This is a genomic window from Saccharicrinis aurantiacus, assembly GCF_947489045.1.
Lineage (GTDB): Bacteria > Bacteroidota > Bacteroidia > Bacteroidales > Marinilabiliaceae > Saccharicrinis > Saccharicrinis aurantiacus.
In genome coordinates this window covers 461,372-519,042 of record NZ_CANLCN010000001.1, presented here as the reverse complement: position 1 = coordinate 519,042, position 57,671 = coordinate 461,372, and the positions used below count along the sequence as shown (strand labels likewise).

The window sequence follows — 57,671 nt, the reverse complement described above, 5'->3', positions numbered from 1 at the left end:
TAGTTTTTGAAGTGTTTTTAAGGAGATGACATTACTCCCTGTTAACATCATAACACTGTATTCCTGAAAGTTATCCGAATTATTCAACTTTACTTTACCATTAGCAACACTATATTTATCTTCTATAAAAAACTCAGGATGTACAAAGGTGAAATCGCGACGAATATCATTCGTCAGCCAACCACTGATAGTTTGATAATCTGTTTCAGGAGATACATAAAAACCTTGTCTTATATTATCTGGATTATCGAAACAGAACCAACCTGCCAATCCTTCAAATGGATACATTACGCCAATTTCACTTACACGGCGTCCCCCTCTCAGTAACATACTACTTCGCCCAACATAATTAGAGTAGGCAGGTAATGCATCTGCTAATTTCTCGCTGTATGGAGACACTAATGGCGAAATGTAAACTTTTTTAGGATTGTACCACATGCCATGAGGGATAACCATATTTACCCCACGAGCAAATAAATCCATCATAGCCCTATACATCATCAAAGAATCGAAAGAATGTTCCTTATAAGCACCATAAATCTCAGTAGCCACCATAGGGCGGTCGTAATAGTCGGCAGCAGAGCTAATCAATTTATGCCCATCTTGCCCAAATTGATATCGAATAATGGCATCGGTTAGCGGAATTTGAGTATAGCGGTAAAACTTAAAAATATCCGCATTCATATCAATGGGTGTCGGGTCGTAATTACCCGGAGGATGTCCAGTACTATTCAGTCCATTAGCCTCGTTCCACTGCCCCACCAATTTAGGAAATCCTTCGGCCAGTAATTCAGCACGTGTATTAAAAAAAGCATTTCGAATAGCTTCTGTATCTGATCCAATGTTATACCACAAAGCAGGATAATACGGGCGTGGATCAAAACCGTTTAATTCTTCAAACTTTTCATTGAAACGCCCCGTCCAATTGCGTGGATGCCTCCAAAAACCAACATCATCGAAAAAAGTAGTTTTTATGGTGTTTCCAAAATACTGCCCAAATCGCTCTTTGTACTTTTCGTAGGTTTCATTGATCATATGACGCACTGCCACAGTATCCATAAAATCCATACACAAATATTTTTTATGGAAAGAATCCTTCATCAAAGGAAACAGCATTATGCTCCAATTACCACTCGGAACTTGCCATTCTATAATTCCATTTTTAACAAACGAACTGATTTCTATGTGTTCTTTGGTTTGCTGGTTGATTGCCACTGCCGCCATGAGCTGAACACCCGGAATGCTGTCGGTAAAAAGCGCAGGGCCTTTCAGAACATGTTCAATTTTATCTAAACGTTTCATGGTGTGGTCAGGATATTTTTCTTGCATTTTTCCACCAGCCATTCCACTTGGAAAATCATTATCGTCGTAGAGTATGATTTCCATATCTAATTCCTCCGCTATGTCAATCATATCCTGATAACGTTCAAAATATTTATCCGAAAGGAATTTTGGAGAAGTACCTGGGCGTGTAGGGCTTTTTTCGGCCAAGGGTAACAAACTGACCCCTGAAAACCCAGCATCCTTTGCATCTTTCATCTGCTTGCGGATACCTTCCGTGGTTAATTCCCCATTAATATGCCAAAAAGGCATGGGTTTAAATTCACCGGGAGGATTCTTAAAGTTTTTCTCCATCGATGACTTGCAACTATATACAGATATCGATAATAGTACAAGAAAAGTGATCTTATTAAAAAGTATATTTTTCATCTGTTTAAAATTTTTGTTTTAAGAAAGTGTGCCATATTTTTCTACACATTCAGGAACTCACATTAACTTCTTTAATCATCCACCTGTGAGTACTTTATGAATAATAGAGTTAATGGTCGTTTCATAGCTCCAATTATTTATCCGTTAAATCGATAATCCAGTACCAAATAATCTTCTTTTTAATAACCAAGGAAACTTCAGTACAGGTATTCCAAAATCACATCCTCATTTCTGGTTTGTTTGTTTTCATCAACCAAAACTAATAACCCATAGCCACAAACCTCTTTAACTCCTATTCGATGGCTCAGAACCACCGGCTAAATTTCCACCACCTTGAAGACTACAATTTTCACAGGTCCCAACAAACCAGAAGGCAAAAGCTCAGAATGTTTATGCCAATGCTTAAAAGCTGCAAAAGTGCTTCGTTCAGTTGGTCGATCGGTATTATTTAAAAGCCAATCGGGCCATTGCTTCACACTGGGTCCTTTTCGCTTGTGATCCAATTCCAATCGTTCATCTCCTATCAAACGGTTTGGCCATAGGTTAGTAATTCTCACTTCAAGGGTATTTGTTCCTGCTTGCACATAATCATCAATATTAAGCCTGAAAGGAGCTTTCCATACTATACCCAAAGGCTTTCCATTAACAAATACTTCGGCTATTTCCTTCACGCTGCCCAAATCTAATTGTAACGAAATATCCTCTTTAAGAAATTTAGAAGAAAGCTCAAACTGCTTTTTATAAGTGGCTGTACCCGAAAAATAACGAATAGTATCATTGCTTGATGTTGACCACGAGCTTAATTGACTGAATATTACATCTAAAGACGCATCCTCTTTTGCAGGAAAACTCACGCTCCAACCCCCAATTAACTCTATAGGTTTAGGAACTGATTTCACCCTTATGGTTTTGCTTTTACCAGCTGAGTTACAATAGGTCATTTCCCCTGAAAAAGGTGTTAACCAAGAATCGATACCATCCTTATGAATCAATTTTGGTTCTAATATTTCCTGCGTCAATTTCAAAGTCCCTCCATTGGGAATATGTGCATATTTCTCCACCCCATTAGTCGAGTACACAAGGCGCAATGCTTTCTTTGTTCTAATATCTTTTCCTTCGGCAAAACTGTCGTTTACTTGAATTTCATAAACTCCTGACTCCAACATCGATTTTACTTTTTCAGTAACATCATAAACTGGATTGTTTGGTGGAATTCCATCTACCCCACGTTCAAATTTACCAAAAACAGCTTTCCGAATTTCAAGTACTCCTTTATCAGAAGCAGCAATCTCCAGCCATTCTTTCTCCATGGCATTCTTTTCCAAAAGGACACCATCAATTTTATATTCTATGCGTAATTCCTTGTGGTAGCCTGGTGCTGGGTCCCCATCGCAAAGGCTTCGGGTGGCTTGAATATTCAGACTGTTATTTTGAACTTTATTTTTGATCACTTCTGTTATATCCACCAAACCGCTAGGCAAGAATGTACCGTATTCAGCTTTTATAATTTCTAAATTGGGCAATGGTATTGCTGCCGACTTCTGTAGTTTCTGGGTTCTACTTACAATGTGTTTCTCTGAAGAGACAGGATTTCTGAACAAAACAAAAACAGAGCTTTCAGAAGCAAAAGGAATACTTACGGTGGTAGTTCCATCTCCATTATTCTGCCATACGCTAGCTATAGTTATTTCTCCTGTTTCGGCATTCCATAGTTCGGGCTGTAAACCTGACACGCGAAAACGACACTCTAGCTCACGACTCTCATTGCGTGAGTTGACCACAAAATAAATGTCAGCATCCTCGGTCCTACGGTGGATAAAATCAATAGCATCGCTACTTCCATTTTCTATTGAAAAATCGGGAAGCAATGTGCCATTTTTTAGCACATCTGTAATGGTATTTTCTTTAATGGTGCCTTTACTCCATAATTGATCGGCTAATTGCGCCACTTTATCATCACAATATGGATAATGATTAAGGCTTGGTGATTTTTGTGGCTTTGATGCTAGTATTGTAGCTCCTCCATAGGCCAACTCGTTTATTATTTTAAGTGTCTGAGGTGTCATCCAAGATGTTGAAGGAAGTACGAGAGCTTGGTACTTGTCACCTAAAGGAGTACAGACCAATCCTTCGTTGACTGTTAATTCGCTGATTTTATTTGAACCTATCAGGTCATAGTCATAACCTAAAGCTTTAATTTCAGGTATCAACAAGGCATCGTTGGGCGATGCTTCACCTGTAAACACCAATACATCGGCTACGGATGTACCTTGCTGTAACAAGTACTGACCACGAGCTACATAATCAACAAAGGGTTTGCTTTGATTCCACCAGGTATTCAGGCGATTAAAGTCAATACCAAAAGGCCCTAAGGTTAAACCTGGCGCCACATCCCAAGGTTGATGCACATAACAGTGAAATACAAAACGGTTGATGCCTTGTGCCCAAGCCAAATCACCCATCGCTTTTAATGCACCTGGATGTTGCTGCCAGCCACCCATATCAGTAAAAGCCTCTGCTTCAGCAATGGAACTACCATTTAACTTAGCAATGGAAGCTACAAACTTTGGTGAATCGAAAAAGGCTAGATGTCCGCTCCAAAACTCCGATAAGACGGCATCTGCTGTAGCACCCACTTGCATATTATCAAAAGGTCCCCAATAAGGCTCTGTTGAGAACTGCATGCCGTGTTGATGACATAACTCGCCAAAATAACCATAATAATGTTCAGCCATTAAATCACCAATGCTACGACGAAAATCCCATAAAAAACGTTCAGTTTCTTCTCCGCTCTCTACATAATAACCTGCTAAGGCTGGCAAAAACGACACACAATCATAAGCACGAAGCCTCTTGAACTCACTAGCAAAACCGGGTGTCCAGTTTGTAGTCCCCACCTCATAACTATCAATATGGCATCGTTTAACTACTGAACCAATGAGCGTATCGAGTTTATTCACGATAGGCATGATAGCTCCTTGCCAATATACATCCACAGCCTCGCAACTCATCTTGTCACATTCCAAACCTTGTCCGCCATTAGGTGCCGCAATATTTTTTTTACCCGTTGGTGTATGTCCAAGTCGTAGAATCACCCATTCTCCTTCAGGTACATTCCACTCTAAGTAGCCATCACTAGTCAACTTTGATGTTAAATCAATAATGTTTGATTTTTTTACGACTGCTGAAGCAGGTACATTTTTATCATCAGGACCTAAATGATTACGCACTTTGCCCGATAGGCTTTTAAAATCCAGATCATTGATGCGTTCTTCGCTTTGTGGCTTTGGAAAGGCTAATACGGCAATGTCTTTATAGTAGCCTAGGTTTGTTTCTGGTTGTTCTAACTGACCTTTAAATTCCTGACCTCCTAGATATATAGTTTCTGAATACACAACTGTCTGCATCGCATATTCTGGCGTGACAACAGGACTACCTGATGATGACCAACCTGCTCCATTGTGGAAGCTCAATTCAAGTCCCAAACGCTGTGCCTCCAAGGCGGCAAAATTGAAAAGATCGAGCCATTCGGGACTCAAATAAGACACAAATCCTCGAGGTTGACCTAAACTAGCGTTGAAAATGAGAGCACCCTGAATACCTACGTCTTTCATCGCCTCCAAATCGGCAGTAATGCCAGTTTTAGTGACGTTTCCATTAATCCAAAACCACATTACACGAGCTCTTGCCGATGGTGGTGGATTCTGAAAATTCTGTTCTAAAGATGTGTTTCCAGCCTGTAGAATCGGCATAAACAAACATGATAGCAGAACTATTAGTGTAAATTTAGTTATTGATTGTCTCATTTTCAATTTAACTTTTTAATTTCCTGAAGGCACTTCAATTTTATATTCTCCGGTAGGTAATGATGCAACAAACTGTCCTTCACCACATTCAAGCCATTCAGTTTCCAACTCATTGCCCTGTGCATTCCATAGCTTAACTTGTGATATATTATTGATATTCAACATCACATGTGCTGTACTATTAAAAGGAATTCGAATTTCATAGATTTATCGCTGTAAAAGAGACCAGGACTAAACGGGTATTTACCTGTCATTAACGACGTACGTGACGAAGTACAAACGGGAATTTTAGAGATGGTATTCGTAAAACCAGAGCTTCATTCGCTAAATCGTCAATCTTAGGTATAATCACCTAGTCATTTCCTACAAAAATAAGGTCTTATGCTCTCCGTTGATCGATTAATACAAATACAACATTGTTTTTTAAACCTTCTTTTTTGATTCACAGGATACCATTAGAAGTAATCCTGCTAATAATAATAAGTTTCTCATTCTATTCTATATTATAATTTCTAATTCTTGCTATTTGATCGTTTCAATATGCACAGGTCCTATTAATCCTGACGATTGCAGGGCGCTTTCAGGCGTAATTTTATCAATGACTATCCAGGTATATTTTTCACTTTTTGGTCGCGATTTATCTCTAATTAATTGGTTGCGCCATAGGTTTACCACTTCAATTTCCAGTTCGTTCTCCCCTCTTTTTAGGGCATCAGTTATATTTAGTCGATAAGGCGCCATCCACACACCGCCAACATATTTATCGTTCAGCTTCACTTTAGCCATTACCGATACTTTTCCAAGGTTAAGGAATAAATCCTGATTTTGAGGAAGTGATTCAACATTGAAACTTGTAGTATAAAAAGCCGTTCCTGAATAATACTTTATTTGCTCATTGCTTGAATTTCTCCAATCTATTAACTCATTAAAAACAACTGGATCTTTAGGCGCAATATCTCTATTTACGAAATCAACCTTATAAGGCCCTTCAAGAGCACTCATCTTTTCATATTCAGAAAAATTGCTAGCATTTGCAGGTTTTACATCAACCTTCTTATCATCATTGGTAAATACCACAAACCAACTTTGAGCGGCTTCCATCTTTAAGGGTACTTTGATGCCTGTGGCGGTTATTTCATAATCGGTCAAAAACTTTATCTCACCGCTTACAGCATCCCACGATTGCGGTTTTAGCTTTTTATCTGCTCGGAAAACGGGAGATAGCTCAATGGTTTCATCACTCTGATTGCTTACAAAATAAATATCCATTCCGGGCATATTTCGGTGTATCCACAATACCGATGCATCGGCAGGAACATCCACATCTTTAGCCAGGTTTAAGTCAGCAAACACTTCCAGCAATTCGTAACCATCCATCACTTTTCCTTGACCATATTGCACAGCCATTTTGCCTTGATTATAAGTGCCATTCCATAACTTTTCGGCGATTTCTTTCACTTGCTCATCGCACGCAGGAAAATTCTGCAAGCTGGGTGATTCTTGTGGTTTTGGCCCTAGAATAATACCGCCCTGCTTTACTAACTCCTCTATCTTGGTTAACAATTCGGGACGCATGGTGGTGAAAGGGGGTAAAACCATCACTTTATACGACATGCCATCGGGGAGTACAAATCGGCCATCTTTAACCGACATGCGATTCATAATAACCTCAGCATTTATGTAATCATAGGAATATCCTTTGGGTATTTCGGGCACTCGCCCACCCGTCATAATTGGGGCATCTTCGCCAATAAAATAACACACATCGGCCACATATTTTCCTTGCTGTAACAGGTGTTGGCAACGACGTAGGTAGTCGAAATAGGTATCAGCCTGACTAAACCAGGTGTTGTGTCGGTTAAACTCGGTACCAAACCAAGCATTCATGCCGGGTTTGCGCTTATCGTCGGGTTGCTGAATATACAAATGCAATACAAAATGGTTAATCCCCTCGGTTAAGGCCCAGTCGCCACGTTTCTTGAGCATAGCAGGGTGCCTGAGGTAAGCTTTACGCGAAGAGGTAAAAGCTTCGGCAGAAGTAAGTGGTTTACCATAAGTATGCGAGGTTGAAGAAGAGGCTTTACATTCGATATTTCCTAATGTACCTTCGTTCCAAAACTCACCGGCTATCAAGTCCGACTGTCCACCATACATCATAAACTCACCCGGGAAACCCCAATGGCCGTAGTTTTCTAACCATACTTTTAGATTATGCTTGTTGCCTGCTTTTCGTAGGCCTCCCACATATTCGTAAGCTACATCATCTGCAATTGCTCGACGCAAATCCCAAAGAAAACGTTCAGACTCCTCAACACTACCCACTATTCTACCTGAAAGCACAGGTAAGTACTTCACTGGATCATATCCATATTTCTCTTTGAATTTAATCTCGTAAGCATCAGTCCAATTTTGGGAGCCTTGTTCGTAACTATCAGCCACCACGTATTTGAATGCCGATTTGCTTTCTTCTGGAATCCGTTTTAAAAGCTCCCCAACAAAATTGTCGAAGTGGTACTGTGCCAATGCACTGTTCATTTTATCAATCTCGTAACCCACACCTTGTGGTGCTGCCGGAGCATTTTTAGTGCCCGTTGGCGACATGCCCATTCTCATAATTGTCCACTCCCCTGCAGGTGCATCCCATTTTAGCACACCATTTTCATCCAAACTGTTGCTAAGATCAATGACCTCATCAGGATTTAAACACAAGCTCTTGTCTTTAAGTGCTTCCTGTTGGCTAAATATGTAGGTATCCCAATTGGGTTTAGGTGTAGAATGCATCTTTCCCAGTTGTTTCTCAATGTATTTATCCAACACTGGTGCTTCAGAAATATTGATTTCAGCAAAACCATATCCCTTTTGCTTGGTTCTGAAATTGGTGCATTTCAATTTAAACTGTTGTGCCTTAACATCGGGTAAGATAGTAGCAAAATCGCCTGTCTCAATTGATGCCACATTAGGCGTGATGCGAAAACGATCAAAATGAAATTCCTTAATGATAGTCTCTTTTCTATCGACCACTGTGATTAAAGTCATATTACATTTAAAAGCCCTGCTTGGTATTATTGATATAGAACGTGCCGTAATTGGCTCCGAAAGTTCAAAATTAATTTCCAAGGCCTCTCCTTTTCTTGGTTCAAAGCTTGTATCTGCTTCTTTATCACCGTCGGTCAAAACAGCTACATCAACATCATTCCAATTGGCACTTACTTTTGTGGGAATAAACTGAGTACTTCTTTCTTCAACTTCCGATGTTTTGAAAGCAAAAGTATGAGTATCTTGAAATTTACCCTTTGGCTTATCTAGCTGTACGCTAAGCATTTTACCTCCCAAAACTTTCGTTTCACTATAAGTAAGATAGCGCATGGCTTTGGTATAATCTACCCAAGGGCCACCACTTTGGCTCCATCCTGGGCAATTGAATACGCCAATATCTATGCCAATACGCTTGCCTTCAACCACAGCATGAACCATATGCGACCACCAATTCTCACTTAACATGGGCACTTTCCCATCCTTGTGTGCTGGATTTATATTTCCTATCAAAGCACCACCAATACCTGCCTTTTTCATGGCTAACAAATCTTTGGTAATGCCCTCTTTCGAAATATCATCATTAATCCAATACCAATAGCACCAAATATTATTGCTATCAGTTGGAGTGATAAAATTAGATTTTATCTGCTTAAAGTTTTGGTGGCTAATTTGGTTCATTTTGTTACAAGAACTCATTATAATAAGCATTAATAAAACACCTAAATAACCAATTAGCTTTGTTTGGAATTTCACGAGAATATAATTTAGTTATACAATTGTTTTTCAATTAAAATATGAGCTTCGTATTATAAATTATTTATAAATGGCACTTATTTTCCAGTTTCCTGATTGAACACTAAATTTTAGATAGCCTAAACACTCTCCTTCGTATTCAATATCCTTTATACTCTCTTTTAACTTGCCCTTTTTCCAAACTAGCTGCCCGTTTACCAACACCTCTGCAATTTCCTTTCCTTGCTTAGGAAGACCTACAATAGCGGTTGTATTTTCGGGAGAATTTAAATCAAGTTTATATAAGGCACCTTTAGCTTCAATGGCTATATTCACATTTCCTTTTACGGTTGGAATGGTTTTCTTTAACGATGTAAAATGAAGTATTTTTGGCATGATTTTATACTCGCTCCAAGCTTCTTTGGTTGGCTCTACACCGGCAACATATTTAGAGAAGATGGTGTTTGATCCGTTCCATGCGTGGTTGTAACTTCCGCCTTTTGGGAACATCTCGTATAAAGTAGATATTTCTTTTTTATCTACCTGACTTTGGTACTGATCCTTCATTCTTGCAAGAGAACTTTTAGGTCGTCCGGCTATAAACATGGCCTCTTCAACCATCCATTCGAAATGCGGACTAGAAAAGCGATTGGGAATTAGGACATTATCCACAACCTGATCGTAGTATGCTGGATTGGCTATGCCCGATACGATGGCAATAGCATTGGCTCTATCGTCCTTAAATTTTTCTGCATCGCTACTGTAAAAACCATCTTTCCAATAGGCTTTATCATAAGCTCCTTTCATAGATTCCATTCGCTTGGTATACCATGCTATGTGCTCTTTATTATCCAATACTTCGGCCATTTTTTGTGCTTCTTTTAGTGCCATATAATAAAATGCCATTTGAATGGGTTGCTTGTCAATGGTGTTTTTCACTCCCCAGTCTGACCAATCCCAAGAATCCGGGCTTTTGCCTTTACGGTACTCAGGCAGACCATTTTCAAGCATTGGGAATAAATCTAAGTAACCAAATACATAAGGATAAGCCTTTTCAAGCGTCTCTATATCGCCTGTATGCATGTAGTAAGGCCAAACGCATTGTGCAATAAATTGCAAGCTTTGCGATACCAGTTCACGCACTCTAAGTGGTCCAAGCGCACCAAGAACACCATCTTGACTAAACGCCGTAGTTTGCAGGATAGCCTTTTTTAGAAGCTGACGGCCTGCATTGTCCATTGAGTAGAAAAGGTAGCCCGTTTGATCGGCCACATCGCCAATCCACAAGGCACGTTCTCTGTCGGGACAATCCATAAAATTATCGCGTGCACATACAAACAAGGTGTTGTTACCCATCCACCACAAACGGTTATAGAATGGGTCGTCCACCTCAAATTCACCTACCATTTCTCCTACACTCATCCAACGGTATTTCAGTGCCTTAACTTTCACTCCCTCCGGAATAGTATACCTTACTTCATGTCCATTCATCCACGAAAAGCTTTCGAATGATTGCTCCCCTTCTTTAGTAATGTAAGTCGCATGAATTTTGTTTAAACGATTATCTGTAGTTATAAAAATGGTATCACCAGCTTTTGCTTCAATTTCTAAATATGGTGTAATCTGCTTATTGAAAGGTAGTTTACACTTAACGACTTCCCCTTTACTAGTGTATGGTAATTTTAAGTCATTATGGTTGGCATAATCCTGCAAGCCATGATTAATTAAATGTGGAACAATATTAGGTTCTAAGTTGTACCAAGGAGCAGTTCCAGCGGCACCTTTTTCTATCGCAGATGGCCATGCTGCATCAAAGAAATTAGTGGTGTACCACGCTTTATCCGACCAATCGCCTATAGCTTTTTGCGCATCATATTTAACGCTAAACTGAACCATCGCTTTACTTGCCGGCTCAATGGTATTATCGTAGGCTGGGTGTTGTATAGCTTTCCAAGTGAAGTCTGAAACTATTAGCTGATTTCCTATTTTTGCAGAAAATAACAAACCTCCTTTTCTGCTATCAATATGGGTGCCTTTATGTGTTTCGCGCCCCCAGTACCAAACCAAAATTGCGATGGTGTTTTCCCCTTTTCTCAAGTGGCGTTGAATGTCTACTGTTTCGTACCAAGAGTTGGCTGGGGTAACTTTATTTTTTCTATCCCAATCTCCTGCTTGACTTGGGCCTCGAGACAAACCTCCTTCGAAAAGAACCAAAGAACCATTCACCCACAACCAAAATTTACTATCTACAGAAATAAGTGCCTCCACCTGATCGGGCACTTCATCTAATGTTATTGTTTTTCTAAAACTCATCCATGTATTGGATGGTCCATCTTCTTGTTGCCAAATCCACTGTGCATTTCCCCAATCTGCAGCATTTACAAATTGGGTCGTAAAAATGATGAATGAAACTAATAGTATTTTTTTCATATGTTATTTTTTTTTAGTGATTTGCAGGGCTTGCCTATTATTCATTGTCTTGTGTGAAGATTATTTGTATCGGCTCGTTTTTAGGTTGATAAACTTTCAATAATTCTTTTCTCTAATAATTTGAACTGGCCCAATTAATCCGGAGGGAAGTAGTTGAGTTGCTTTTGTAAATTTTCGAATATTGGTTTGCGTATACCTTTCTTTTTCTAGTAAAAACTCATCGCCAATAAGACGGTTTGGCCATAGGTTGACTACATCAATTTCCAGCTTATTGCCTTTTGCTTTTAGGTGTGAAGTAATATTTATTCTGAACGGTTTTGACCAAAGAACACCTAAATCAACGCCATTTAATTTGACCTGTGCCAATTCGTGTACTTTACCTAAATCAAGATATAGTTCATTGTGCTTTTTCGAGGCTTTAAAATCGAAGGTTTTGAGATAAGTAGCTTTTCCCGAATAGTATTTTATGCCCTTATCATTGTGTTTCGACCAATCGCTAAGCTTATCAAAAACCACCGTTTCGGGGCCTCCCCATTTTTCATCAAAACGGACGTCCCAGTCACCTTCTATTTGCTGTACCGTTTTGTATGTTGGCCAATTTGAAGCCAAATTTTGCACAGAAATCACATCTTTAAAAACAACGAAATAGGAAGCACATGGTCCAAATTCCATCGGAATAATGGTGCGTCCATTGACGACTTTAAAGTTGGAAAGAATGCGCGTTTCTCCTGTTACAGGATTCCATAACTCTGGCTGTTTGCCACTTACCCTAAAGGTACATTTCACCTTCTCAACTGGCTGCCATCGACTAGTGACGTAATAAATATCAGCATCTTCTGTTTGTCGATGAATAAAATCAACCACGCCCACATCGCTTAAACCTTTGCATTCAAAATCGGGAAGTATATTATTCTCTTGCAACACCTCACGTATGCTACGGTTCCATATTACTTGTCCTTTCCCGATGCTGTTTACGCCAATCTCTGGATTACCCCAAATGCGATCAATCAGCTTTTGATATTCAACAGCATCATCTGTTTTGCTCAGCATTGGGGTTTCAATTTTCCCCACCACAGTAGCGCCTTGTTCTACTAAAGCAGCTATCTTTTGCAGTGCTTTAAGTGACACCGGCGTTTTATTCTCAATCACCAATACCATATAATTCATACCATCTGGCATAACTAGCTTTCCGTTTTTCACGCCAACTCTAGTCAATAACACTTCCTCATTACATTTGTCGTAATCGTAGCCTGTGCCCAAATCCGCTGAAGGGTTTTTCATACCATCGGCCCATTCGAAAGCATCGCCCCCCGAGCGCAAACCGTGACCATTATAAAATAGCACATCGGCAGTAAACAAGCCTTGTTGAAGCATATACGAACAGCGTGACAGGTAATTGACAAAAGGTGCACTTTGATTCCACCACGTATTGGTACGGTCGAAATGTGTACCAGCACTGTGCGTCATTCCGGGTACTTCTGTCACTGATGGACGATGGGTAAAGGTGTGAAAGCAAATCCAATTGAGACCATCACAAAAAGCCTGATCGGCAGCTGCTTTCATCATAAAAGGTGACACCTCCCAATTGGGTCCCACTGAGGTAAATGATTCGGCAAAGACCTGCTTGATACCATAGGTATGTGCCGAAGTAGCGGCCTCGCGTACTAAGAAACGACCACTAGGTTGTTCGCGGTGAGGCGAAGGCATCCAAAACTCGCCCATAGCCACATCGCAGCGGCCCACACATTTCTTAAGATCGGCCTGGTACTGGTGCGGGCCTGCTGCCTCAGCATAAGAATGTAGTCCGTGTTCGTGCGCCACTTCCTGTTGTCTTCCATAGTGATTTTCAGAAATCAAGTCACTGATGGTTAATTGAAAATCATTTATGAAATGCTTTGTCCGCTCCTCAGAATCAATATTGACAACAATAAGAGCAGGCAAGTGTTTTATAATGTCATAGCCACGGCGCTCTTTAAATTCTTGGGCGAAGTGTTTGGTCCAATTAGGATCGCCTGCTTCCCAACTGTCGCACTCTACGTACTTAAAGGCGACACGTTCCTCATCACTCATCTCGCTAAGCAATAAGCCCGCAGTATTTTTCCAATGCAAGTCGAACACTTCTTTGCTCAGGTGATCAATATAAAAAACACCGTTGAGATTACGCCCTGTAGGACGATAACCAAAACGGATAATGCGCCACTGGCCTTGAGGAGCCTCCCATTTCAGATGACCTTTTTCATCCAATTTATCGGAAATATCAAGTACCTCGTTTAGTTGCAAACTTCCCTTTGCAGGAATGGCCAAGACTGCCACATCGGTATAATAGGCATTTTGAGCGTCCTTGACGCGTTGATCTTCACGCTGTCTTTTGGTTTGAACTGGCGTACTAGGCCTCTCTAAGGCTTGTGCAATCTGCTGACCACCTTCTACAACGATTTCACCCCACACCAACTCCTGCTGACCATGATCAGGTGTCACCCAAGGGGCCGCACAACCAGCAGGGCCAATGAATACGCCAAAATCAAGTCCTAGACGCCCTGCTTCTTTCGAAGCAAAACGCACCATATCGCGCCAAGGCTTAGACCACATTTCCATCTTCTCTTCAGGCTGAGAGAGGCGTGCCCCTTTATACTCATCTGTCAGTTCGTACCTAATTTCGGTGCTATCTATAATGGTTTTATTTTTCCACTTACGTGGACCAAAAGGACCTACACCACCATCCAAGACCATACAGCCCGAAAGGCCTTTGGCTTTCATTTCTTCAAGATCGAGCGTAATGGCTTCTTTCGAGGTAGGTGTTTGAAGCCACCACCACCATGCTTGCGGTCTGACCTCGTGGGGTGGGGTTTTGAAGTTTTGGCTTAGCTCAGGTGCTATTTTTTGAGCCAAACTCAACATAGAAACAAGTAATAGTATGCTTGTTTTCAATAATACTCTTCTCATTCGTATATTTTTTTCGGAGATTGAACAACACCATTACCGTTTTTAAAGCTCCAATAGTCAATACAGTTCTTCTTCTTGTCCAATACGTAGTTCCATTTTTTCAGATAGAAGTCACGTGATTTAAAGTCGTCACCGATGGACTTAAGCGCCTGGTTCAATTTTGTATCTAGTGATTGTTGGAGACTTGCAAAATCAGGATTTCCAACTAGGTTATCCATCTGGTAAGGATCTTTTACGTTATCAAAAAGCTTACTTGGCCCCTCTAAAGTACATTCGTAGGTGTATTGCTTGGTGCGGATAAGGCGATATTCTGCATCCTTTGAATTACCCGAAAAAGGACTTACATTCATTACCAAAGCAGTACGATCAGCATTGGGATCAGGGTTTTGCATCAGTTCTGAGATGTCTTCTCCCTCTATCGTTTGGGGAATATCAAGATTAGCCAACCCTAACAATGAAGGCAAAATATCAGGTGTATTAATGGGTGCATTGACTACCGCCCCCTTGTTCTCTCCAATAGCAGGATAGCTAATAAGGAAAGGCACTTTGATGGATTCATCCCAACCCAATTGTTTCTTAAAAGGTCTTTCGTCATGAGAGCCCATCATTTCTCCGTGATCAGAGGTAAAAACAAAAATGGTGTTTTCCATTAGTTCTAATTCTTTCATTTTATCCAAAATATATCCAATGGCTTTGTCTGTAGCTGTGCAGTGCCCATAATAGCCCTGTAATTCTTTGCGTGTTTTTTTCTCCAATCTCGGGGGCACATTAGGCGACAGAATCAAATCCTCTTGGGGGTACATCGCCATCATATCCTTTGGAGCAGAATGGTGAGGAAAGTGTGGTGTTCCTATAGAGATAAAGAGTAAAAAAGGCTTATCACTAGCCTTTCTCTTAGTCATATAATCATTGGCCGCATTCGCAATGGCATAAGGCGAGTAGCCTTTGTAGTATTTCACATCAAGATCATCATTCTCGAAATAGGGTTCATTGTTATAATCATGAGAACATTCGTTACCCATCCAAAAGTCGAAACCCTGGCGTCTTTCTGGCGTCACGTTATTCAATCGTCCGTGACCATCAAGGTGCCACTTGCCACCAATATGTGCGGTACTATACCCTTCTGCTTTAAATATCTCAGCCATACAGAGCTCTTCGCTAGGCAAGTAAAGATCGTTTAGAATCATCCCTGTACTTGTAGGGTAACGACCTGTCATCAGTGCAGCACGATGTGGTGTACACACAGGCGCTACTGATACAGCATTCGCAAAGTTCACAGCCTCTTTCGAGAATTCATCCAAGCGAGGAGTTTTTACATTAGGATCACCAGCATAGCCGAAGGCCTGAGCTCGCCATTGGTCTGTAAGAATATAAACTATGTTGGGCTTACCTGATTGGATTTTGTTATTTGAATTGCATGACATCAATACAAAAGTCAGTACAACGATTAGCAATTTTTTCATAATTAGATCTAGATATTGATTATTAAACATATAGTCTACTTAAAACTAATACTATTATCTCCCTCTACGAGTTCTATGGTTTGATCTCTCCAATAGAAAGTACCACTCAGGTATTTAGGCAAAATGACTATGCCTTTAATACCGTTCTTTCCCTTTTTCTTTAATTCGAAATAAATTTCATCATCTCTTAAAGGCATTTTTCCTTCGATAAAACTGAGTTCGCCGAGCGATGGGCGCATTTTAAATCTTCTAAACCCTGTTTCTGTTGGTGTAATTCCAGCTATAGAAGCATAGTAATAATATAAAGGCGAGGCACTCCATGCGTGACAATCGGAACGTGAAGGATCAAACTTTTCGGGAAAAGTTGTGAAGCCACTATCAATTAAATCGTTTAATACACTTAATCCAGAAAAGTATAAATCGCCTAAACCTGTTTGCTTTAGTGCTGCTACTTTGTAAAAATCAAAATAGTAAGAAGACTGTGCGATCTCTTTGTTGTTAACTACTCGTTGCATCAACTCTTTTTGCTTATCAGCATCAAACGAGTTACTAAGCACGGCTAATATATTGGCGTGTTGGCTAAACTCACCTTTATCTGGTGTATCGGCTAACAATTGCTTTTCGTTATCCCAGCAATTATCAATGATCGATTGCTGAGTAACATCTGCTTTTTGTGCCCATTTTTGCTTTAGTCCCGACATACCGTAAGCCTCAAATATGTCCATCGCTTTTTGTATGGTATACACATATTGCATCCCAATAACAGATGAATATTTTTTGTCCTTATTTAATGGTGGATATCCAGTCTTCCACTGGTCAACCCAATCAACAAAAAGCCAGCTTTCCAATTGACCAAGCATACCATTATCCTCAACACGCTCATCGTACCAATTAAGAATGTCAAGCATGGTAGGAATCATCTTTTCGATGAACGCTTGATCGTTGCAATGCATCATATAGTCATGCACCATAGTAATCCATACCAATGAAAACGGAGCTATTATTTGCTGTTGACTGCTAGGGTAACGCGACTGCGTAAGACCAAATGGCAACTGCGAGTCGTAATAATCCTGAATCGCATCTTTCCAAAGTACAGTATCGCCAGAGGCATAAGCCGTATTGAGTCCTTGTATGCGGGTATCGCCCGTATATTGCAGTTGCTCATAGTAAGGACAATCAAAAAAGACCTCACCTGCACACAAACGCTGCGTGCGCCAAGCCACCTCAAATATATCGCTCAAACGAGGGTTGTCACATTTAAAATTGGCTTTCAAATCCAATGGATAAGCCGTAAACTCACTGTTAAACGCATTTAATACCAAAGGCTCATCGGCTGTTTTTATTTCTAGTTCTATATAACGAAAACAACGCCACCATAAGGATTCAAAGAGACGATCATCACCACCATCGGGGATTATGATGTCAGAATTACCCCACATTACTTTTCCTTCCACCTCATCGCGGTTGCCTTTATCAAAAGTAGGTTTACCGTCCTTGGGGATAAAAAGACTCTCGGCATAGGTAATTTTGATGTTACTTTTGGCTCCTTTGCAGTACTCCAATTGCGGATAAGCATTGGTAAGGTGCCCTTGATCAAGTAATATTTTAACGGTACTATTTTCAGGTATTTCAACAGGAGCATCTCCCGTGATTAAGCCTTCTACATTATCAATTCCGTCCGCCTTTCGAACCTCGGCAAAACTTTGAATTTTGGCTTCCATCATAGCTATAGAGCGCGGATGCAATACACGCCCATCGGTTTTCCCTGTAACGGAATAGTATTTTGTGGGCATCCCTTTTTTACCAGCTTTAGCCTGCTTCCAATCAACTTCTTTGTCTGATATTTTCCAACTCCAAGGGTGTAATTCTCCGGTGAACTTTTCGCCGGGCCCTGCCACATAAAAGCGTCTGAGGTGTTTTATCTTATAAAAAGAATAGGCCTCATCAATAGCAACACGCCAGGTTTTATCGGTATTAATTTCTTTTTCTTGTTCAGTATTTCCCTGAATGATTAAACCTGTGATATAACTCATTTGCGCAGTAGGTTTTAAGTCGGCCATATTCCACACTTTGGCAGCAATATGATTCTCCCCTACTTTAAGATAAGAAGCGATATCTATGGTTGCAAATTGCCAGCGGTTAAGATCGCTACGCGCTGGTCCACGCGCCACCACAATTCCATTAATGTACAACACATATCTGTTATCCGCCGAAATATTGATTACATACTCTTGCGGTACAGCTTCAAACGAAAGAACTTTCTTAAACAAATAAACACCAACTTCATCACCTGTAATATTTGGGTGCGTAATCCATTGGGATTGCCATTCTTCACTTAGCCATTGGCTATCTGGTTCAATATTCTCTTGTGCAAAAGTGTTTATAACTAACAACTGAGAAAGTAATGCGATTACTATAATTCTTTTCATCTGTTTAAATTTATTTTCATCAGTCAGATAAGTGGTTTCATGTGATTATAATTGGTATTCAATTGTCACATGGAACTCGCCAAATTAGTCATCATCGTGTGTGAGAAATAATCTATCATGGCTCGTTTCATATTATTTGACTTTAACTATTTCTATTTCCCTAGGCGCCTTTATATCTGATTTTACATTTCCCTCACTGTCCTTTGTGTGTTTAATATGAATCAATCCATAAGGAGTGGGATAAATTCCCTCTACCCATTGCAAATCACCTAAGTGAGGTTCAATTCTTATTTTCTTACATCCTGGAGCTTCGATATTCACACCAAGTACATATTGCGATAACCAAGCTGTTGGGCCGGATGCCCAGCCATGACAAAAGCTATGACGTAAACCCTTGTAACAATATTTACCATAGGATTTATGCACATCCACTTTATCATCAGGAACAATCTCGTCAATGCGTCCGGCATTTTTCATCCAATCAATATCAAAATCTTCCCAAAACGAGGTTGCTCCCAAATCCAACATTCCACCCCAATACTCCCTAATGACATCAATTGCACCTTGATGGTTACCACCCATGGCCATTGCATTTAGCACATAATACCCATAGAATGTAGAAATGTCTTTAACACCATCTTTTGCAAGTAAATCATCATTGACCACTATAGGATCAAGCATACCTGCCATAGCCAATAATGCTCCCGGTGATTTTCTTTTCGTAAACTCATGTTTATAGCTTTTAACTTTTTCAGCAACCTTTTTATAATGTTCGGCTTTCGTTTCATCATTAAATGCTAATGCCATGTCAACCCCAGCATCAAACGACATGGCTAATAATGCCTGCATCCCTTTTCTTACTTCTACCTGATCTCCTCTGGTAGGCCAATCCAGGAAACACTCACCCTTAAAGGTCTCTTCACCTGCATTATCCATATTTTCTTCCAATAGTTCCAATAAGCCATATATGTACTCTTTGCTTTTTTCAAGATATGCTAAATTTCCAGTGTTCATATACCATTGGTGATGAATAAGAAGCCACCACATGGAATATGAGTGAAATTTACCATTCATCCAACCGGGAAGCGGAGTTATTTCCTCCATTAAATCCAAGGATTTTGTTACTACCTCATTGGCTCCAAAAGCAGCAAGAATGGTCATTACTTCAGGATGCATATCACCTACCCATACTAAACGATCGCGTTTAATGCCATCCCATAAATACTCTTGCATATTAAGGTGAACGGTATACGCGCCGGTTTGCCATATCTTATTTAAGCGTTCGTCATTTGATTTAAACGAACCCAAATAAGGAATATCGCGCATTACAGAAATGGCATTGATTTCCTTTAATTGTAAGACTCTATCTTTATCCAATAAATCGATACGTACAAAACGAAAACCAGTATTGCCAACTTCAATTTTACCACACCACGGTAATTGTAAATTCATATCTCTAACGGCGTGATCGTTTGTTGCACCATCTTCGCCAATGTTAGACATGGCTTCGGATACCGATTCGCCAAAACGAACACGAACATTAATTGGCTTTTTACCTCTAAACATGCCGGTAACAATCTCTAATCCGCCATGCATCTCTTTTCCAAAATCTAGTAAAATAGCGGCTGTACCCTCACTATTGTTAAGTTCTATCAGATCGTTCTTTTTTGTTGTGCTTTGATGTCTGCCTTTTTGTAGCAATCGTTGGATGCTTTTAACACTACCAGATTCCCACACTATTCTAGTTGCTGGAATGTAAGTGCGCTCAATTTTATATGAGTGCTCACTTCTTTCTGTTTTTGTAGATTGCGGGCGATTACAAGCTACTAAACTGGCTATTATCAATACTGTAATAAATATATTTTTCATATGTTTATATTCTCTTTCAATGGCCATATACTTAATTATAATTTCTTATTCATTTAGAGATTCAAACCCGCCTTTATCAATCTCATATTGGATTGAATCCTTCGTTTTTTTTAGTCAATATTTATAATCTCTAGAAACCATTCTTTGAGGAAGAACATTTTACTCTAAGGTAAAGCTGCTCTTAAGACGAATATCATCAGAGGCACCACCTACCATCAATGTAAATTCTCCGGGTTCTACAACACGCTTCATATCAATTCCAGTAAAGGACAAATCATCTTGTGGATTCAGGGTAAAATTGATTATCTTCTCTTCTCCTGACTTCAACCATACTTTTTCGAAACGGACCAATAACTGAGCCGGTCGAGTAACTGAAGCAACTTCATCTCTAAAATATATTTGTACAACTTCGGCACCATCCCTATTGCCCGTGTTTTTCACTTTTACAGAAAACTCTACTGGTGCGTTAACATCAAAATTTTCTTTCTTTAATTCTAAAGACGCGTATTCGAATGAAGTATAAGATAAGCCATGACCGAATGCATAAACTGGTTTATTAGGCAGTTCCCAATAACCTTTGTAAAATGAAGTGGCTTTCATTGAATAATAAAATGGGATTTGACCTGCCCCATGCAAGAAGCTAATAGGTAGTTTACCTGAAGGATTTACCTCTCCAAAAATAACTTTTGCTAATGCATCGCCATTTGTTTGCCCTAGATAAAATGTATTAAGTATCGCTGGTGCTTTTTCTGCTATTTCGGGAATAGCAAAAGGTCTACCTCCCATAAGAACTACAACAACTGGCTTACCTGTTTCTATAGCGGCCATAACTAGTTTTCTCTGATTGCCCAACAAATCTATTTCTGATCTATCACCTGCAATTCCTGGTCGGTAAAATGCTTCGCGAGCCGTTTTTTCATTACCTCCCACACACACAATAGCCACATCCGATTGTTCTACAGTTTTCAGTGCATCACTCATCGATTCTGCTTCTTCATCTTCAGTATATTCTTCTAATACATCCCAACCATCTACTTTTATTGTCTTCGCAATTTTACAACCTTCTGCATAATTAACCTTTACACCTTTACCTACATAGCTTGTTATTCCCTTCAGAATATTAACCACATTTTCATTATCAATAGTGTAGGTACCCATTTCGTTTGAAGCAGCCTTAGGGCCGATCACAGCAATTTCGTGAACACTATTAAGGTTGAGGGGAAGCAAGGATGCTTCATTTTTAAGTAAAACTATAGACTCTGTGGCCATTTTTTCAGCTACGGCAACATGGTCTTTATTCCCAACAAATTTTTCTACTCCTTCTATTTCTGTATAAGGATTTTCAAATAAGCCAAGCATAAACTTTAAACGTAGTATTCGTCTTACACTAGTATCTAGATATTTTTCTAAATCCTTATCGTTTTGAACCACCTCTTTTAAATACTTAAAAGCTGAAGATGAAGGGAGGTCAATATCCATACCTGCTTTTAGTCCAAGTTTTGCAGCCTCTTTAGGAGTTGTAGCAATATGATGAAATTCTTCTAGGCGTTTTATATCATTGTAATCAGAAACAACAATACCCTTGAAACCCCACTCACCTCTTAACAAGTCGGTCAGGAGCCATTGATTACCATGTGCAGGTACACCACCCACCGAACCATGAGATGCCATCATACCTAATGCATTAGTTTTGGTAACCACAGCCTCAAACGGAGGTAAAATTTCATCGTGCAACACTTTACTTTCGATAGGTGTCGCTGCAAAATTTCTTCCACCTTCAACTTGCCCATAACCCGCAAAGTGTTTAGGTGATGAAATCACATGGGTTAAACCAGGATTACCATTAGTACCACCTTGTAAACCAGAAATAATGGCCTTTCCCATTTGCGAAGTGAGGTAAGTATCTTCACCATAGGTTTCTTCTATACGTCCCCATCGTGCATCTCTACCAATATCCAAAACAGGCGTATGCGCTTCATGTCCTCCTCTAGCCCTAGCCTCTTTACCAACTATATCAAATACTTGATTCAAAAGTTCAGGATTCCAACTACTAGCCATAGCTAAGGGCGTAGGGAAAACGGTAGAATTTCGTCCTGCATGGCCATGTAAACACTCTGTACCTATAATGGCAGGAATTCCCAATCGGGTATTTTCAAGCAGATGCTTTTGCAATTCGTTTACCAGTTTTACACTTTGCTCTGGTAATCGCTGATCAAAAGTATTCTCAACAAAGCCAATACCGTTTTTTACTTGCTCTTCAATTGTCTTTTCTATGGGTTCAACCCCCTCTTCAAGTGCTGCAGACTTACGTAAAGATGCCGCATTCAACTGCGCAGCTTTTTCCTCCAATGTCATTCTGGAAAGCAAATCTTCAACCCTCTCTTCGATACTTACTTTTGGGTTTTTATAAACCATACTAGCTTGTACTGAAGAGTCACTAGTAGTTTCATTGAAAACTTTCGCACTTGAAAATAGTAAACTACCACAAATGATCAAAAATAGATTTAGATGTAATTTATTGCTTTTCATTAAAATATATTTATCTAATTATAATTGCTTTTTACCGCATTAGCGTAATTAAATATGCACATCCCTAACGGTGTAGATATTTCACAACACTGACTTCTCCAATGCTAAATATGACCTTAAAACTAAGGCACAAATGGAAAATATTCTTACACTTATGTAGCATCCCTAGTAGTTATGATGCAAGAATCCCGCAATTACTAGTTATTTCCATTAATTGCGGGATCTTAATTTATACTTACTGTATAACTGAGAAGTTGCTCTAGATATAATACTGACTTTACTAAAAATATTAAACTAGATTTATTAGTATAAGTAGCTAAAGAATATGTGGTGTTTAATAATCCAATATCAAATAATCTTCTCTTTTCAATGTATTTTGAAGACTATCTGGCACTGCTAAATGCTTTCTTGGTTGATCTAAAAAGAATTGTTTTGTTAATATAATTGGCATACAACCTGGCTCTCCAGTTAAAATATCACCCTGCTCTTTCATCCAGATTTTCAGGTCGGTAGCTAACTGTTCCTTTATATCTGAGTAAGCTGCATTTTGCGCCAAGTTATTTTGCTCAAAAGGATCATCCACAATATCATACAACTCCTCATAGGACTTTTCTTTATACTTATTGGCACCAATACTTAAAAACGCATTTACATATTCATTATCCCCAAAATTTTGCTCAACTACCTCTGTAGCATTTAAATTACGAATATATTTATATTGCTTATTGCGGATCATACGCGCTGGAAATACAGAAGCCGCAAGTATACCTTGACTGGTTTGCACGCCATATACATAATCGTGTATATCAATATCTTTACCCTTTAAAATTGGTAAAAAGCTTTTCCCATCTACTTCAGGAATGGCCTTACCTCCTGCCATCTCAATAAAAGTAGGCACAACATCTGTATAATGCACTAAAGCATCAGAATAAGATCCGGCTTTTACTACTTTTGGCCAACGTGCCACAAAAGGAACATTTAGCCCGCGATCATAAACTGTATATTTACCAGAAACACCGTGATCGGCACTGTAAATAAATAAGGTATTATCATCTAACTCTTCATCTACCCATTGTAGCACCGATTCTAGATGCGAATTATCTTCCTCAACATTTCTGTAATATCCACTTTTTATTTTACGTGCTTCAAGGCTGTTTTTTTGACTTTCGTTGAAAGGATAAAACTGTAAACTATCTGCTGGCTTAGCTTCAACATCGTAATATTTTCCATGAGGATAATATGATGAAATAAACATACAAAAAGGTTTATCACTCGATTTAAAATAAGCCTGAATACTATCCATTGGAATAACCTTACGTGGCCCGCTTCCGTTTACAGATTCCCACTCTAAATCCCAATCGTATACAGATGCAGGTTTAACATGACTCTTGCCAGCAAGAATGACTTCGTATCCCAAATCACCCAAATAAGTTGTTACTGATTTTTGATTGGGTTTTGTTCTAAAATGATTGATAAAACAGCCATTCTTCAATGGATAATTACCGGTAAATAGTTGGGAACGGCTAGGTGCACAAATAGATTGACCCGTAAAAGCATTGTTAAATAGCATACCTTCTTTGGCCAAGCGATCAACAGCTGGAGTATGTATTTTATCGTTTCCATAACAGCCATAATCATATATGTCCTGATCATCGGCCAAATAAAAAATAATATTAGGTTTTGCAGTTTTCTTTGCATGAGCAAAAAAACTTAGCCCCGTTAATAAACAGATTAATACAAGTTTGCATTGGTTTAAATTATATTTCATGATTCTATATTAAATTATTGATACCCTTTTGTATAAACACTTATTTTCCCATATTCATTGGTGGGTAGGCAACAGTTTTACCATTAGCTCTCCACGTTCCCGTTGGTGCATTATTATTGATGAGCCATTCTCGAAGTTTATTATTCATTAGTATGGCTAAGTCAAGTGTTTCTTGATTAGGATTTTCTTGAAGCAAATTATGTGATTCTCCAATATCTTTACTAAGATTATAGAACTCATAAGAAGCATCTTCGTAGCGATAGAAAAGTTTATAATGCTGATTATCCATATCCCTATATTGAATGACGGATTGAGGCATATTCCGAACATCCATATATCCAGGAAAATGCCAATATAGTTCAGTTCTATCATCAATAACTTCCGTTTCTCCTTTTAAAACAGATGCTATTGACTTACCATCTATCTTATACACCTGAGGATTCGGCAGTTGAGCCTCAAGTATATCTACCAACGTAGGATAAAAATCAATGGCATGAACCTCTTGAGTTGTGTTTACGGTGTTAGGTGCAATCGTACCGGGATATCTAAATATTAAAGGTACCCGAAGACCTCCTTCATAGTACGTTCCTTTACGGGCACGTAATGGTGTATTATCGGTAGGTCCCATAAATCCACCATTATCCGAATAGAAAACTACCAAGGTATTATCAGCAATACCATCAGAGGTATCACCATCGCCATTGGGGTCGTCTAAGGCATTTAAGATGCGCCCTACAGTTTGATCCAAAAGCTCAACAAAGGCCGCATAATCAGCACGATTATGGCGTGGATCCTTCGATTTTTTCGATTTATATTTAGCTTCCAAATCAGGACGAGGAAGAATGCTTACATGAACAGCATGAAAAGGAACATACGCAAAAAACGGTGTGCTTTTTGGGGCTTTATCTTTAATGTAATCTACTACTGCATCTCCCAAGGCATCGGTAAGGTGCTTTGGTGTACCTTCCAATTGCCAAGGATTGTTTCCATTTTTCAAGGGTTCTAGTACATCTTGTATGTAGGCAGAATCATAAGGCTGAGCATAGGGTTTTAATTCAGCAATTTCGAACTGCCAACCGTTAGCATCATCCTTTTGCGAAAAAAATTCATTTTTCACATGGTTACCATCTACAGTTGCTTTAGTTTCCTTATGAACTGCCAAATTGTAATCCACTCCAAGAAAGCTTTTGGCATGATTAGCCGTTTTAATAGCATGAAATTTTCCGAACCAAGCGGTATGATATCCAACTGATTTAACTGTTTCGAAAATAGAAATACAATCCTCTCGCAAATAATTGATCTGCCGGTGAGGAATGATAGGTGTTGTAGCACGAAGTCCTTTTGAAGCGCGCTGAAGGCTACCCACATTATAAACTCCGTTATGAGCACCTGTAGCATATTGTCCACTAAGGAGTGCAGCTCTAGTAGGTTGACAATTTTGCTGTGTATAGGCATAGGCAAAAGACATACCTTCTTTTGCAAAATTATCAATATTGGGTGTTTCGTAATACTTAGAGGGATTTCCCATACTCGTATTCGGAGTACTTAAATCCGTCCAACCCAAATCATCAGCCATAATAAATATAACATTAGGCTGCCCTTTCATCAGCATATTGACACAGAGCAACATTAAAAAGGACAAGAGAAGTATTTTTTTCATCATTTAGTTTTTATTGGTTAATCTATTGATAACTTGTTGCTTTATTTATCTTTTCATTGAGCTTAATTCTAAACTCTTTGAGCTGCTCACTATAAACAGGATCGGTAACAACGTTCACATTCTCTTTTGGATCTAACTCGCGGTTATACAACATCTCTTCTCCGTTTTCGAACAAAGAATACGTAAACTTTTCGGTTACAATGGCATCGGCAACTTTAAAACGAGCATAAGCAGCATCCCGAAACTTTTTACTTGGATTAGTAAGAACTGCAGAAAAACTCTCTCCCATTATATAATTTGGAACAGGAACATTGGCCAAATCACAAAGTGTTGGATATATATCTACACTTTCTACCAAAGCCTCGGTATTTTTACCTGCAGCCTTCCACGGAACCTTTACAATTAATGGAACTTGCAAGGCGTTATGCAATGTATTGTGTTTACCCCAAAAATCGTGTTCACCGAGGTGCCAACCATGGTCGCCCCATATTACTACAATAGTATTGTCCGCTAAACCTAAGCTTTCAAGTGCATTTAACACATCTCCCACTTGCTTATCCACGTAGCTCACACATGCATAATATCCGTGACGCATCATTTTATGAAACGCCTCGGTATTAGGTTTGTATTCGCCAAAACCATATGATTTATATTCGCCACTACCTCGTAATTGCATAGGAGCATTCTCAGGACGAAAACGGTTATCGGCCACTTGAATAGCTTCTCTATCATATAAATCCCAATACTTTTTTGGGGCATAAAAAGGCATGTGCGGGCGAATAAATCCACAAGCCAAAAAGAAAGGCTCATCCGAATACTTTAAAAGCTTTAAATCGGCAATTGTTTTTTGGGCTACCTTGGTATCGAAATATACACTATCTGGCACATCAGGAGCTTCATAAACACGCCCTTTGTTTGACTTTCCATCAAATTTAGGATTAGTCGGATCCTGACTCACACTATGGGAAACATTAGGCATCCAAGGTTTTCTGCTCCAACTTTTTTCCATTGCATCTTTGTTGTAATGGAATATTTTGCCGTTAGAAATACATTTATAACCCGCCTGCTTAAATACCCCAGGTAAAGTATTTGCATTGGGAACATCTTTTTCTGCTTTCGCTAGATAATCGATAAAGCGGGTTTTAGTAGGCAGAATACTCGTTAACAAACTAGCTCTTGAAGCACCACAAACAGGCACATTACAATATGCCCGGTTAAAAACTACCGCTTCGGATGCTAATTTATCTATGTTTGGCGACTTCACCTGTGGCGCTCCATAGCAACTTAATTCTGGTCTTAAATCATCTATTGCAATAAACAATACATTTGGCTTGGTCGTTTGCGCTTCTAATCCATGTAAAAAACAAGTCGCGTATAATAATAAAGCCAGCAAAACCTCTTTTACATTAAAAAGATTAATTTTTTCGGTTATCATAGTTTTCATATAAATAGAATTTAAATCATACTTGTAAAAATGCCTTTTTAAAGATGAATACATGCACAATAAGCTTATCAAACTGTTTTTGAAACTGTTTGCTAACCGTTACCTATATGTTACCAGTTGTTACCTAAAGCTGCTAAGCTAGATGAAATAAGGAAATAGCATTAATTTATTATATTTGTTACGCAATGGAACAAGACAAAATACATCAAGCTTTAGAGAGAATTTGCGGTAGTGAATTTTTCGAAAAATCGCCTCAAAATATCCGTATTATTAAGTATTTGGTTGAGCAAGCACTTAACAATGAATATGTGAAGGAATACTCGCTAGGAATGGCCATATTTGGCGAAAGTTACAAGCCCGAAGAGTCGACTAGCAAAGTGCGTGTTGCCATGTTCAAGTTCAGAAAAAAACTAGAGCAATACTATACAGAAGAAGGTAAAAATGATCATCTAATATTTGTTGTAAAAAAGGGGCAATACAATCTGGAGATTAAGCATAAAAACAAGCAAAAAACACATCAACTTAAAACAAAACAATACTATATTCCTGCTGCCATAATTGTTCTGATTGGTATCTCCAGCATTCTTTTTTTCGCAAAGCAACAAACACATTCTTTTTGGGACTATTATTTTGCCCCTGATAGCAATAATATTTGTTTTATCTCAGACGAATTTGTTATATCAGAAAAAATGGCTGATGGCAAATTTCAGTTTATAACAACTACCAGCGTTACTGACCGTGATGATTTTAGAGCATACCAGATTAGTAATGGAAAAGAAAACATTAAACCAGCTAACTTTAGCTATACTAGCAAAATGGCACCTATTGTTATAAACGAATTAGCACCTTGGTTTTGGGAAAATAACAGTAAAATGAGCGTAAGACTAGAATCTGAATTTAAATTCAACGACATATCTAGTCATAACCTCATTTTTATTGGTCATTTTAGAAACCACAAAAATGCAAAAGAGCTCTTTTTAAGCAATAGCGAGGTATTTAAAACTCAAAAAAATGGGTTCATTTATAACAATTCTAAAGATTCAATTAACTATAAGAACAGCCTAGTAGATATGACTAGGGTGGATTATACGATGGTATCTTTTATGAATCTGGATAATGGTAAGAAAGCTTTGTTTATAGCCTCTAACCATGACATAGGAGTGATTGCGCTGAGTAAGAAACTCAGTGATAAAAAGCAACTGAAGGAATTTTATTCTAAAATCCCCAATAAGGAAACCAATTTTAATGCCCTATTTAAAGTATCCGGTATGAAAAGAACTGATATTGGTTGCGAATTGGTACAACTAGAACTTATCCCAAAAGGGGAATAAACTACCCGAGTTCGAATACATTTAGAATACACTAATTCTTGTCAAACTCGGGTTAGTCTTTTAATACTTTAATTTAACAACCTTGGAAACTACAATTGTAACGGGTCCTATGAGGCCCGAAGTTTGAAGCTTATCGTCTTTGCGCCAATGCTTATAACTGGCAAACGTTTGGCGTTGGCTTGGACGTTCACCTTTTTGCAATAACCAATTGGGCCATTGCTTAATGTTTGGCCCCCTACTTTCAAAATCCTTGGATAAGAATTCGTCTCCAATTAAACGATTTGGCCACATATTGGTAACCCTAACTTCTAAGGTATTAGTTCCTTCTTTGGCTACTCCATCCATATTAATACGATAAGGAGCCTTCCATAAAACACCTAAATTTTCGCCATTCAAAATAACTTCGGCAATCACAAAAACACTTCCCAAATCAAGTTCTAATGAATAATTTGATTGTAGCAACTCCTTAGAGAGTTCAAATTGCTTTGTATAACTGGCTGTTCCCGAAAAAAATCGGATATTATCATCAGAAGATAAGGACCAAGAGCTTAATTCTTTAAAAGGTACTTTTGTGGACATTGAATTAGGAGCTGCAAAATTAACATCCCACCCCTCTGACAAATTGATGGCTTTAGGTACCGTTTTTACCTTTATCGTTTTATCCTTACCAACTGAGGTTTGATAAGTAATTTGCACGGCATAAGGGGTTAACCATAAATCATCGCCATTTTTAGTTACTAATTTTGGTAAAGCATTAGCTTGCGCTAAATTTAAACTACTGCCATAGGGTAAAGTAGTTGTATACTCTACGCCATTAGTTGTATAAACCAAACGTAAGGCTTTCTTATTTGTACTCTCTAATACTCCTTCTGTTAAACTATCGTCCACCAATATTTCTAGTAAACCTGAAGCAAGCATGTTCTTTAGTTTTGGCGTAACATCATACACTGGCTTACTCGCCGGTATGCCCTCTACACCGCCTTCAAACTTACCAAAAACGGCCGAAACTACAGTCAATTCTCCTGCACCCTTTTCATCAATACTTAGCTGCTCTTTCTCCATTGCATTGATTTCTTTTTGCACAGCCCCAACCTTATATTGAATACGCAATTCTTTTTTGTAACCCGGAGCCGGATCGCACGAACAAAGGTCCCTATTGGCAACAACATTTAGTTTATTATCTTTTATTTCAGCTCTAACAATCTCGCTTACATCAACCAAACCCTGGGGCAAAAAAGTACCATATTCAGCTTTAATAATTTCTAAGTTCTGTAAGGGATGTAAAGGTGGCTTTTGATATTGCATTATAACCTTCTCCACATGTTTATTTGCTGAAGATGGTTCTCTGAAAACAACAAAGATAGATCCCTCTTGCTCTAGAAAAACCGAGAGCGTAGTCGTTCCATCTCCATTATCTGCCCATACGGAAGTGTTACTAATTTCGCCTGTTTCTGCATTCCAAAATTCGGGTTGTTTATTGGCTATTCTAAATCGACACTTTAATTCTATAGCCTCATTTCTTGCATTAGCCAGAAAGTATATATCGCCTTCGTTTGATGCTCGATGAATAAAACTTATATCCTCATTCCCACCCTCTAGAACACTAAAGTCGGGTTGTAAATCACCGCTTTTAAGAAAATCAATTACTGAACCATCCTGAATTAAATTTCTGTCCCAAAGTTTATCTGAGACTTGAGCAACTTGAGCATCGCATTGAGGATAATTCTGTAAACTTGGTGACTTGTTTGCTTTTGTGGCAAAAATAGTTGCTCCTGACTCTGCCAACTGTTCTACAATGTGCATTGTTTCTGGCCTTATCCAAGGTGTTTCAGGAAATACAAGTGCTTTATACTTTGCACCATGCTTGGTGCAAATTAGTCCATCCTTAACCGTTAGTTCATTTATCTTATTGCTTCCAATTAAATCATAATCGTAACCCATGGCTTTTATTTCGGGCATTAAAATACCATCGTTGGGAGAGGATTCGCCAGTAAAAACTAGAATATCGGCATAACTCATTCCTTGCTGCAGAAGATATTGGCTACGCGCGATGTAATCCATAAAGGCAACTCCTTGATTCCACCAAGTATTTAAGCGGTTAAAATCCATACCAAAAGGGCCTAATGCTAAACCTGGAGCCACATCCCAAGGTTGATGAACGTAGGTGTGAAAAATAAATCGGTTTATACCCTGAGCCCAAGCCATATCGCCAATTACTTTTAGCTGTGCGGGATGACGAGACCAACCACCCATATCAGTAAAAGCCTCTGCCCCAACAATAGAACTACCGTTTAATTTGGCTATTGAAGCCACAAACTTTGGCGAATCGAAAAAGGCCAACTCACCGCTCCAAAACTCACTCATAACAATATCACCTGTTGCTCCTACTTGCATATTGTCGAATGGCCCCCAATAGGGTTCTACCGAGAAAGTCATATTATGCTCATGACATTTATCTCTAAAATAAGCGTAATAATTCTCTGCAATAAGATCGCCAATTGTTCGTCTGAAATCCCACAAAAAGCGTTCGCTTTTTTCGCCGCTATCTACATAATATCCGGCTAACGTTGGCAAATATAAAGTGCAATTGTAATTACGTAATTTTTTAAAGTGTGATTTAAAATCTGGTGTCCAATTGGCGCAGCCTACTTCGTAACTATCGATTATACAATTCTTCAATACCGTTCCTACTAAAGTATCTAACTTGTCAATAATTGGGCTGATACCATCTTTCCAAAAGGCATCCACTGCATCCCTGCTCATTTTATCACACTCCAAACCTTGGGCGCCATTGGGGGCCGAAATATTCTTTTTCCCTGTTGGTGTATGTCCCAATCGTAAAATAAGCCATTGTCCATCGGGAGCCAACCAATTCAGGTTTCCTTCTTTATCAATTTTCGATGTTAAATCGATAATATCAGATTGATGGACTACCGCAGCACTTGAGATTTGCCGTGCATCTGGCTCTAAATGATTTCTAACTCTGCTTGATAGGCTCTTATAATCCAAATTACTTATTCGGATATCGCTTTGGGGCTTAGGAAAGGCCAAAACCGCAATATCTTTGTAATAATTAAGATTCGTTTGGGGTTGCGGCAACTTATCATTAAATACCTGACCTCCTTGAAGGGTAATCTCGTTATAAACTAAGGTTTGCATGGCATACTCAGGTGTAACCCAAGGACCGCCACTCGATGACCAACCAGGACAATTATGAAAGGCCAAATCAATATCTAGGCGCTTTGCTTCTTCAGCTGAATATTTTAACAATTCTAACCACTCATCGCTCAGGTAAACAGCCGAACCTTGAGGAATACCTATGTTGGCATTAAATATTTGTGCCTCCTTAATTCCTACCTTTTTCATGGCTTCCAAATCGGCGGTTATTCCTTCCTCACTTACATTTCCATTCATCCAATGCCACCAAGTGCGGGCTTTAGATGCTGCAGGTGGGTTTTTGAAGTTATACACTAAACCCTTTTCCTCATCTGCTGAATAGCACGATATTAATGGTAAAACAACAACTAAAATAAGAGTAATATATGTTTTCATAGTTAAAATTATTTATTCTTAAGCTCAGCCAAATAAATGGATATTTGAACCGATTTTCCGGCCTCTGCTAGCTGAGGAAGAGGTATATCCATGTTTTTATGAGATCCTAGTTTTACATTAATATTCTTTAGTTTCTGAGTAGGATCAGCTATGGAAAGCACTAGTGCCCCTTCTTGTTTTTTTAACATTAAAACGCAGGGTTGATCCACTTCTAATCCATTCATTAATTTAGATTTACCTGCACTATAGAATACCATTCCGTGAATACTTCCATCTTCGGTAGATACCTCTTGTAAATCTGCAGTATTATTAATTTTGAATACTTTATTATAATGAAAAGACGACATAATTTCTGAGTTGGCATTGGGAATAATCACATATTCATAACTCTCATTTTTAGGGTTAATATCATGATCTATCCATAAGCTAAAAATATCATCCGTAAGAATAATAGGGCGAAATCGTTTGGCTACTCTATTCCAACTCCCCTCGCGCATCTTTGACATAAAGCTAACGCGATACCCTTTGGGAAATGCATAGCCAATATTACTGTGCAACACCCAATCGATAGCATGTGTACCATTTAGTTTTTTTAAAGTTTGTGTTTTATGGTTTGAGTTAATGAGCAAATCATCACATAAGAAAACCTGATTGATACTTGTGTGCACCGGAAATTCTGTTTGTGCCTTTATACCACTGCCCAAACAAACAATTTTATCGTCAAACATAAACCATGCTTTCTTGGCCTCTAAGCCATCTCTGTTATAATCTAGCACGGCAATTCCATTGGCACCATCAGAAACCCCTCCAACAAAATCACTATTGATATGATAGCCCCAAGCTGTTAAATAAGGAAGTGTATCGGTTTTCTGGATAAGCGTAGTTCCGGGAAGCTTTCTCCAATCCCAAAAAGGAAAAACATTCTCGTATTCATTCCCTGATTGATACAGAAAAGTTACCCCATCGCCCATATGATAACCTTGAATATTTTCATTATTAACCGTTTCGGCGCCAAGTACTCTGTTAGAGCACATTTTTACCGAGAAATAGTAATTTTTATTACGTTGCACTTGAAAATCGGAATGCCAAAAATGTTTATTACCCGAAAGCGTTTTATAATGGGTCGCATTTTTATATGCTGATGTGTTATCTTCATCAACATAAGCTAAGGCATTAAAAACAGTATGAAGTCGTTGTGATTTTAACTGTGCTTCTTTGGGAAATATTTGTCTGCCACAAGCACTGATATCCATTTTACCTTTCCAATCGACCCATCGCTGACCTTGTAAAGCAAATTGCCGAATGATATCAGCTTTATCTGCAGAAAATTGATAAGGTGTTTTGGCTAATAGCTGATACCAATAAAGCATATCTTCGAGATACGAAAGGCCGTAATTACCAAACTGTAACTGAGCACCATGCTGATGGTAAGACCAATCTGTTTGAATACCCTCTCCTTTTCCTGTTCGCAACTCATCCTGGATGGATTTGCTAGCCAATGCGATAGAATCGGCATCGCGTACCAACAAAGCACGGCATAATACATTACCCGAAAGCCATATCTTATTTTGCCCCGTCATTTTAATTTGAGCACGTCGCATAAGTACTAGCGCCTTCTTTATTTGCATTTCGCTCAGCTCGGCTTCCATTAAAAAAATGGTGGGTGCCAACAATCGTGGTACTCCGATATGCTGATCCCACCAGTTGGGACTCAAAAAATCATTATCCAACCAATAGTTGAGTGCTTTATGAATATTTTTTAAAAGCGACGCATTACTATAGAAACTACTCGTTTCTGTTTTATAAGCTATTGCCAGAAGTTTTACATTTTCTAGATGCTCCTTTACTGACCAATTGCTTCGCGAAGTATTTGCATAATCAATGGAAGGCCAGTATCCATTCGCATTCATACTTTCTATTAGCTCATTAATTTTAGCTTCATCTATGGATGTGCTAACATAGTAACCAATAAGGTTGTTATGAAGTTGACTTAAATGTTCGGGATAATCCACCGTTGGCGTTGAACATGAAATAAAACTACACAGAACCAAAAGCATGCAAACCGAAGTAATATTTATTTTATTTATAGAGCATATGGGCATACAACAGTTATAAGGCGTTCTGTTTAAATTCGAATTTTGTAAAAGCAAAAGATGGAAGGCTAGTGGTAATCTGAATTACTGAGCCTGATTCACCATTGGTTGAAGCCTTCGTATAAACTTCTTCCCAAGCCCCATATTGATAAGGATTTGGATTTTCGTAGTTTTTATAAGCTTTTAAGCCTGCTTTATTTAACACACTCGATGGTGCTCCTTTTCTATCAAAACCTTTCTTTATCCAACCTGATTTAGGCTCATCTTTTAAGAAATTTTGAAAGGTATTTTGCTCCTTACCATAGTGCAAACTTCTAAGGTACATTTTGGTACCTGCCGGAACATCCACAGAAAGAGAAATCTCTACCTTCTCAGACGCTGCATAATCCAAGGATTTGGCATTGAAATTATAAACCAGAACATCATAATCTTTAGAAGTTTCATCTGCAGCAAAAATGGCATCAATTGAGTTGCCTGAGATGCTTACATCCCCTGTTGTTTGATGCTCGTAGTGGTGCATCCCAAGCATGGTATTTAGTACTTTTATCCCAACCGGATCTGCGCTTCCTCGTCGGTTTCCCCACCGGTAAATGTACGCTGCGCCTTGGTTTTTATGTTTATAAAATTGATTTGAAAAAGCCAACTCAACAATCTCTTTATGAGAGCTTACACAGTTTACAAAACTATTACCCAATGCGCCCATGGATGTAATGGTTGCATACTCCATTAGGTCTAAGCTTGCATTTTTATTCCATTTGGGATGATTGACCAAACTACCAAAACACTCATTAAATTTATGATCCATTTGGCGATGTCCTTTATTTGAGATAATCACATAATCAGACATTCCCCAGAAATCGTATCGCACATCGTTATCATGACAAAACGCTATTAAATCATTAGAAAATGATGCAAAGGGCTGGCCTTTGTAATTTTTTGGTCCTCCTTTTTTATACAAAAAGTCAGAGAAACGTGTATGCACCCCCACCTTTGCATTAGGCAATATGGCTCTAACAGCACGTTCGGTATTGGCATAATGTGCAATAAAATCTTCCTTGGTTCCGAACCAGTGATCAGGGGTTTCAATCTCGGAGCCCACTCTAAAACGCCAAGACAGTACTTTTTCTTCGCCATACGTTTCTACTAGCTTACGCATTAAAGCCTTGATAAATTCATGATAAGCTTCTTTATCGGCTGGTGGCAAGGAATTTCCGTAAATAGATATTCGCTCGTTTTCGCGAAAATGGATACTATCGCATTCCCCTTTGGGGATAAAAGTGTAGCCGTGTTGAAATGCCCATGGTGGTTGATCCAAAACTATTTGAAGAATCTCTGATTGCGAATTCACAATTTTATTCAAACGCGCTATAAACGGCTCCCATCGATATACATATGTGTTATTGATAGAATCGTACAAGCAAGGATCATAATCAAGGTTCTTTACTGGCTTTCCGTCGTTGTTATACTTAATACCGCCAATCATTCTAACCAAATTAATTTTTAAATCGGATCTTAAATTAGACCCTGCTGTAGGACTTATCCTGTTCCCAACAGACCAAATACTATGCAGAGCTTCGCCTTTGTATCTTTCGTTTGTAAAATCTGCAGATAGTTTTATTTGGGCTTGCAATGAAGCAAAACCAAGGCCTATTAAACCTGTTACTAATATTTTTTTCAGTACCATTAAATCATTCCATTTAAATTCTGTGCATATTTTATTTGTAAGCCGAATCTTAATTTTAAACATTTGAGTTTATGCTGATCGCCTGAATATGTTTCGGACTAAGTGCATTACTCCCCTGGATTTGTCTTTTACAAACTCTTCATCTTCGGTATTAAAGGTGGCTATGGCATCGAATAATTCCTGTGCCTGATTTTTTAGTTCATGTGCACTAGCGGCTATTTCTTCAGATTGAGTAGCATTTACCTGCGTTAAACCATTTAAGCTATTTAGCGCACTATTAATCTGATTAGCCCCAGTCTTTTGTTCCTGACTAGCCACTGAAATTTCAGTAATTAAAGTGCCTGTTTTTTCAAGTTCAGGTAATACCTGATTTAAGCTATCGCCACTACTTTGTGATATTTGATAGCCTTGCATAGATAGTTTTCCGATAAACGAAGAGGCCTCGTTACTTTTTTCGGCCAATTCCTTCACTGCTTGAGCAACCACCGAAAACCCACGACCAGCTGTTCCTGCACGCGCTGCCTCTACTGAAGCATTAAGTGCAAGTATATTTGTTTGACGGGCGATATCGGTAATCGCAATTACTTTTTTAGATATTTCTTCTGATTTCTTTACTGCGGCATTTGTACTTACGGTAACCTCTTTTACTTCGCTAATGGTAATATCCGCTATCTGCTGAGTTTTACTAGCATGACTTGCATTTTGTTCTATATTAGCAACCATTTCTTCAACAGTAGAACTTATTTCTTCAACAGAACTGGCTTGTTGAGAAGCTCCGGTAGATAGTTGTTCGGAGCTACTATTTAGCTGCGTAGATGCTGATTTTAGATATTCAACACCGCTTTTAACTTTATCAATTGTCTCTTTTAATCCAGTGGTCATCTCCCCAAAAGACCGTGATAAATCACCAATTTCATCCTTTCGTGTTAAAAAGGAGCTTTGTATTTTTACACCTAATTTCCCTTTAGCCACACTTAATGCTACACGAGAAATTTCTGTTATCCCATCAGTAACAGAACGCGTTATAATAAACGATAAGGCACAACTAAGCAATAATACCCCGCCTATTAAATAATAAATTAATGAAATAACAGCAGCCAAATCATCCGCACTTTCTTTTTTTATCTGGGTAACTGTATTTCGCAATCGTTTAATAATAGGTTGTATTCTAGAACTGAAATTATAGGACTCTTTTAGATAACTTTTTGATACCATCATAAAATCCGAGTTACTAACTAATAAATCCTCAACTAAGGCAATAAAGGCTTGCTTCTGAACCCTTGTTTTCATAAAAAAACTAGTATCCATTTGCCGCGCTAATCCCTTAAGTCGGTGTAAAGATTTGCCATTATGTCTTTTCTCAAAACTAAGCTTTGCAGGCGCTGCTTTAAACTGAAGCAAATCCAATTTATATTTATGAATTATCCTACTCATTTCGAGTGCTTGCTTGTTATACGATACACTATGAACTTTAGGCAATCGGGCTATTGGTAATTCGATAAACTTAATAATGGTATCTATTTTTGTGATGCATAAAGATAAAAGCGAATCATACTCCATTCTAGATTTAAAGTATACATCTTTCACATTCTTTATTGTATCGATGCAGTATACAGCTTCGTTCAACTCAGGATATTCAAAATGAGTTGCCTTTGTTTTATTTCGAACTACTTTCTCAACTTTTGAAAATAATCCATTTATTTTAGTACGCTGACGCTCTTCGCCTCTTATAGAGAAAACTTCATGAGCTCTTGCAATATCCATAATCTCAGATACAGCGCCATTCAATTCTGATTGAAGAATAGCTCTACGATCGTTCTGTTTAATTGCATTAATCACAACAAGCCCAATTATTATGAAAAATGTAAAAAGTAACACATAGCCAATTATTAGGCGTGTGCTTATTTTTAGATTGTAAAACTTTAGATTTCTTTTCATCTCTCTTACTTTAGATTTTCATATTTAGATTAATCTCATTTTCGGATTTGCTTGATTATTATTTAATCTTTCGTATTCAGCTTATTAGTATATTTCAAATTCTGATATAAAGACATTGTTAGTGGCTTGTGTGAAGTAAAGCCTACATTTTGTTGTTGTCACAGGTTTGAATACATGCTGCTTATGAGCACCACAAGAGTCACCTGTTACAATATTCTTCCAAGTCTCTCCATCCCAGTATTGTAGTTGGTAACTTGAAATATTCGCGCCTTTTTCAGAAATAATAGTTTCACTGATTGTTTGTGGAGTGTGCCATGATGCCTCCAACCACTCTTTAGATGATTCGTTTGCCTGCCAAGCCGTTTCTGTATTACCATCATTAGCTTTAAAAGCTTCAAAACCGGGTAATTTCTCATCTTCAATAAACATTGAAGAGGCACTCATACGAGCAATCTTGGATAAATTATCAACCTTCTCCAATGGACTTGGATAGAGCGTATTTGGCAATTGATTTACCTCAAAATGATAAACACCAGACTCTACATGAAAAACAATGTAATTTCCAACAGCATCACTTTTTTCTGAGCCTATGTAGGTAATCCCTTTGGCTTCTTCAGCAAGTACGCCTCCTTCTGTAATATATTTTTTCTCAAGCGCAGGGATATATACTTTAGCTGTTGAATTAACCGGTACTTCTATATTTACAGATGCCTTATTATCCGATTTTAACCAATTAACAACAATATTACCATACATCGATTGAAATTCAGTATTGACATAGTTTAAATCACCCACTATAGCAGGTTTTATAATAAAGTTACGCATTCCTAAATCTGCTGTATCTGGTCTTATCCCACCAAATCCTTTAATGAAGTAACCGCCAATACCTGTATAACAGGTATGTATCTGGCTATTTCCTATGGCTGACCATCGCTCTGGCCATACGGTTTTACCTTGGCGGATAAAATAACCATAACTTGGGTGACGCGAATCTTTTAGTAGTTCATAAACCAAATCCATCCGCTCTCCACATTCGGTAAAGTAGCGCGTATATAAAGCCTGACCAGAACTCCCTGTATCATAATAAGGAAACTTATATAATACGTTATCCACCAAATTATCGTATACTTTTGTTACTTCATCGTTTGGAGTTACTCCTGATATTAAAGCAAAAGCTTGGTCTACCTGCAGACCATCAACATACAAACCCGTTTCTGGATTATAGGCAATTCTATGCGTTGCTTCTTGCTGTACTTTTAATCTATCTGCATATAATTTAGCATCTTCTGTCTTTCCCAAGGCTGAGGCTATTCCTACGGCATTTTTAAGCATATAGGCATACACACAATTGTTAAAATGTGCTGCTTCGGGAGAATTACTACTGGTCCAGAAATTGCCTCGTGGTGTACACCAGTCACCCAACCCTGGAAATTCTCGGGAGCCTTGTTTCCCAATTTTTAAAGCACCTCCAGTTTCATAATTTGAATGCTCATATAACCATGTCATCCATTTTTGCATGGAATCGTAATTATCTTCCAGAATTTTTTTATCCCCTAACATTCTATAGGTTTCCCATACGGTTATGGGATTGTTGGCTTTCCACATAAGGAACAATCGATCTTCCTCATTAATTACTCCCCTGATACCACCATCACGAGCTTGAGCATCGCGCATATATTGTGTATACTGATCCATATAAGCGCCACTTTCAAAGTTAGGTAATGCATCGCCATACATGGCAGCGACAGTAACCTCGCCCCAGCCACGTCTTTCGCGGTGCGGACAATCAACCAATATGCCATCAATAGTATTGGCTATATAGGTATCTAGGTTTATCTGATAAATTTGATTTAGCAGCTCGTTTGAAGAGTTGAACTTACTAATTTGTTTCCGGTCACTTGTGATTACATAACCTTTTATATCATCTAAATTGGGCTTATAACTGAGGCCGTAAATTGTAATCCATCTTCCTCCTGCTAAATTAAAACGGTTTGTAAACTGGCCCTTACCACTTTTCCCATAGATATACTTACTCTTTTGTTTCCAAGTAGAAGTCTCACCTAACTGATCGGCTATTTCAAATAACACGGAATCACCTTCAGCTCCATTATACAAATTCATTTCGAAAAACCCTGTATAATTTACGCCCATATCAATGCAATAGGTTCCGTTGCTATTTTTTTTGATAGCAGTAGGTTTTACCGTTTTAAACTTCACTTGCGGTTCAACCATTTGAGCGCTTAACTCAACATTTATATCGCTGTATTCGGCTCTTAATGTTCTATCCTTATTACTATTTACGGCAAAACTAATGTTAGGTCCATCGTGTAACTTTGCATTTTGTTCTGCTGCACTGTATACAATTGCCTTAGACCAATTACTATCATCATAGCTTACAGCATTCCAATTTTGTTCTAGTAAACGGTCATCAATTGTTTCTCCGCCAAAGCGCAAAATATCCCAATCTCCATAATATTCGCTATGGCTTTTCTTACATTTCCATGTCTTATCTGTTGAAAAGGATAACTCTTTTTCGCCTAAGGTTAATTCAACCTGAGCTTTAAATACAAAAGGAATATTACGATACTCTCTAACACGTCGCCAACGAGCCCAACCAGCTGCATGCCAGACTGCAATAACATTATCTCCCGGATTTAATTTATCTGTAATATTATAGCTTAGATAAGGGATTCGCTTTTTCATATATGAGGATACCGGATTCATACAATTATCTGTAATTTTTTCACCATTTACATATAACTCATGATAACCAAATGAAGCAAGATATACGAACGCAGAAGTGGCCTTCTCCGAGATTGTAAAGGTTTTACGGTACCAATTATGATCCTTCTTATGTTGATCTTCTTTCATGATCCAATCGCCTGTCCAATCTGTGGCTTGCAAAAGCCCCATTGTGAAATAAGCACTTCTGCTCCAATCTGAAACCTGACCAGTAGCATCCCATATTCTAAGTTTCCAATAACATTGTTGTCCTGATAGTAGAGAGGTTCCTGCATAAATAATATTTACAGATTCAGAATCGTTAATTTGTCCAGAATCCCAAAGATCACCCTTATTAGAATTTAAAAGTTTAGCACTGCTTGCCACCAAAATTTGATAAGCCTGTTGTTTTTGCCCACGCGTATTATTCCAATCTTTAATCTTCCAGCTCAAACGAGGATTTACGTTATCAATACCCAAAGGGTTTTTACGGTATTCGCAACGCAAATCTGTGACTTGAACTGAGGAATTACAACTGCATAGTAAGCCCAATAATACAACTATGTACAAACTATTTTTAACCAACCGAACTACTTCTAACTGCATATATAACCTTTTATAACACCTGAATAATAACTGACGAATACGTTGAATAATGCTAGCAAACTTTCACAACATCGAGCCCTAAAATATGGCCTAACTTTTCTATTTTATCAGCAATATGTCCAACACCTATGGCACAATGATGGGCAGGACCTTGTTTTGACCACTGATTCATAAATGCCTTGGCTCCTATGGAGAAACGGTAACGACTATTCGTATTTCCTATTTGTAAAATTGGCCCTTCTACAGATTCACCCTCGGCAACCAATAAAAATACTTTTTCTTTATCTTCTACAACAGATAAGATTGTGACAGGTCCATGTTGCACAGTCATTTGAATAGATAATCCTTTGCCGGGTTTTCCATGATAAATGGGTAGTGGCACTAATTGCACATTTCCTTCAGCAATGGCAGAATGAGAAGGACCATCATGTCCTAGCATCACGATATCGTCGGTAAAATCCATGGCATAAAACTCAGAGAAAGAACCTCCAACACCAAAGGCATCCATAATTTTCATGGCTTGTGCATTTTTCACTTCACACTCACCAGCTACAGGAATGTTTTTACCGGTTAGTAATGTATTTCCTGCAATAACCGAGGTAACAATATTTTCATAGTCATTTCCGGTCTCTCCCTCATAATAATATGCCATTGAACCCAATTGATGCGCTTCTACCAATTTATCAAGAGCAACAGAGGTTCGTGCGGCGCGCTCAACTTCAACTTGTTCACAAGCTTCAACTACCTCAAATGTGCTATGGAACTCTTGAATTTTTGCTTCTACTTCATCATCTGTAGCTTCATCGCGATATTTTTTTACTTCACACATTTCAACAAGTTCAATGTGCGTTCCGAAGGCAGCTGATTGTTTGGTTAAATCGGTATAAACATCTAACATACCACAATAATAATGGCCTAGTACTCCTAAGCGGTTGCTTCGCATGGTAGTTGCCACTTGAGCCGCATCAATCCAATCTTGCATTTCATCCCAAACCACTTGCTCTCCCAAATATCCTGTGATAAACTCATAGCCAATACCTGCTCTATTAAAAACATTTGCAATCTCAGGAACAGAACATGCTTGACAGTGCGCCAACCACTCCCCCGTCATTGCTCCACGATCACCCATTTTATTAAAACTCTCGTAGTCGATGGCAGCAACTGGTTGAATATTTAAAATTATAATTGGGCAATTCAGTTTCTGTGCTACAGGCAATACTGTAGAAGAAAGTGCGTAAGTAGAAACGTACAAGAAAACGATATCTACATCGTTCTGTTTTAGATCATTCCCTACTTCAATGGCTTTTTCTGGGCAATCTACTAATCCGGCATCAATTACCTTGGCTCCAAAACCTTGCATTTTATCTGCAATCTCTTTCTGATAAGCTATTAATCTATCTAATAATCCATCAAATTGATCCCAGTATGTATCCAGGCCAATTCCAAATAATCCAACTTTTGTCATCTTCTATTCTTATTAAATAATATTATTAATACACTCGGGATTAATGCGCTTTAATGTCAAATCCGGTTGTTCGCTTTTTTTGATTTACAAAATAAGGTTGAAAGGTATAGTTCGAATGCCTATCCCAAAGTCTACTATTTATTGGTAAGCACTTTTTCAACTCCTCTTTTTTAACCTGGTATTTTGCAACGTCGGCTATATTATTCCACTCATTAGGATCAGTACTATAATCGTAAAGTTCCTCTGTCCCATCTTCATATATCGTATACCTAAAACCATCGGATTTAATACTATGATTGTTATAACCATAAGTGGTGATGGCTGATGATACTTCGGGTTGTGACTCATTAAGCATTGTTTTTACCAAACTCCTACCTTCGTTTTTTTCGTAAGCCGGTAAATGGCATAATTCCAGAAGCGTAGGATATATCGAAAGCATTTCTACGGGAACGTCGATTATTTTTCCTTTGGGCAAATTTGGTGCTGCAAACAATAAAGGTGCTTTTGTTGCTGGATCCCACAAGCCATGCTTTGCAAACGTTCCCTTCTCTCCCAATCGATAACCATGATCAGACCACAATACAATAACCGTATTATTGGCATACGCACTATTTTCGAGAGCCTCCAGCACTCTGCCTATTTGATGGTCTACGAAACTAACACAGGCTAAGTATCCCTGAATGATATTTTTCCATTCTCCATGCTCAATTGCCCACTCTGTGGAAGGCATCATCGGTAAATCATTTATTTGTAGTCCTACTGAAGGAATATCATCCAAATCGTTGGCTTGATAAGGCGCAACTTGTATGCCCTCTATGGGATGCATATCGAACCATTTTTGTGGAACATATAATGGAACATGTGGTCGTAAAAAACCCACTCCCAAAAAGAATGGTTTATCGTGCTTTTGGGATAAGCGCTCAATAGTCCAATTAGCCGATTGATAGTCGGGCATTAGATCATCTTTCTCAGGAAATGCTCCCCAATCGGTACTTGTTCGACCGTAATTTTTTCTATCTGAAGTGCCAAAGCCATCCCATACAAATCGTTTCTCAGGTAAAGGGCCAAAACCTTTCACCCTGCCTCCTGATTCATCAAAAACACTATCGGGAGCATGCGAATGAAATAACTTACCAATGCCCATAGTATGATAACCTTGCTGCTTAAAATATTCGGGCAAAAAGATAATATCTTGTGTTGCAGGGTTACCTTCTCTTCTGATTTTATCATCATGCACCATTCCATATATTCCGGTTGTTGATGGCCTTAAGCCAGTCATAATAGATGCCCTTGATGGACCACATAATGGAGCCTGACAATGTGCATTGGAGAACAAGATACCTCGCTCAGCTAATTTGTCGATATTTGGTGTTTTTGCATTGGAGTATGCCCCTAAGCAACCTAACCAAGTGTTTAAATCATCAACAGCAATAAAGAGCACATTGGGTTTAGCTTGTGGTTCTTTAACTTTTTTAGAACCGTGGCTACAAGACGTTAATAAACTTAATACTGTTATAATTATTAATGTATACCTCATGTTTAACTAATTATAGATTTTACAATTTTTTAAATATTTCTATGCCATTAAGAATGGGCTCTCCCACAATTTTATGGAAATCGATAACTATTGACTCTTCATTTTTAACCGATACCTGAGTCTTTATTTTCACAGCTCTAAACGAGCCATAATTTGCCATCAAGTCTATTTTATTTAATACCATATTACCATTTACAGAAACTGAAAAAGTTCTGTTTTTTAGGCTCATTGTCTCGTCATTAGCATCCACAAGGTCGTATGGCAAATGGATTGTTTCTTTACCTTCTAGCTCAGCAAAATGTAATGTTATTTCGTATAAGCCTGTGGGAGCATCGAAACGATATTGCTCTATACCAACTAGCTGTGTTTGATAAATAGGGTCGTTTAAAGTACCTGCAATTGTTTGTTTAGCGCCATAGGGCTGCTGCACACGTTTAAAAGGGCGAACATATGGTTTACCTCCAACATGCCCCCAACTCCCTTTGGTATATTCTTTATCAAACATCCAAGCCTGATTTATCAAATCATCATAAAAGAATCTTTTGTCTCCAGTATTTATGGAGATACCTGCTTTGGGAAAACTATTAAGCTCAATCGGTAACACATTTATTCTAACGGATGAGACATCTTGACTATACGCATCACTTTGGTTATTAGCTATTAGTTTATTCACTCCATTAACAAAAGGTACGCTGTATTCTGCAATAAAATTCTTGGTTTCCTTTATGCCCAAACTCACACCATTATGAAATAATTCTACTGATTTCTGATTTGTGAACACCTGAACAGGCATGGTAGAAATACCTGTTCCTACAGCATCTTCAATATAGGTGCGTTGAGACCATGTTTTGGTGCCCAAGGCAATAAATGGCGCTTCTAGCAATGCTGCCTGATAATAAAAAAATACATCTTTGGGTTTTCTATCAATTGAAACTATTCCTTTATTATTGATACTTTGAACCGCATCAACCCTTGCCTCAGAACTAAAGTCGGCATAATTCCACAGGCTTGAGCCAGCAATATAGGGGGTCTTTTTTATTAAGTTTAAAAGATGATTATGATACTCCGTTGCATACTCTTGAGAGAAATCAAATCGAGTTGGTTCTAAAGTATGTAAACGAGGATCTGCTCCGGCACCATACTCGGTTATTAAGATAGCTTGCTTTACGCCTTTTCTATACTCTAAGAATCGGTCCTCTACTTTCTCATAACTACCGCCATACCAACCAAAGTAGTTATTAAAGCCTATAATTTGAGGAATCTCGGTCAGTCCTGCATTTTTATATTTACTTATACTATTATGAAATACAAGCATGGTGTATCGCTCAGCATCCTCGGTACGAGATAAATCATCAATTTGCTGTGCCAAGCCTCTTAAATAATTGCAATATGATTTATACTTTGGATCATCTAATTTATAGGGTGGGTGCAATAATACTTCGTTCATGTATGCCCAAATAATGATACTTGGATGATTAAAATTCTGCTTAATCATTTCGCGGTGTGCACTTAAGCAATTTTTAGCAAATTCTTCTGATTCTGTAACTACATCTACTACTGGTGTTTCCACTGATGTTAAAATACCGAGTTTATCGCACATTTCGAGAATAGCAGCATCTTGCGGATAATGAGCTATGCGTAAAAAGTTGCACCCCATTTCCTTCATTCGCAATACATCTTCGATATGAATATGATCTGGCAATGCATTGCCGATACCTTTAAAATCTTGATGACGATTTACACCTATTAGCTTTAATGGTTCGCCATTTATAAAAAACCCTTCTTGCGCATCAAAATGATACCATCTAAAACCCAAGGGATTTACCACTTCATCAATAATTTGATTTGTTTTTGAATCTACTATTTCAGCTACTACTCTATATAAATTGGGCGATGTAGGCGACCACAATTGCGGATGTTCTATGGGGTTTAATGCTACATTATAATGTATAGAAGTATTGGCTTTTAGATTTACTTTTTTCGTTTTTTGTTGCACTAAAATATTATCTGGCCCAAAAATTTTTGTGACTAACTTTACTTTAGAATCTACTGATGCATTATTACGCAGATTGGCTTTTATATTTACTTCGCCATATTCCTTTGTTACCGTAGGTGTTGTAATAAAAACACCATTGGAAGCATCCTCCTCAAAATTAAAATGAACTTTATCTTTTATAATGATATTTACATCTCTATAAATCCCGCCAAATAAGGTAAAATCACCTTTTAAGGTTGGCCAATCATCATGGTATGAATTATCAACCTTAACAGTAATATTAAAAGTAGATTTATTGGAGGTATTATCGAAATTGATATACGATGAAATTGGAACCGAGAAACGAGTATAAGCTCCAATATGGCTTTTGGCCAGCGTATTATTAATATAAACATCAGCTTTTGTTGCTGCTCCTTCGAAAAATAAAAATAACTCTTTGTCTTGATACACTGTAGGTATACTTAACTCTTTTGAATACCAACCAGCACCACGGTAATAACCAAGCTCTTCATCAATAACATCGGTGCTATTCCAAGTATGTGGTAAATTAACTATTTCGGCTGTGTTTTTACACGATGAAAAAGCGGTAATATCCTGAATACTATTATTCTTAATAAAATTCCATTTCGAGTTGATAGTATAATTATGTTGTTGCTGCCCCATAGCAGTAATACTCATTAATACTACTATGGCATTTAGTAAAATCCGTTTCATTTGCTCAGGTTTATCTTTATTCATCAACTAATCAATGGTGGGTATACTTCCCCACCAATTATCATTGGGTTCCCAATTTTTATCGAGCATATCCCTTCTTAATTTTTCGTATTTCTTTAGATTATTTGTTTTCATGCTCGCAATGGTTCTTGATTCTGCTTCAGCATTATAGTTTGGATCTTTTTGAGGTTTTTTTGCATTTACCCCATCAAGCCATGTAAATAAGCTATTACGCATACTTTTTCGTCTTTCGGAATATTCTTCTGATAAGTCAAAATCTTCATGTAAATCTTTTACCAGGTTGTAGAGCTCATCGTGCCCATCTTCCCAATAATAAATTAACTTCCAATCTCCATGTCGAATCATTGAAACAGGCTGTCCGCCTTGATTTCCGTAATGTGGATAGTGCCAATACATAGGGCGCTCCCTAAGGGTTTCTCCTTGAAGAACTGGCACAATACTACGACCATCGAGATGCGCTTGTTTTTGCAAAGGCAAGCCTGCTAAATCTAGCATAGTTGGGTAAAAATCACTTCCAATAACAGGCGTATTATTCAATCTCCCACGAAGATTCATCCAGGGAACACTTACAATAAATGGCACCCTAATACCACCTTCCCATTGGTAACCTTTACCGCCCTTTAAAGGATGACAGGTGGTTGAATAATTATCTCCAGAAGTAACTCCTCCGTTATCAGAGGTAAAAATAACCACTGTATTTTCTGATAATCCTAATTCACGAAGGCTATTTAATACGTAACCCACAGCTTCATCCATCGATTCAATTAGCCCGGCATAGACTGGATTGTCCTGATATTTACGCATGGGTAAAAAATACCCCTCTTCAAATCCGTTGGCTGCAATTCCAATATCCTCGGCTTTATTGCGGTATTTGAGCCATCTTTCTTTGGTAGATTGGATGGGTGCATGCACTGCATAAAATGATAAATAGGCTAAAAAAGGAGTATCCTTTGAGGCTCGCATAAATTCGGCAGTTTCTTTTGCCAAACGCATACTTAAATTTTCGCCTTTAGATTCATCTTTTAACTTAGGATTGCCAAAAGGTGCAAAGAAACCACCAGCAGGGCCACCTCGTTCGTAACCCCCTTTATTAATATCAAATCCATAATTATCTGGAAGAAACCCATCTCCTCCAAGGTGCCATTTTCCAGCAAAAAAGGTAGAGTAACCATTCTTTTTAAGAGCCTGAGGAAGTGTAAGCACTTCTTTAGGCATATGATGTTGATAGCTCGGCGGTAATAACTTTGTATTGCGATTCTTATTGCGCCATTGTTCTCCTTCTAAAGCGCCAATCCAATCCGTTATTCCATGACGGGCTGTAAATTGCCCTGTTAGAATAGTTGCCCTAGAAGGGCTGCATACCTGACAGCCTGCATATCCATCAGTAAAAATCATGCTCCTACTTGCGAGTGCATCAATATTGGGCGTTTCGTAGAATCCACTGCCCATGCAAGCCAAATCAGAATATCCCAAATCATCAGCTACAATGAAAAGGAAATTAGGTTTTTCTTGTTTGGGCTGCTTACATCCCAACAATAGAATAAGCAGTACAAAAAGAATTTTATGAATAAGATACAGTTTTTTCATCCTAATTTTTTAGTGTTAAGGAATTTCTCAAAAGAGAGAATTAGGTAACACCAAAACTAGGTTTCCATCTTTTTTTTTTCTTGTACTGTGGTAGAATTGCTAGTACTTTTGATGCAACAATCCCACAATTACTGAACATTTGCAGTAAGTGTGGGATTTTTATAATCGGTCTCTAAACGATTAAATGGAAAGTATAACTCGTTAACACACGAGTTTAATCAATAAATAATTCATCAATAAAAGGACCACTTTTGCCTGTAGTTTCTAAACGAATATGGTTTGCACCCGATTGTAAATTAATAATGGTTGTTACGAATTTCCACTCTTTTTCCCATCCTCCTGTTTCTTTAAAATCAAAGGTTTTTACATACGCATCATTTACGTATAATTTCATAGGATGAAGGTTTCCAATATTGTTGTGCATGTATCTGAATCGAATACTAAAATCGCCAGCTTCGCCATCATTCTCGCGGTACCAAGTTATAGCACCTTCTTTTTCGTTAAAAACTACAAATCCGCTTCCCTTATAGCGATGCGCTTTATCACTTACTTCAGCACTACCTTCTAAAATAGCATCTTCAGCAGCAATATTAACACCCCTTCCAATCCACATATCGGCAGAATGTGCATCGCCCCAAAACAAGCCTTCATTATGGCCGAATAGTTCTTCCATTTGTAAAACAATGCTATCATTTAGTTTTATGATAGCCCTAACCAAAGTACCACTTTGCACCTCAAAAGGTTCACTGTAGTTGATACCATTACTTATGGGATCTGAACCATCGATAGTATATTTTATGGTCAAATTTGAGGTATTATCCTGACCTAGGATAGTCATTAACTGGGCATCAATTGCAATTTTATTAGATATATAAAGTGCCTTATCGCCAAGTATAGAAGCTACAATAACCGAAGCATTTTTGGCGTTGTTCTTTTCTTCGAGGAATAACCTTGTTTTACCAAAAAATAAACTTCTAAAATCAGATTTGGTGCGACTTGTTGGGTCAATAGGATTACCATTCTCCATGGATACTTTACGAATATCTCCCTGTGTATAATAATATACTTTATTCTCTCCATAGGGATATAAATTCCCTTCATTATCCATGCCTTCAGTGCTTAAAATATAGCTAGCTAAAAAGCCTTCCTCGGCAGGCAAGGCCTCAATACTATTTACTAATTTTGAAGCTTGCTTACTGGTATTTAAAACCACTCTTTTTACCTCTTTCCCATTTTGATAGGCAATAGCCTCTAACTTACCCTCTTGGTATGGTACCATCCATTCACACTGCATTTGATCCCACACTTTGCCAGGCTTATCTTTACCCAGTGATTCTCCATTTAAAAACAACTCTACCTCATCGGCATTGGAATAAACCCAAACAGGTATAAGTGTGCCTTTCTCCATTCTAGGGTGTGTCCAACTTGGTAAAATATGAAGCATTAACTCATTGGTCCATTGACTCTGATAAAAATAATACAAGTCCTTTTTGAATCCGGCAACGTCGAGGGCTCCACCCATAAATAAATTAAAGGGCAAACCACCATGAACCAATCCTGCTTCGCCATAATAATCAAACCCTGTCCATCTAAAATGACCACTAATCCATGGATTGTCGCGCATGACTTCCCAATTTTTACGCGCACAAATACGAACAGTGGCATTATCATATGATGAATTAAAACGTTGTTTTCTATTCTTCCATTTTTTAGGATCTAAACCTTCATAAAAAAAGATTTCCTTTTCTATTAAATTAGGCAGTGGATAAGTATTTGGTAGTTCGTTATCGCGCCACCAAGTTTGGGTTCTATAATACCCACGAGTTTGCCAAGTATGGGGCGCTTCCGTTGATATAAATGGTTTATTGAAGCGCTTATTTTCAATAAAAGCTTGCGTTTCGGAGCCACCATTTACGCCAATAATATCCATATCCTCGCTATTACCGGCACCCGAAGTATACAAACGTGTACTATCAATACTTCTGCTAAATTTTACCAATTCGGGGGCTATATCACTATGTGTTTCATTCCCTAGGCTATATGCAAAAATACTTGGGTGATTACGATCGCGGGTGATCCACTCTTCTATATCATGTTTCCACCAATTGTTGAATGCCTGCTTACCATAATCTTGTGGGGCTTTTTTATGCCACCCATCAAAAATTTCATCCATAACCAACAAGCCAATTTCGTCGCATATATCGTAAAACATAGGCGGCGTTGGGTTGTGTGAAGGACGAATTGCATTGATGCCCATATTTTTGAGCAACTGCAATTTCCATCGTAACATTGGCTTAGTCCAAGCTCCTCCAATTGGGCCACCTTCCCAATGTTCGCATACTCCTTTTAATTTTGTATTTTCGCCATTGAGCCAGAATCCGGTTTTTGTATCCCAAGCTATGGTTCTAAAACCAAAGTTGGTTAAGACCTCATCTACCAACGATTTCCCCTCATATATTTGGGTAAGTGCTTTATATAAATAAGGGGTGTCTGGACTCCACAATGTTGGATTCTCCAACTCTAATTCTAAGCACACTTCTGCTGATTTTCCGAGCTTTTTATCGATAGTTTTTATTACTTGGCCATCCTGCGATAGAACCGTTAATTTTGCAGTAATTTTTTTTCTTAAATCGTTTATTCGGAAGGAAGCATTTACCTTTGCCCCAGTATCTGAAATATTGGGTGTAGTTATAAATATACTATTTGGTGCAATATGAGTGGCTTGCACTTGTACTAAGTTAACCGGGGCATAAATACCACAGGGATGGTACCAACGAGCGGAAGGTTCTAAACTATTATCTACCCTAACTGCAATAAGATTATTGCCTTGTTTGAGATATTTTGATATATCATAACGGAATGAGATATAACCATATGGTCTCTTTCCCAAATAGTTTCCATTAACCCAAACTTCGCTATTCATATAAACGCCATCAAAGTTAATGTAAGTTGTTTTTGGTAGCTGATGTTTCTCTAATGTGAAGTTTTTTCTATACCATCCTACACCGCCATCATGGTAACCGCCACCTTGACCTTGATCTCCTCCTTCTCGTACGCCTTTTTCAAAGGACCAATCGTGCGGAATATTGAGTGTAGTCCAATTATCATCATCAAAATTGGGTAAGGAAAAATCTGTATTATCTTCTAAAATAAATTTCCAACCTGCATTAAAACTAACATTGGTTCTTTGCGCAGAAATACCAAGACTAGATATAATAAAGCTTATTAAAAGTGCACTAAATTTTAATTGTTTAATCATTGCTTCGTTTTTTTCATTTGGTTAATCATCCGTATCAAATGTAAAAAGCAAGCCTATTATTATATTATTACTAATGCTTCATTATTGTTAATTTGGTTGCAGAAAGAAGTAAACGTGCGACTTATAAAGCTATGTGGAAATGATGATAATAAAAACACCCAAGAAAAGACATTAAACTGTATAAAAAAAAAGAGAGAAGGCTCTCACCTTCTCTCTTCAAAAAAATAAACACACATACTTATTTTACAATAAGTTTAACCACTGATGTATCTGATTTAAGAATATATACTCCTTTGCTATAATTAGATAAATCTATTTTTTCGCCTTCGCCTGTTAGAACAATTGAACCAGCCGAATTGTATACAGTCCAAGTAGTAATATCTTCTATTGTAAAAATACCTGTTGCACTTGGATTAGGATATGCTTTAAGTGCTTTTGAATTGCTAATTGCATTAATTGACGTTGGTGTAGATTTTACAAGAGCATCTGAATAGTTAAATGCTAAATCTCTATGTACGATTGCATATGCATATGCAGTTCCGTCCACTGCCGTATTATCAAGATATGATACATCACTTGCTCCAACTACAGCTATTACACTCCAATCGCCAACAGTAGTTATACCATCTGTCGAACTCACAGCATAACTAACTTGATTTAATAATTCAGGATTAGCTGCAGAAAGATTAGCAGAGCGCAAAACAACTGTTGACTGTACTCCTGTTTCATTATCAACACCTTGAGTCCAATCTAATTGTTTTGCATTTACAGATAAACTAGTGGCAGCTTCTGGCTTAACTAAATCAATGGATTGATCTGAAACATAAATAAAAACATCATCCACATAGAAGTTTGCAAAAGTACTTGGTGCTGAGCTTGATAACTTAATTCTCAGTTTTGGATAAATTGTTCCTGCACCTGTAGCTTTTGTCCAATTAAACCTTTGATACGTATCTTCCACATCAAACGAACCAAAACTAGGAGTGTATTGGCCATCCATATCTCCAGGTTTCGACATTGTTAACGTAGCATTAGCTCCAATATTATCAGAAGCCATGTATGCGATTACATGAACATTCTCTGAGCCACTAACTGTAACGGGAGCTGCTGTATTCACAATGTGATTGGCTGAGCCATTGTAAGTATCATAGGATACAACAAGACCCTTTGCACCTGATCTTGGCATTAAATCTGTTATTTCAATAGGAAAACTCATGTTTGATTCCCAATCACTTGCCTGACTTTCTTCAAAGTTTACTGCCTGATAATCTTGCGCACTTAACGCTGTACTTGATAGTAATGCAGTTACTGCAATACATGCTTTAATTTTTGTAATTGTTTTCATCATAAAATTTGTTTAAATGATTAATATTAAGGATTTAGGTGACATATAATATGGCACCCTGTTAATTTTATATTTAATTGGTAAGCAATATTTTTTGTACTTCTTTCCCTCTTGATGTTATAATTTCGAGTAAAAGAATTCCTTTAGTGTTGCTATTTATATCGACCGTAGTTTTATTAATGAAATGACCCGCTTCTATAAGCTGACCTGAGGCTGTGTAAATTTTATATTGAGCTTCTTCGGGCTGAATCAGTTGAATAGTAAAACTACCTGAAGTAGGATTAGGACCAATACTTAAAATACTAGAAATATGCACTTTAATAGCCGTAGCAGTGTTATAATTGGCCGTAATTTGTGCATCAGAGCTTATAGTAATTGAAAGCGGATTTTCTGATCCAACATAGCCTCCAGTCCATGATTCAAATTCATAACCTTCTGCAGAAAATGCAGTTAATATTACTTCTGTGTTTATTTCATATTCATCTTGTTCAGGAGAAATGGTTACTGCACCATTATCGGAAATAATTGAAAGAGCAAACGTTTTAATTTTCCACTGAGCAAACACTTCAATATCATCAGTTACTATGGTTGATGCATCGAATACCTGTCCATCGGCTGTTTGCCACTCTACAAATTCTTTTGTAGCGTTGACAGGATTATTAGGTAGGGTAAAATTGCCATCTTCATTAGTTAAAACATTAACAAAATTGGTTCCATCATTAAAAGTAATGGTATGACTAATAGATGATAGATTGAATTCAAAATAATCTAAATCGAAGCCATAGTTTAATAGGTGAAATCTTAATAGGTGAATGCCATTTCCCAACTGTACTTTACCAATATTTTCATTCAAGAAAGTTCCACTGCCTGTATTGGTGAGTATTATGTTCTCCAAAAGCGTTAGCCCTGTTTTTGGAAGAGTTAAGGTTATTTGCTCGAACTCAGGAAAACGTCTGGTTTGGTGATTTACTTTCACATCGTAATAGCCAGCTTGCTCTACATCAACAGTAAACTCGAGCCACTCGTTTGCTTTGATATCTCTTATTACTGTGCCATCACTACTTAAATCTACAAATTCGTCACTACGATAACTTGATGTATTCAATTCTGTTCTATCGAAATAAGCAACACCTTGTCCACCATAATCATAATGCTCAAACTCAACTTTTTCAGTTAAACTATGTGGCTTATTATCGTTAGAATAAGGCCATTGTGCTGAGGTATAAATAATTATTTCTTCACTAAACTCTTCTCCATCCGTATTCATTGCAACTAATTGCAAAGTATAGCTATCCTCCATAATAGAACCTAGAATATCATGAGAATTCCAAACAAAAGGTGCCTCGTTAAGCTTACCTAAATCAGTATTATTTACAAATAATGAAACCTCTGTATAATCATCTTCAGCAATAGCTTCAACTTGTAAATCTGATCCTCTTAGAATTTCTTGATTATTTTGCAGGTTCTTAAATCGAAGAGGTGATAAGTCACCATCCAAAACAATTGTATTGATGGAAAATTTTGGAAGTGTAATATCACCTTCTCCTTTTTTAATTAGAGATAGAATTTCTGTATCTATGGGTATGGAAACTTCTTCGTCCATAGTTGAATAAGAGACCGCTTTATGTGTAAACGATTTGTTATTCTTTATACCATCTATATCAAAATCAAAAGGAACTTCTTTATCCGTAAGGTTTAAAACAAATAGGGTAATTACACCATCTTTTTCTACAGCCCTAGCGCTAATGGCATCCACATTATCAATTAATTGTGGCGCATCCATAGTACTCTGCAATAATGTACTATTCTGAAATACAGAACGAATTACTTGATAAGTAGAACCAAAGGCAGTCCTTTCGAGGGGATATTTAATTCGAGGACGTAAGGTGCCATTCACATCGACATCGTGCCATACTACAAATGAATTTAACTTGCCGTTATCGCTAAACCAATTGGCGCGCTCATAAACATCAGAATTCTCACTCATAAAAATATAACAATCGGCCATTCCTAGTGCTGATACTGCATTAGGCCCGCCTGATTTCACACCCCACTCACTCAACCAAATTGGTTTATTTGGGGCTACTTGCATGGGATAATCATCAATTGTTTTTCTTAATACTTCCCTGGCTGTTAAAGCAGTAGAATAAGCCTCGTCACTTGTGGTTTCATCATCAGGGTTTGAACCTACATAAGTATGTATTGTAATGGCATCAAAATAGCTTATATCTTGCGTTAAATCTTGATTCCAAAGTGGATTTGCAGAATTTTCTCGACGTAAAAGAGGAATAGAAACCTTTATATTTGGGTCTTCTGCTTTTAATGCTGCAGACATTGATTTGGCACGTGAAATATAATCCTGAGTATTCGGTATTATAGAACTGCGTTGCCCTGGATAAAAATTTTCGTTACCCATTTCTACAACTTTAACTTGAAATCCCCTCTCTATTAAATCTTTGTATCGAGCTACAGAAACTGGCGAACCATTATTCATATCTGTACCATCAGCACTCATATTAAAGGTCCAAATCATATCATACCCTTCTCCCTCCAAGTCAATTCGAGCGTTGTTTAGAGTATTTAATCCTTCAATACCTACTATAATGTTACTATTATCCATTAATTGGATGGTAGAAAGATGATCAATTGTTTTAGTTCTAGGTCCGCTTGCATGATCATAGGCAAAGGTCTCTGTACCAAACACCCTAGCTTTATCTTGTTCCCAATCGTACCAATTTGAGTATAGACCATGGGGAAAACGCACTGTTATTGGATTTGCTTGTAAAAAATAAGCCCGTTCTTCGGAACTTGTAAAACCATGAATATTAGTTCCAAGTTGAAGATTATTATACTCCTCCTTATTATTGGTATTAATACTCATTTTAGCTTTAAAACCTACTGGCAAATCAAAGGGGTATTCTTGAGCAAGGAGTTCATTTTTTGGAAATAAAACCACAAGTAAAAGCAAACTCTTTATAATAAATTTATTCATAATAGTTGTATTAATTAACAGCCACTTACTAGCTATTTTTTTGATACGTCTTACTTATTTATTAATACTTTTTGCACATCTTTCCCTCTAGAGGTAATGATTTCGACCAAAATAACTCCCATACTTCTGCTATTTAGATTAACCGTAGTTTCATTAAAGAAATTACCCGCATCTATAATTTGACCTGAGGCTGTATAAATTTTATATTGAGCTTCTTCGGGCTGAATCAATTTAATGGTAAAGCTGCCTGAAGTTGGGTTTGGACTAATACTTAAAATATTAGCGACATGTTTTTTTACTGCCGTAATATTTTTATAGTTGGCGGTAATTGGTTCATCGGATGTTATAATCAGTGTAAGTGGATTTTCTGTTCCAACATAAGCCCCAGACCAAGATTCAAATGCATAATCTTCAGCTGCCACTGCTGTTAATATCACTTCAGTATTTATCTCGTATTCATCTTGCTCAGGTGAAATAGTTACGGTACCATTTTCAGAAATAATCGAAAGAGTAAAGGTTTTAATTTTCCAAACAGCAAATACTTCTATATCTTCAGTTACCGCCGATGAAGCATCGAACAACTGTCCATCTGCCGTTTGCCATTCAACAAATTCTTGGCTCGCATCTATTGGATTAGCAGGCAGTGTAAAATTTCCATCTACATCTGTTTGCACATTTACTAAATTGGTTCCATCGTTAAATGTGATGGTATAACCAGCGCCTTTGAATGATAAATCGAAATAGTCTAAATCGAATCCATAATTTAATAAACTAAATCGTAAGACGTGTGTACCCGCTTCTAATAGCACATCGCCAATACTTTCTTCTAACCAGCCTGAACCTGTATTGGTAAGAACTATATTGCTAAGAAATGTGATGTTTTCATCGGGCAATGAAACTGATATTTGATTAAATTCTGGCGACCTTCTGGTTTGATGATACACTTTTAAATCATAGTACCCAGTTTGAGAAACATCAATTGTATATTCGAGCCACTCCCCTGTTTTTATA

General features: G+C 38.0%; 27 protein-coding genes (2 of these 27 running past the window's edge). 1 reads left to right on the top strand and 26 read right to left on the bottom strand.

Annotated elements, in window-relative coordinates; all coding sequences use genetic code 11:
- The 13 genes from QMO11_RS01890 to QMO11_RS01830 form a co-directional block, all read right to left on the bottom strand.
- Positions 1–1,710, bottom strand: the 5' portion of a protein-coding gene (locus QMO11_RS01890) for a glycosyl hydrolase (protein ID WP_282035772.1). The gene continues 543 nt to the left of window position 1, outside the view; the window shows 1,710 of its 2,253 coding nt (coding positions 1–1,710); its start codon is at positions 1,708–1,710; the stop codon falls past the left edge of the window.
- Between the two features lie 317 nt (positions 1,711–2,027).
- Positions 2,028–5,516: a glycosyl hydrolase gene (locus tag QMO11_RS01885; protein WP_282035771.1), complete on the bottom strand. Its 3,489-nt coding sequence runs from the start codon at positions 5,514–5,516 to the stop codon at positions 2,028–2,030.
- 15 nt (positions 5,517–5,531) lie between these two features.
- The gene (locus tag QMO11_RS01880; RefSeq protein WP_282035770.1) at positions 5,532–5,681 is read right to left on the bottom strand and encodes a hypothetical protein; all 150 of its coding nucleotides are present in this window, start codon (positions 5,679–5,681) and stop codon (positions 5,532–5,534) included.
- 357 nt (positions 5,682–6,038) lie between these two features.
- The gene (locus QMO11_RS01875) at positions 6,039–9,305 is read right to left on the bottom strand and encodes a glycosyl hydrolase (protein ID WP_282035769.1); all 3,267 of its coding nucleotides are present in this window, start codon (positions 9,303–9,305) and stop codon (positions 6,039–6,041) included.
- 60 nt (positions 9,306–9,365) lie between these two features.
- A complete protein-coding gene (locus tag QMO11_RS01870) occupies positions 9,366–11,714 on the bottom strand; it encodes an alpha-L-rhamnosidase-related protein (RefSeq protein ID WP_282035768.1) in 2,349 nt (782 codons plus the stop codon).
- Positions 11,715–11,810: 96 nt separating this feature from the next.
- A complete protein-coding gene (locus tag QMO11_RS01865) occupies positions 11,811–14,657 on the bottom strand; it encodes a glycosyl hydrolase (protein WP_282035767.1) in 2,847 nt (948 codons plus the stop codon).
- Positions 14,654–16,081, bottom strand: coding sequence for a sulfatase family protein (locus QMO11_RS01860; protein ID WP_282035766.1), 1,428 nt, complete (start codon positions 16,079–16,081; stop codon positions 14,654–14,656). The genes QMO11_RS01865 and QMO11_RS01860 overlap by 4 nt, the downstream gene beginning before the upstream one ends.
- Positions 16,082–16,155: 74 nt before the next feature.
- Positions 16,156–18,549 (bottom strand): alpha-L-rhamnosidase-related protein, encoded by a 2,394-nt coding sequence (locus tag QMO11_RS01855; protein ID WP_282035765.1) that lies wholly within the window; start codon positions 18,547–18,549, stop codon positions 16,156–16,158.
- Between the two features lie 132 nt (positions 18,550–18,681).
- Complete coding sequence (locus QMO11_RS01850) at positions 18,682–20,418, bottom strand: alpha-L-rhamnosidase-related protein (protein ID WP_282035764.1); 1,737 nt, start codon at positions 20,416–20,418, stop codon at positions 18,682–18,684.
- Between the two features lie 159 nt (positions 20,419–20,577).
- Positions 20,578–22,947 carry a glycoside hydrolase family 3 N-terminal domain-containing protein gene (locus tag QMO11_RS01845; RefSeq protein WP_282035763.1) on the bottom strand — a complete coding sequence of 790 codons (2,370 nt, stop codon included), beginning with the start codon at positions 22,945–22,947 and terminating at the stop codon, positions 20,578–20,580.
- Positions 22,948–23,281: 334 nt separating this feature from the next.
- Entirely contained in the window at positions 23,282–24,715 is a 1,434-nt protein-coding gene (locus tag QMO11_RS01840; protein WP_282035762.1) for a sulfatase family protein, read from the bottom strand.
- A gap of 40 nt (positions 24,716–24,755) precedes the next feature.
- Positions 24,756–26,375 carry a sulfatase gene (locus tag QMO11_RS01835; RefSeq protein WP_282035761.1) on the bottom strand — a complete coding sequence of 540 codons (1,620 nt, stop codon included), beginning with the start codon at positions 26,373–26,375 and terminating at the stop codon, positions 24,756–24,758.
- A 22-nt stretch (positions 26,376–26,397) separates the two neighbouring features.
- Positions 26,398–27,819: a sulfatase gene (locus QMO11_RS01830; RefSeq protein ID WP_282035760.1), complete on the bottom strand. Its 1,422-nt coding sequence runs from the start codon at positions 27,817–27,819 to the stop codon at positions 26,398–26,400.
- A gap of 185 nt (positions 27,820–28,004) precedes the next feature.
- Between QMO11_RS01830 and QMO11_RS01825 the strand changes: the two genes are divergently transcribed.
- Complete coding sequence (locus QMO11_RS01825; protein ID WP_282035759.1) at positions 28,005–29,150, top strand: hypothetical protein; 1,146 nt, start codon at positions 28,005–28,007, stop codon at positions 29,148–29,150.
- Between the two features lie 60 nt (positions 29,151–29,210).
- On the opposite strand, the gene QMO11_RS01820 is transcribed toward QMO11_RS01825, so the two are convergent.
- The 13 genes from QMO11_RS01820 to QMO11_RS01760 all read right to left on the bottom strand — a co-directional run.
- On the bottom strand, positions 29,211–32,702 hold the full coding sequence (locus QMO11_RS01820) for a glycosyl hydrolase (protein ID WP_282035758.1): 3,492 nt from the start codon (positions 32,700–32,702) through the stop codon (positions 29,211–29,213).
- Between the two features lie 8 nt (positions 32,703–32,710).
- Complete coding sequence (locus QMO11_RS01815; protein ID WP_282035757.1) at positions 32,711–34,804, bottom strand: polysaccharide lyase 8 family protein; 2,094 nt, start codon at positions 34,802–34,804, stop codon at positions 32,711–32,713.
- Positions 34,805–34,811: 7 nt separating this feature from the next.
- On the bottom strand, positions 34,812–36,479 hold the full coding sequence (locus QMO11_RS01810) for a GH39 family glycosyl hydrolase (RefSeq protein WP_282035756.1): 1,668 nt from the start codon (positions 36,477–36,479) through the stop codon (positions 34,812–34,814).
- A 69-nt stretch (positions 36,480–36,548) separates the two neighbouring features.
- Positions 36,549–38,417: a methyl-accepting chemotaxis protein gene (locus QMO11_RS01805; protein ID WP_282035755.1), complete on the bottom strand. Its 1,869-nt coding sequence runs from the start codon at positions 38,415–38,417 to the stop codon at positions 36,549–36,551.
- A gap of 84 nt (positions 38,418–38,501) precedes the next feature.
- Positions 38,502–41,744 carry a family 78 glycoside hydrolase catalytic domain gene (locus QMO11_RS01800; protein WP_282035754.1) on the bottom strand — a complete coding sequence of 1,081 codons (3,243 nt, stop codon included), beginning with the start codon at positions 41,742–41,744 and terminating at the stop codon, positions 38,502–38,504.
- A gap of 52 nt (positions 41,745–41,796) precedes the next feature.
- Positions 41,797–43,209: an L-fucose/L-arabinose isomerase family protein gene (locus QMO11_RS01795; RefSeq protein WP_282035753.1), complete on the bottom strand. Its 1,413-nt coding sequence runs from the start codon at positions 43,207–43,209 to the stop codon at positions 41,797–41,799.
- A 40-nt stretch (positions 43,210–43,249) separates the two neighbouring features.
- Positions 43,250–44,746 (bottom strand): sulfatase, encoded by a 1,497-nt coding sequence (locus tag QMO11_RS01790; protein WP_282035752.1) that lies wholly within the window; start codon positions 44,744–44,746, stop codon positions 43,250–43,252.
- A gap of 19 nt (positions 44,747–44,765) precedes the next feature.
- A complete protein-coding gene (locus QMO11_RS01785; protein WP_282035751.1) occupies positions 44,766–47,456 on the bottom strand; it encodes a glycoside hydrolase family 2 TIM barrel-domain containing protein in 2,691 nt (896 codons plus the stop codon).
- Positions 47,457–47,483: 27 nt separating this feature from the next.
- A complete protein-coding gene (locus QMO11_RS01780) occupies positions 47,484–49,064 on the bottom strand; it encodes a sulfatase (RefSeq protein ID WP_282035750.1) in 1,581 nt (526 codons plus the stop codon).
- A gap of 214 nt (positions 49,065–49,278) precedes the next feature.
- On the bottom strand, positions 49,279–52,323 hold the full coding sequence (locus QMO11_RS01775; protein WP_282035749.1) for a glycoside hydrolase family 2 TIM barrel-domain containing protein: 3,045 nt from the start codon (positions 52,321–52,323) through the stop codon (positions 49,279–49,281).
- Between the two features lie 238 nt (positions 52,324–52,561).
- A complete protein-coding gene (locus QMO11_RS01770) occupies positions 52,562–53,671 on the bottom strand; it encodes a T9SS type A sorting domain-containing protein (RefSeq protein WP_282035748.1) in 1,110 nt (369 codons plus the stop codon).
- Positions 53,672–53,741: 70 nt separating this feature from the next.
- Entirely contained in the window at positions 53,742–56,660 is a 2,919-nt protein-coding gene (locus QMO11_RS01765; protein ID WP_282035747.1) for an InlB B-repeat-containing protein, read from the bottom strand.
- 50 nt (positions 56,661–56,710) lie between these two features.
- Positions 56,711–57,671 carry the end of an endo-acting ulvan lysase-like protein gene (locus QMO11_RS01760; protein ID WP_282035746.1) on the bottom strand. The gene runs 2,945 nt beyond the window's last position, so the window shows 961 of its 3,906 coding nt (coding positions 2,946–3,906); its start codon lies off the right edge, out of view; the stop codon is at positions 56,711–56,713.

What these genes read in the sequence shown, in the direction of transcription:
- QMO11_RS01885 (WP_282035771.1), bottom strand. Translation starts at nt 5,516, where the DNA reads ATGAGACAATCAATAACTAAATTTACACTAATAGTTCTGCTATCATGT.
- QMO11_RS01880 (WP_282035770.1), bottom strand. Translation starts at nt 5,681, where the DNA reads ATGTTGAATATCAATAATATATCACAAGTTAAGCTATGGAATGCACAG.
- QMO11_RS01870 (WP_282035768.1), bottom strand. Translation starts at nt 11,714, where the DNA reads ATGAAAAAAATACTATTAGTTTCATTCATCATTTTTACGACCCAATTT.
- QMO11_RS01865 (WP_282035767.1), bottom strand. Translation starts at nt 14,657, where the DNA reads ATGAGAAGAGTATTATTGAAAACAAGCATACTATTACTTGTTTCTATG.
- QMO11_RS01860 (WP_282035766.1), bottom strand. Translation starts at nt 16,081, where the DNA reads ATGTCATGCAATTCAAATAACAAAATCCAATCAGGTAAGCCCAACATA.
- QMO11_RS01855 (WP_282035765.1), bottom strand. Translation starts at nt 18,549, where the DNA reads ATGAAAAGAATTATAGTAATCGCATTACTTTCTCAGTTGTTAGTTATA.
- QMO11_RS01850 (WP_282035764.1), bottom strand. Translation starts at nt 20,418, where the DNA reads ATGAAAAATATATTTATTACAGTATTGATAATAGCCAGTTTAGTAGCT.
- QMO11_RS01845 (WP_282035763.1), bottom strand. Translation starts at nt 22,947, where the DNA reads ATGAAAAGCAATAAATTACATCTAAATCTATTTTTGATCATTTGTGGT.
- QMO11_RS01840 (WP_282035762.1), bottom strand. Translation starts at nt 24,715, where the DNA reads ATGAAATATAATTTAAACCAATGCAAACTTGTATTAATCTGTTTATTA.
- QMO11_RS01835 (WP_282035761.1), bottom strand. Translation starts at nt 26,375, where the DNA reads ATGAAAAAAATACTTCTCTTGTCCTTTTTAATGTTGCTCTGTGTCAAT.
- QMO11_RS01830 (WP_282035760.1), bottom strand. Translation starts at nt 27,819, where the DNA reads ATGAAAACTATGATAACCGAAAAAATTAATCTTTTTAATGTAAAAGAG.
- QMO11_RS01825 (WP_282035759.1), top strand. Translation starts at nt 28,005, where the DNA reads ATGGAACAAGACAAAATACATCAAGCTTTAGAGAGAATTTGCGGTAGT.
- QMO11_RS01820 (WP_282035758.1), bottom strand. Translation starts at nt 32,702, where the DNA reads ATGAAAACATATATTACTCTTATTTTAGTTGTTGTTTTACCATTAATA.
- QMO11_RS01815 (WP_282035757.1), bottom strand. Translation starts at nt 34,804, where the DNA reads ATGCCCATATGCTCTATAAATAAAATAAATATTACTTCGGTTTGCATG.
- QMO11_RS01810 (WP_282035756.1), bottom strand. Translation starts at nt 36,479, where the DNA reads ATGGTACTGAAAAAAATATTAGTAACAGGTTTAATAGGCCTTGGTTTT.
- QMO11_RS01805 (WP_282035755.1), bottom strand. Translation starts at nt 38,417, where the DNA reads ATGAAAAGAAATCTAAAGTTTTACAATCTAAAAATAAGCACACGCCTA.
- QMO11_RS01800 (WP_282035754.1), bottom strand. Translation starts at nt 41,744, where the DNA reads ATGCAGTTAGAAGTAGTTCGGTTGGTTAAAAATAGTTTGTACATAGTT.
- QMO11_RS01795 (WP_282035753.1), bottom strand. Translation starts at nt 43,209, where the DNA reads ATGACAAAAGTTGGATTATTTGGAATTGGCCTGGATACATACTGGGAT.
- QMO11_RS01790 (WP_282035752.1), bottom strand. Translation starts at nt 44,746, where the DNA reads ATGAGGTATACATTAATAATTATAACAGTATTAAGTTTATTAACGTCT.
- QMO11_RS01785 (WP_282035751.1), bottom strand. Translation starts at nt 47,456, where the DNA reads ATGAAACGGATTTTACTAAATGCCATAGTAGTATTAATGAGTATTACT.
- QMO11_RS01780 (WP_282035750.1), bottom strand. Translation starts at nt 49,064, where the DNA reads ATGAAAAAACTGTATCTTATTCATAAAATTCTTTTTGTACTGCTTATT.
- QMO11_RS01775 (WP_282035749.1), bottom strand. Translation starts at nt 52,323, where the DNA reads ATGATTAAACAATTAAAATTTAGTGCACTTTTAATAAGCTTTATTATA.
- QMO11_RS01770 (WP_282035748.1), bottom strand. Translation starts at nt 53,671, where the DNA reads ATGATGAAAACAATTACAAAAATTAAAGCATGTATTGCAGTAACTGCA.
- QMO11_RS01765 (WP_282035747.1), bottom strand. Translation starts at nt 56,660, where the DNA reads ATGAATAAATTTATTATAAAGAGTTTGCTTTTACTTGTGGTTTTATTT.